The sequence below is a fragment of the Paracoccus aurantiacus genome (assembly GCF_007993065.1).
Taxonomy (GTDB): Bacteria; Pseudomonadota; Alphaproteobacteria; order Rhodobacterales; family Rhodobacteraceae; genus Paracoccus; species Paracoccus aurantiacus.
In genome coordinates this window covers 396,893-452,815 of the sequence record NZ_VOPL01000001.1, presented here as the reverse complement: position 1 = coordinate 452,815, position 55,923 = coordinate 396,893, and the positions used below count along the sequence as shown (strand labels likewise).

The following is a 55,923-nucleotide window of genomic DNA, read 5'->3' as shown; positions in this document are numbered from 1 at the left end:
CGGCGCGCTTCTTGGCGGCGGGCTGCATATCGCGCTGTCGCGCCGCAACTGAGCGAGTTCCATAAAATGTCCCGCCTCGATGGGGGCGGGACATTCTGCTTTGCTGACTCGATCCAGATCAGGGATAAATCATGATCGGCGTGCCGTCGGGCACCATCGCATAGATGTCTTCGATTTCTGCGTCGGTGACGGCGATGCAGCCGACGGTCCAGTCGCGCTTTGTCGCGGCGCGTCCTTCCGGGCCCTGGCCGTGAATGAAGATGTCGCTTCCAACCTGAACGCCTTGCATCATGGCCCGCGCGCGATCAGCGTCGTTCGGATAGGAAATCCCGACCGAAAGATGATAGCGGCTGTTGGGATTGCGGCGGTCGATATAGTAAAGCCCCTCGGGTGTCTTCCCGTCGCCCTCGTATTCCTTGTTGCCGACCGGCGCATAGCCGAGCCCGAAATTGATCGACCTGATCGGCGTGGAGCCTGAATAGAAGGTCATCACCCGGCTTGACTTGAAAACGTCGATCCGTGTCACTGGCGGCCCGGAATAGGACTTGAACTTGGGATCGGTGGTCGAACAGCTGGCGATGGCCAGCAGGCTGGCCCCACCCAGCATGAGCTTAAGAAAATCGCGCCTCATTCCTGCCCCTTGTCATTGGATATTACAGGTCTTCGTTCCCGTTATTGTGACTGCCGGGGCAGGGCGGTGCAATGCGGCCACGGATCACGTCGGCTTGAACACGCGCGCAACAGCATCATATCGCTTGCTTTCTTCCCGCGCTAAGCTGCGTCATGGACAGGAATCTAGACCACCCGCTGCGCACCGCCCTTGTCAACGAATTGCACGCGCGCCCGTCGCCGCGTGTCAGCGCGCCCTGTCAGGCCGTTTATCTTGCCTTCAAGGAGCCGCGGGACGCGGCGTCGCGCGACCGCGCGCGCGATCTTGCGCATCTGTCCATCCTGACAGAGCGGCATGGCGCACAGAAGCCCTCGGCCGATGACAGTCATTATTCCTCGCAACTGGGTCGGGCCAGTCTGGTCTGGGAAAATCATACCGAGTTCGTCAGCTATATGGCGATCTCTCCGGGCGTTCCGAAAACGCCCTTCGATCCTTCCGCTGCGGCGGTGTTTTCGCCGGACTGGCAGGCGCTGGCACCCGGCAAGCGCGTGACTGCGGTCATGGTTCGTGTCGAGTTGCTGCCGCCGGAACTGGAAAAAGTCGACGCGGATCTTTCCGACTGGTTCAGCCGCGATGGGCTTGCGGTGTTCTGGGTCCTTGACCGCTCGGCACTGATTGCGACGGATTTTCGCATTGATCCCGACGGATGGGTGCGCTTCGCCGTTTTCGTGCGCCCCGAAACAGGAGAGGGGCGAACCGGACGGATTATTCAGCGGCTGTGCGAACTGGAAACCTACCGCGCGATGTCGATGCTTGGGCTGGAGCGTGCGCGCGCCCTGTCATCGCATCTGAATGCGCTGGAACCGGAACTGAGCGCGATGGTTGACGGGATGGACAAGCGCCCCGCAGCGACGACACTTGACCGGCTTTTGGCGGTGGCCGCCCAGCTGGAGACTTTGGCCACGCAGGCAGCATTTCGTTTCGGCGCAACAAGGGCTTACGAGGCACTTGTGATAGACCGCGCGCGCGCACTCCGAGAGGAACGCTATAAAGACCGCCAGCTTCTGGGCGAATTCATCTCTCGGCGGTATGACCCTGCGATGCGCACGGCCAAATCCTCTGAGGCGCGTCTGAACCAGATGCTTGAACGAACCGGGCGCGCGGGCGAGTTGCTTCGCACCCGTGTCGAGGTAGAGCGCAGCGCGCAGAACCAACTGCTTCTGGAAAGCATGGACCGCCGATCGGAATTGCAGTTGCGCCTGCAGCACACGGTGGAAGGGCTTTCGGTTGTCGCGATCAGCTACTATGCCGTCGGGCTTCTCAGCTATCTGGCGGCACCACTCGCGGAACGGGCGGGTATCGACAAGCCAGTGATGATGGCGCTGGCGACACCCCTTGTCGTGCTGCTTGTCTGGCTGGGTCTCAGGCGTCTCAAGGCGGCGATTCACCAATCGTGACTGGACGCGTCGGGGCAGGGCGGCGATAACCGCCTGCAAAGCCAATAGAGGGAAAACACCATATGAAATGCCTGCTCGCTTTGTCGGCGCTGCTTATCCTGTCTGGCTGTGGCGTGCCGTTCGTTCCGTTTATCTGAGAGATATCATGTCCAAGCATTTGAAAATGTATGGACTCGACTATTGTTCGACGGTGGAGAAGGCGCGCAAGGCGCTGGAAGACGCCGGTTGGGAGGTCGAGTTTCACGATGTCAAAGCCGACACGCCGGGCAAGGCGCAATGGAACGCCATGCTCGACGATTTCGGTGAAAAGCTGGTAAATCGTGCCAGCCTGACATGGCGCGGCATGTCGGAGGACGAGCGCAGCGCTGCGCCGGCGGAGATTCTTATGGCGAAGCCCGCACTGATGAAGCGTCCCGCAATCGAGGTTGACGGCAAGCATCTGCTTGGCTGGACCGCGAATGTGAAACGCGCGCTCGGGATCGACCCGTAGCGATCAGTCCTTCCACTTGATCGAACAGCCCATTGACGCGATCTGATCCTGCGGGCCTTTTCCGGTTTCGGCGATCTGACGCATGGCCTCGAACAGTTCGCGGCGCGCGTTTTCAGGCCCCGCTTGGCGTCCCGAGGCGTCCAGACGGCCACGATATTGCAACTCACCCGCGGAATTATAGCCGAAGAAGTCTGGCGTGCAGGCCGCGTCGAAGGCGCGCGCGACCTGCTGCGTTTCGTCGTAGAGATACGGGAAGGTAAAGCCATGCTTTTCGGCTTCGGCCTTCATGTGCTCCGGGCCGTCCTGCGGATAGGGTTCGACGTCATTTGACGAAATTGCCACGACGCCGATGCCGTAGTTCTGCTGAAGCTCGGCCGCGTCGCGCGTGATCCGGTCGATCACGGCCTGTACATATGGGCAGTGATTGCAGATGAACACGACCAGCGTGCCATTCTTTCCACGGATTTCGTCCGAGCGGTAAAGCCGGCCGTCAGGGTCAGGAAGCGTGAACTCTGGCATCGGCGTTCCGAAGTCGCAGACAGGTGGTGTGACGGCCATGATTTTCCCTCGTGTCTTTGCTGCCTGATCTGTAGCGCCCAAGATGGTGTCGCGGCAAGCATAGCGAAGATCGCGAACGCACTGCACGCCTTTAAGTTACATAATACCGATTATAGAAACATCCGATATATGTGAACCCCCGCGTCAGGCATCGTAAACCTCGGGCCAAGCGTTCAGGATTTTCGCCTCTCTTCACAGGACCATGTCATCGCGATGGACAAGTGCCGCGCGGCCGGCATAGCCAAGGATTTCGGCGATTTCCTCGCTGCGATGTCCTGCAATCGCGCGGGCCTCGTCGGACGTATAGCGCGTCAGGCCGCGCGCCAGCGTTTCGCCTTCGGGTCCGATAATCGCCACCGGCTCCCCCCGCCCGAAATCGCCGGCGATATGCGTGACTCCGGCGGGCAGCAGCGATTTTCCGGCCTGCAAGGCACGCGACGCGCCTGCATCCACACTGATCTCGCCTTTCGGCTTCATCGCCGCGATCCAGCGCTTTCGGGCAAGCTGCGGGTCGCCATCGGGCAAAAACCACGTGACGCGCGCGCCGCTGGCCACGGCCGAAAGCGGATGCAGGACCGAGCCTTCGGCAATCGCCATGGCGCATCCGCCCGATACCGCCGTCCGCGCCGCCATCAGCTTGGTCTTCATTCCGCCCTTCGACAGGCCAGAGACCGGATCGCCGCCCATCGATTCGATCTGCGGCGTAATGCGTTCGACCAGGGGCAAGTGACGCGCCGTCGGATCGGTCTTGGGGTTGGCGGTATAAAGGCCGTCCACATCCGACAGTAGCAGCAACTGATCCGCCCCTGCCGTGACGGCGATCTGTGCAGCAAGGCGGTCGTTGTCGCCGTAACGCATCTCATCCGTGGCAACGGTGTCGTTTTCATTCACGATCGGCACAACGCCATAGCCGAGAAGCGCCTGCATCGTCGCGCGACTGTTCAGATAACGCCGACGGTCTGTCGTGTCTTCCAGTGTCACAAGAACCTGCGCAGTCGTCACACCGTGCGGTGCCAGCGCTTCTTCATACGCGCGCGCAAGCCGGATCTGGCCGACCGCCGCCGCTGCCTGCGCCTGTTCAAGCGAAAGCGTTCCAACCGGCAAGCCCAGCACCCGCCGCCCAAGCGCGATCGAACCAGAGGACACCAGCACGACATCGGCCCCCCGCTGGCGCCAAACCGCCACGTCGTCGCACAGCGCGCGCAGCCAGTCGCCGCGCAGGCCATCCGGCCCGACAAGCAATGCCGATCCGATCTTGACGACCAGCCGTTTCGCCCGCGCGATATCCGGGCTCAGGGTTGCCACTTGCCTTCATCCTCGGACGGGGTGGCACGCGAAGGCGCGATGTCGGACCACAGCGCGCGCAGCACCTCGGGCACGCCCTGTTTCGTCACCCCGGACATGAGCAGAACCTTGGTGCCAAGCGCTTCTTCCAATGCGGCCTTTCGCTCTGCCAGGGTTTCTTCATCGACGGCGTCGATCTTGTTCAGCGCCGTCACACGAGGCTTGTCCATCAGGATTTCAGAGTAAGCGGCGAGTTCCGTCAGCACCGTCTCGGCATCCTCGACGACATTTTCGGATGTCGCGTCGATCAGATGCAGCAGCGTCGCGCAACGCTCGATATGCCCAAGGAAGCGGTCGCCGATCCCCCTGCCCTCGCTTGCGCCCTCGATCAGTCCGGGAATATCGGCGATGACAAATTCGCGCCCGTCGATCCCGACAACACCCAGATTGGGGTGCAGCGTCGTGAACGGGTAATCCGCGATTTTTGGGCGCGCGTTAGAGGTCGCGGCAAGGAATGTCGATTTCCCGGCATTCGGCAGCCCGACCAGCCCGGCATCCGCGATCAGCTTCAGGCGCAGCCAGATTGTCCGCTCGACCCCGTCCTGACCCGGATTGGCATTGCGCGGTGCACGGTTGGTCGAGGTCTTGAAATGCAGATTGCCAAAGCCGCCATTGCCGCCACGGGCCAGCACGACGCGCTGCCCCGGCTCGGTCAGATCCGCGATGACGGTTTCTTCATCCTCATCCAGAATCTCGGTTCCGACAGGCACTTTCAGCACAATGTCGTCGCCGCCTGCACCCGTGCGCTGACGCCCCATCCCGTGCTGACCGTTCCTGGCAAAGAAATGCTGCTGATAGCGGAAATCAATCAGCGTGTTCAGCCCTTCGACGGCTTCGGCCACGACATCGCCCCCGCGGCCCCCATCGCCGCCGTCGGGACCGCCATATTCGATGAACTTCTCGCGCCGGAAGCTGACCGCGCCTGCGCCGCCCGAGCCCGAGCGGATATAGACCTTCGCCAGATCGAGGAATTTCACGGCATCATCCTTGTGGGAAAACAGAGGCAAAGCGTGGGATACGCGCTTGGCGCGCGCGGTTCAACCCTGTCGCTGCACCGTTGCGAGCGCAGATTGGCTTTGCTAGCCTTTTTACGACCACAGGAGAGTTTTGATGCACGAGACGATTATTCTGGTTTCCCGCCTTCTGCTGGGCGTGCCGTTCGTGATCTGGGGCATCATGAAGCTGCGTGGCGGCGAAGCGAAGCTGGTGCCGGTTCTGAAGCGGCTTCATTTGCCGGATGCCAAAGCGCTCGCCTATCTGGTCGGCATATGTGAACTTGTCGGCGGGCTCGGCGTGATCGTCGGCTGGCCGCTCGCGCTGTTCGGCACGGCGCTGGGGCTCTGGTGCCTTGCGACGGCCTATATCGGGCACCGTGACGATGTGAACGCGCTTTTGTCACATGTCGCGATGGCTGGTGGCTTCTTTCTGGTCGCATCTGTCGGTTAGCCCTTTTTAATGCGGTGAATGCTGCCTAAATCTTGGGCCATGAACGCACCTGTCTTCGACAACAGCTATGCCGCCCTGCCCCCGCGCATGTTTGCACAGGTGGCCCCGGCCGGCTCACCCGAACCCGAATTGATTGCGCTGAACCGGCCTCTGGCAGCTGATCTGGGTCTTGATGCCGATTGGCTGGAAGGGCCTGACGGGTTGGCGATGCTGGCGGGTAACAGGTTGCCGCAGGGTGCCGCATCCATCGCGCAGGCCTATGCCGGGCATCAGTTCGGGCATCTGTCACCGCAGCTTGGCGACGGGCGCGCGCTGATGATCGGCGAGGTCGTGGCCCCGGACGGGAAGCGCTTCGATCTGCAGTTGAAGGGCGCGGGCAGAACGCCGTTTTCGCGGCAGGGTGATGGCAAGTCGTGGCTTGGTCCGGTCTTGCGCGAATATCTCGACAGTGAATTCATGGCCGCGATGGGCGTTCCCACGACCCGCGCGCTTGCCGCTGTAGCGACTGGCGAACGGGTGCAGCGCGAAACCGGGCTTCCCGGCGGGGTCATGACCCGCGTGGCCGCGAGTCACATCCGGGTCGGGACCTTCGAATATTTCGGCATCCGCGGCGACACCGAGGCCCTTCGCGCGCTGACCGAACACGTGATTGCCCGGCACTACCCGGAGGCCGGTTCGCCGCTGGAACTGTTGGAACATGTGATCGCGCGGCAGGCAGGACTTATCGCGCAATGGATGTCGCTCGGGTTCATCCACGGTGTCATGAATACCGATAACATGGCGATCTCGGGCGAGACGATCGACTATGGTCCGGCTGCGTTCATGGATGGGTATCACCCTGATACTGTCTTTTCCTCTATCGACAGACATGGGCGCTATGCCTGGGCCGAACAGCCGCATGTGGCGATCTGGAACCTCGCGCAATTCGCGTCCTGCCTGATCCCCCTCATGGGAGAGGATCAGGACCTTGCCGTCGAACGCGCGACGAAGGCCGTCCACGCATTTCCGGAAATATACCAGTCAGCCTGGCTGCGGCGCTTCTGCGCCAAGATCGGCCTGCCCCCCGGCGAACAGGCAAAGGCGCTGATCGACAGGCTTCTGGACCTGATGGCATCCGAAAAGGCGGATTTCACCCGCGTCTTCGCCGGTCTGGCAGGTTCGGGCGCGCGCGACGAATTCGTCGCACGCGAGGCGTTCGATGAATGGGCAAGCGACTGGCAGGCCCTGAAACCCGACATGGCCCTGATCGCCCGCACCAATCCTGTGCGCATCCCGCGCAATCATCGGATCGAAGAGGCAATTCAGGCCGCAGTCGAGGGGGATTTTGCGCCCTTTCACCGGCTTGATGCAGCATTGCACGCCCCATTCGATGACCGCGCCGAATGGAGCGACCTGGCCCTGCCGCCGACCGAGGCAGAGCGCGTTCGCCGCACCTTCTGCGGAACCTGAACCCACGCGGCCGTGATCGGCAGCGGCTTGTGAAAGACGCGGATTCTTCGCATCATTTTCAGGCAACTTCCGGGGATCGGCGCATGATTGTCATCGAGGAACTGAGCGCGGCAGGTTTTGCGCCCTATGGCGTCGCACTCGGCCTTGCCGCAGGCGATGACCGGCGCGCGTCCGAACAGCCGGCGTGGTTCAGCCACCCATCGGATTTCTGGCAGGAACACGAATTCAGGACGGGCACCGAGGCGACGCAGATCCTGTGGGTGATCTATCGCAATGCCGATCCGGCGATCACGCAGCTTGAGGCGCATACCATGACCGAACAGGCGCTTCTTCCGCTGACTGGCGAGGTCATCCAGATCGTTGCGGCGACGGGCGCTGACGGCAGGCCGGAGCCGGCGAGTATCAGGGCATTCCGGCTTCGTCCCGGTCAGGGTATCGTCATGTCGCCGGGCTGCTGGCATGCCACGCGCATCCCACAACAGCCGGCAACATGCGCCATGCTGACACGATCATCTACGACCCGTGACCTGATCTCGCACCTCTCCCAAGGCGCGCCGCTTGCAGAAAGCAGGATCGCCCCTGTGAACATCCGTCTTCAAGTTTCGCTGAACGAGGGATGAGCGCCTCATGAAGCTTCGCATCGCCAGCTACAACCTGCACAAGGGGCGCGGCATGACCGGCCCGCACGCGCCCGAGCGTAACCTGCAAGTGATCGCCGAGCTGCGCCCCGACATCATCACCCTGCAGGAGGTCGATTTCAGGCTCGGTGCGCGGCCAGAGGCCCTGCCCCGCGCGCTGATCTCCGAACTCACCGGGCTGGAGCCGATCCAGATGCGAACCACGGGCGAAACTTCGCTTGGGTGGCACGGGCAGTCGATCCTGATGCGCCCCGATCTCGCACGCGATGCGGTGATCCGTCGCCTGCCCCTGCCGGGGATCGAACCGCGCGGCGCCTTGGCGGTCAAGATCGGCAATCTGACCCTGATCGGGGTTCATCTTGGCCTTGCGCGGTCATCGCGGCGCGCACAGCTTGCGCGGTTGGCGGCGAAAGCATCCCGTCTGGCCGGCGGCTCGGTCATGATGATGGGTGATTTCAACGAGTGGCGCGAGGATCGCGGGCTGGAATCGCTTGAAACCTTGCGCGTGATCGCGCCGGGGCCGTCTTATCCTGCGCCAATGCCGCGCCTCAGGCTGGACCGGATCGCGGTGTCGCATTGCGTCAAGGTGCTGGCGACTGGCGTCGCCGATACGCCGCTGGCGCGCCGGGCGTCGGACCATCTGCCGATCTGGGCAGAAATCACCTTGCCCTCCGCCTGATCCACGCGCGGGCAATTTGCGCCTTTCACCGCCCGCCGCCGGGCGATATACCCGGCACAACGGATCAGGAGGGACACATGACCGCGATCATCGACATCTATGCCCGTGAAATCCTCGACAGCCGGGGCAACCCGACGGTTGAGGTGGATGTAACGCTGGAAGACGGCACCATGGGTCGCGCGGCGGTGCCGTCTGGCGCATCGACCGGCGCGCATGAGGCGGTCGAGAAGCGCGACGGGGACAAGCTTCGCTATATGGGCAAGGGTGTCCTGGATGCCGTCGACAACGTGAACGGCGAAATCGCCGAGGCGCTGATCGGCGAGGACGCGACAGAGCAGCGTGGCATTGACGCCCTGATGATCGAACTGGACGGCACGCCCAACAAGGGCCGGCTGGGTGCCAACGCGATCCTTGGCGTTTCGCTGGCCGTGGCCAAGGCTGCGGCGGATGCCTCGGCCCTGCCGCTGTATCGTTATGTCGGCGGTGCCTCGGCCCATGTTCTGCCAGTGCCGATGATGAACATCATCAATGGCGGCGAACATGCCGACAACCCGATCGACATTCAGGAATTCATGATCATGCCGGTTTCCGCGGACAATATCCGCGAAGCCGTGCGCATGGGGTCCGAGGTTTTCCATACGCTGAAGAAGGAACTTTCGGCTGCGGGCCTGTCGACCGGGATCGGCGACGAAGGCGGCTTTGCCCCGAACCTGTCCAGCACGCGGGACGCGCTGGATTTCATTCTGAAAGCGGTCGAAAAGGCCGGCTACAAGCCCGGTGACGACATCATGCTGGCGCTCGACTGCGCATCCACCGAATATTTCAAGGACGGCAAATACGACATGAAGGGCGAGGGCAAGGTCCTGACCTCGGCCGAGAATGTCGATTATCTTGCAGCACTTTGTGCCGATTACCCAATCCTGTCGATCGAAGACGGCTGCGCCGAGGACGACTGGGAAGGCTGGAAGCTGCTGACCGACAAGCTGGGCAAGCAGGTGCAACTGGTCGGTGACGACCTGTTCGTGACCAACCCCGTCCGTCTTGAGGATGGGATCAAGAAGGGCTGCGGCAACTCTCTGCTGGTGAAGGTGAACCAGATCGGCACGCTATCCGAAACGCTGGACGCCGTCGCCATGGCCACCCGCGCGGGCTATACATCCGTCATGTCCCACCGTTCGGGCGAGACCGAGGACGCGACCATTGCGGACCTCGCCGTCGCCACCAATTGCGGCCAGATCAAGACCGGCAGCCTCGCACGTTCCGACCGGCTGGCGAAATACAACCAGCTGATCCGGATCGAGGAAATGCTGGGAGATGCGGCGGTTTACGCGGGCAAGTCGATCCTGCGGTGACATGATCGGATCAGGGGCGCGTTCGGCGCCCCTTTTCATTTGCGCCAAAGCAAATCGCTGAGCTTCAGTTCTTGGTGGTTTGCAGTTGATACCAAGCTCATTGAAGCTGGCTGAAACGCCCTTATCCGCGAAAGGAAGACGAAGTTGAGCCGAACCCTTCTCGTGATCGACATACAGAACGACTATTTTACCGGCGGCACCCTGCCGCTCTGGCAAGCAGAGCAAACCGAGGCACGAATTGTCGATGCCATGACCAAAGCGCGTGAAGCGGGCGACAAGATTGTGCTCGTTCAGCATATTTCCAATGCGAAAGCTGGGCTTTTTGCCCCCAACAGCAAGGGATCGGAGATCCGGCCCGCTATTCTTGACGCAGCGTCCGGCGCCCCGGTTGTCGTCAAGCATTTTGCCGACGCGTTTCAGGAAACCGAGCTAAAAGATCACCTGCAGGATGGTGACGAATTGCTGATTTGCGGCATGATGACGCAAAACTGCGTCGCGTTCACAGCCCTGTCGCGCGACGCAGATCCCTATCGGATACGGGTGATCGGCGACCTGTGCTCTGCGCCGCTGGAAGTGGTGCACGCGATCGCGCTTAACGCGATCGGATCAAAAACCGATGTGGTTACCGCCGATGAGATCGGCCTGAACTGAACCCCCGGAAGGACAGGCGCATGTGGTCTAACGAAACAGCGATAGAAATTGATGCAACGCCCGACCGTATCTGGTCCTGTTTCAGCGATGTGGCCGGATGGCCTGAATGGAATGCCGGTATCGAAAGCATAGAGCTGCTTGGCCCCTTCGAACGGGGAAGCCGGTTCATCATGAAGCCGCCAGAGATGGAACCGCTTGAGACCGAACTGGTCGAGGTGACGCCGGATGCGGGCTTCACCGATCTGACCGAACTCGGTGAAAACGCCGTGCGCGTCGAACATCTGATCGAGCCGATGACAGGGGGCGTGAGGGTCATCTATCGCGCGACCGTCAGCGGACCGCAGGCCGCTGAAATCGGCCCAATGGTCACCAGCGATTTTGCCGACGTTCTTGCCGCGTTGAAGCGCAAAGTCGAAGCGGGCTGAAGCTTATCCCGCCTCGGCCAGCCGCGCGACATAACGCGCCAGCGTATCAATCTCCAGGTTGATCTTGTCGCCGACCTTCACGTTGCCCCAAGTCGTCACTTCCTGCGTATGCGGGATCAGGTTGATGCCGAAGCGATTGCCATCAACTTCGTTCACCGTCAGCGAGGTGCCGTTCAGCGCAACCGAGCCCTTCGGCGCAATAAAGCGGGCCAGTTCCGGCGGCGCCTCGAACGTCAGGCGCAGGCTGTCGCCTTCGTCACGCATCCCGACCACCTCGGCCACGCCGTCGACATGACCGGACACGATATGGCCGCCCAACTCATCCCCGACCTTCAGCGCGCGTTCAAGGTTCAGGCGCGTGCCCTCGGACCAGCCGTTATGGCCGATATTGGTCTTGGAAATCGTTTCAGCAGAGATATCGACATCGAACCAGTCCGCGCCCTTGCCAACGACCGTCAGGCATACGCCGTTGCAGGCAATTGACGCACCCATATCCACGCCCGCCATGTCATATGCCGTGACGATCCGCGCGCGCATGTCGCCGCGTTGCTCGACCTGTGCGACCTTGCCGATATCCGTGATGATGCCCGTGAACATGAAATCTCCCGCTTTCGCTGTTTTGCCTTATCTGCCGCGGCGAAATGCGGCAAGCCGGAAGTCAACCATTGGCTAACCACGCTTGAGTCTGACTACTTCCCAACTCGCCGATAACCTGACAAAACGGCAGGACCCGTTCAGGCCATGTAGCAAACTTATGCCCCGCAGATCCCCGCCACCGCAAATGTCCAAGGACGTGACGACGATCGCGCGCGACCCGGACGTAGATGGGCGCGTCTTTCTGCTGTTGCAAGGCCCGCATGGGCCATTCTTCGACCGTCTGGGCAGGCTGCTCGTCTCGACGGGGGCGCAGGTCTGGCGGGTTGCCTTCAACGCTGGCGATGCGTTTTTCTGGAAGGATCGCGACCGGCTGATCCGCTATCGCGGCAATCCCGGCGACTGGCCGGAGGAGCTCCGGCGCATCATCACCGAAAAGGGCGTCACGGATATCGTGCTTTATGGCGACGTGCGGCCGGTGCATGCGGCGGCGCGCTCTGCCGCGCAGGAATTGGGCCTGACATTGCACGTCTTCGAAGAAGGCTATCTCAGACCTTTCTGGATTACGTATGAGCGTGGCGGCGCGAACGGTTTTTCACGCCTCATGCAGATCACCCTGCCCCAGATGCGCGCCGCTCTGCGCGGCGCTCAGGGCGATATTCCGCGCCCTCCGGCTGCCTGGGGCGATATGCGGCAGCACAAATTCTATGGCGCGCTCTACCATTTTCTGCTGCTTATCGCGAATGGTGACTTTCCCGGCTATCGGACGCATCGCGATATCTCAGTCTGGCAGGAGTTCCGCCTGAACCTGCGCCGGCTGATCTTTGCACCCTTCATCATGGCCGATCACTTTGTGCGCACGCGCAGGATCAGGCGCAGCGGGCACCCTTTCTCGCTGGTCCTGATGCAGTTGGAACATGATGCCAGCTTCCGCGCCCATTCCGATTATTCCGCCATGGCCGGTTTTACGGCCGAGGTGCTGGAGGCGTTTGCGGCCCATGCCCCGCGCCACCATCACATCGTTTTCAAGGCCCATCCGCTTGAAGACGGGCGCTCTCACCAACGAAGCGACATCTTTCGCAAAGCGCGAGAGCTGGGCATAACGGACCGCGTTCACCACGTGCCGGGCGGCAAGCTCGCGCTGCTTCTCGGGCAGGCGCGCTCGGTCGTCACGGTCAATTCGACTGCGGCGCAGCAGGCGCTGTGGCGCGGTTTGCCGGTCAAGGCGATGGGCCGGGCTGTGTTCGATAAGCCACAGTTGGTTGCGGTGCAAACTCTGCCGGAATTCTTCACCCATCCGCAACGGCCCGATGCGCAGGCCTACAGGCGCTATCGCGACTATCTGCTTGATACGAGCCAGATACCCGGTGGTTTCTATGCGGCACGGGCACGCGCGCCGGCGCTGCGTCTGGTCGTCGATATGATGCTTTCCCCCTACGATCCCTATGACGCTTTGGCGATCGGACGGGCTGAAACCCGCCAACAGCCAGGTTCAGATTCACGCTAAAGCGCACTGGCATATAGAAAATCGCCCGGTCCCGCGCTAACCTGCGCAACCGAGGCGCCGCGCGAGTCGGCGAGCAGCAGGAGTGATGAGTTTGACCGCCAGTGAATTTCCAACGACACCAAGGCGTGGACTGCGTCTTCCGGTGATCGCCGCCTTAGTCGCCGTGATGGCGATCAGCGGCTGCGGATTGCCCCGTTCCGGCCCGAGCAAGAAAGAAATTCTGTCGGGCGCGGTCGAGAACGGCGGCGATGCACATATCATTTTCGTCAATAACCACGTCAACCGGACAGCGAACTTCACGCCGGCTTACGGGTTCTCGAACGAGTTCCTGAATGCCGGTGCTGTCGGTGCTGACGAGATCCGGCCTGGCGATACGCTGGGTCTGATGATCTGGGAAAACGTCGATGACGGGCTTCTGGTCGGCCTCGGACAAAGTTCTACCCAGCTTCAGCAGCTTCAGGTCGACAGTCAGGGCTATATCTTCGTGCCCTATGCCGGCCGCATCCGCGCCGCCGGCAACTCGCCCGAACAGTTGCGTCAGGTCATTACATCCCGTCTGGAAAGCCAGACGCCTGACCCGCAGGTTTCGGTGACGCGCGTCGCGGGTGACGGGGCCACTGTCTCGGTCATGGGCAAGGTCTTCGGTCAGGGTGTCTATCCGATCGAACGTCCGACGCGAACGCTGTCGTCCATGCTGGCCAAGGCTGGCGGCGTGAACGTGGAACCAGAGGTCGCGGTCGTCACCGTGAAGCGGGGGCGCGAATCCGGCAAGGTCTGGCTGACCGACCTGTATTTCAACCCCAGCTACGATATCGCGCTGCGTCCCGGCGACGTCATCATGGTCGAGGAAGATCAGCGCAGCTTCACCGCACTTGGCGCGCTTGGTCAGCAGACCAAGGTTCCGCTTGGAAACGAGCAGATCAATGCGATCGAAGCCGTGGCGATGGTCGGTGGCCTGCAGACCCAGACCGGCGATCCGACCGGCGTATTCGTTCTGCGTGACGAGCCGGCACAGGTAGCCTCTGCAGTGCTTGGCCAGCCTGTCGGCGGGACACAACGGATGGTTTATGTCCTTGATCTTACACGTCCGAACGGTCTGTTCCTTGCACGTGATTTCCTCGTGCGAGATGGCGACACGATTTACGTGACCGAAGCGCCTTATGTCCGCTGGCAGAAGATCCTCGGTGCCATTACCGGCAGCGCGGGGTCCATCAACCAGCTGGAAAATATCGGCAATTGACGCCGATACGCAATGATCTGGCCGCCGGGGTTCATCCCCGGCGGCTTTTTGTATTCAATGGCGGCTTCCTGCGCGGCCCCGTGCGCCGCATTCTTGACCTTGCCGGATGGTCACCGCGTATCGGCCTGCCCGGTCCGGGTGACAGCGTGGCCGTCTGGGGCGCAGCGGGTACCGCATGGCGCGGCCGCAAGATTGCTGCATCGCGCAATGCCGGCCTCGTCCATGTCGAGGACGCGTTTCTGCGCTCGGTCCTGCCCGGACGCGAAAGGTCCACCTCGATGCGGCGTGGACCGCTGGGCCTGATCGTCGATCCCGTCGGGATTCATTTTGACCCGGACGCGCCTTCATTGATCGAGACGATGATTACCGCGGACCACTCGGCGCTTCATGCGCAGGCCCGCGACGCGATTGCGCGGATGATCGCGGCCGATATCTCGAAATACAACGCGCATTTGCCGGACGCGCGCGCGCCAGCGCCGGGCTATGTGCTGGTTGTCGATCAGGTGGCGGGCGACGCTTCGCTTCTTGGTGCCGGGCGGGACGCGTTCCTTGCCATGCTCGCGGCGGCGCGGGCAGAGAATCCGGCATCGCGCATCGTCATCCGCGCCCATCCCGAGACATCGCGCGGACTGCGAGCGGGTCATTTTACGGCGGCGGATCTGCGCAAAGATGAAGAGATTTCGGACGGTCCACTCTCACCCTGGCGGCTGCTTGCCGGCGCCAAGGCCGTTTACACCTTCTCGTCTCAGCTTGGCTATGAGGCAATGCTTGCCGCTCATCGGCCGCGCATATTCGGCGCGCCGTTTTTCGCAGGCTGGGGTCTCAGCGACGACGAACGCGAATTTGCACGGCGAAGCCCCCGGCCGATCGAGGCACTGTTCGCGGCCAGCCATCTGCTGGCCCCGATCTGGTATGATCCCTGCACTGACCGCCTGACAGATTTCGACGGCGCACTGAACCAGCTTGAGGCAGAGGCGAAGGTCTGGCGTCAGGACCATGCCGGGCATGTCGCATATGGGATGCGGCTGTGGAAACGCCCGCATATCGCGCGCGGGTTCGGTTCAGTCAGGCCCGTCCGCTTCACCCGCAAACCATCGCCGCAAGTGTCTCTGGTCTGGGCCAACAAGGCGAAAGACATTCCGGGCACCGCTGCCCTGCGCATCGAGGACGGGTTCCTGCGCTCGCGCGGGCTTGGCGCCGAACTGGTGCCCCCGCTGTCGCTTGTCGCGGATGACCTTGGCATCTATTACGATCCGACGCGGCCTTCGCGGCTGGAACATCTGATTGATACAGTGCCGCCCGCAGGCGGTGCCGTACGCGCGGCACAGCTTCGTGCGGCGCTGATCGCGGCGCGGGTCACGAAGTACAATCTTGGCGGTCAAGTCATGCTGCCTCCGTGCGACGGCAGGAAACGGATTCTCGTTCCCGGTCAGGTCGAGGATGATGCGTCGATCCGACTTGGCGCAGGGCGCGAGCGGACAAATCTGGGCTTGCTGGAACGCGTGCGGGCAGATAACCCCGACGCCTTTCTGATCTTTAAGCCTCACCCCGATGTCGAGGCAGGCCTGAGGCCGGGACAGATCGAGAGCGCGCAGCTTTCACGCCTCGCCGACCATATCGCCGCAAATTCCGATCCGGTCGCGTTGCTGTCAGAGGTGGACGAGGTCTGGACGATGACATCGACCCTCGGTTTCGAGGCTTTGCTGCGTCACATCCCGGTCACGACGCTGGGTGCGCCATTCTATGCCGGTTACGGTTTGACCCGCGATCTCGGCCCGATTCCGGAACGACGCACCGCGCGACCGGGGCTTGATGCGTTGGCCCATGCCGTTCTGATCGCCTATCCGCGCTATCTCGACCCGGTCAGTGGCCTGCCCTGCCCGCCCGAAACGGCACTGTTGCGGCTCTCCTCGGCGGACCGTCGCTGGCAGGGGCCGGGGCTGAGGCTGCTTGCCAAGGCGCAGGGCGCGCTTGCGGGGCATGACTGGATATGGCGGCGCTAGGCCCGGCGCGACCAGACCTGGCACAGGTCAGGCCCGATTGCGAAGCTGCGCACCAGATCGAAGCGCGGCGCATCTGCCAGCCGGGCCACGCGCAAAACGTCGACAGACGGCCGCGCATCCGCGCCCAGAACGATACCGGCGCTGTAAAGAACCATATCGTCGACCAGACCTTCCGCAAGCAACTGCGCGGCGAGCGCGCCGCCGCCTTCGCACAGAATGCGGGTCAATCCGCGCCCTGCAAGCCCTGCCAGACCCGATTGAAGATCGCCCGAAACCTGCCAGATCGGGCCATGCAGGGGACTTTCTGGCGGCAGCTCCGTGACAGGTCTGTCAGAGACCACGACGCGGACAGGCTGGCGCACATCGCCGTATCCACGCACGTTCAGCGACGGACGGTCGGCCCGTGCGGTCCCCCCGCCGACCATGATTGCGTCATGGCGCAGCCGCAGCAGGTGAACATGGCGCCGCGCCGTTTCCGATGTAATCCACTGACTTTCGCCGGATGCGGTGGCGATGCGGCCATCCAGACTGGTGGCGAGCTTCAGCGTCACAAGCGGCATGCCCTTCGTCACGCGCTTCAGAAAGCCGCGCTGAAGCTGCGCGGCGCGGTCCGCGCAAACCCCTTCGGTGACATCAATGCCGGCTGCGCGCAGTTTCGCATGGCCCTGCCCCGCCGTTCGCGCGTCCGGATCGGTCAGCGCCGTCACGACGCGCGCGACACCCGCATCGACAAGCGCGTCGGCGCAGGGCGGCGTAGCGCCGTGATGCGCACAGGGTTCCAGCGTGACATAGGCCGTCGCGCCGCGCGCGGCCTCTCCGGCCTGATCAAGCGCGACACGCTCGGCATGGGGCCTGCCGCCTGGCTGCGTCCAGCCCCGGCCGACGATGCGGCCGTCTCGGACCAGCACACAGCCGACTGCCGGATTTGGCCACACATTTCCCAGTCCACGCTGCGCAAGACGCAGCGCGTGCTCCATGTGGCGGCGATCCTCTTCGGTCGCGCTCACTCGTCGCTTGCGCCCGGCGGGCGCAGTTCCGAAACGAACTTGTCGAAGTCGCCAGCATCCTGGAAGTTCTTGTAAACGCTCGCGAAACGGACATAGGCGACGTTATCGATCCGGGCCAGAGTCTCCATCACGATCTCGCCGATGACTTTCGATGAAATGTCGGTTTCGCCCATGCTTTCCAGCCGCCGCACGATGCCGGAGATCAACTGATCGATGCGCTCTGCCTCGACCGGGCGCTTCTGCATCGCGATGCGGATGGAGCGCGCCATCTTGTCACGGTCGAAATCTTCCCGACGGCCGTTCGATTTGACGACGACGAGGTCGCGAAGCTGCACCCTCTCATATGTGGTGAAACGCCCGCCACAAGCGGGACAGAAACGCCGGCGCCTGATGGCGACATTGTCTTCGGCCGGACGCGAATCCTTGACCTGCGTATCGACATTTCCGCAAAACGGACAGCGCATCCTGAGCCCCTCATTTCGTCCCCATCTCTGACTTATCCACAAGCGAGGCAGGAATCGCAACAGGGTTTGTAGAAGGTGGCGAATATACCACCAGATGAGGTCAGGCCGGCGTGAAGGCGAGCGCCACCTCGCGGCGATGCGGTGCGTCCCGATGTTCGACCACATAAATGCCCTGCCAGCGCCCCAGCATCATCCTTCCGTCACTGACCGAGATCTGGACCGAGACCGGCAAAACCGAAGCCTTCATATGCGCAGGCATATCGTCAGGGCCTTCAAGGCGATGCGTCACCCAGGCCATTGAAGGATGATCGGCACGCGGAGCCAACCGATCGAGCCATTCCAGAAGGTCGCGACGCACATCCGGATCGGCATTTTCCTGAATAAGCAGGCTGGCCGAACTGTGCCGGATCATCGCGGTCAGCACACCGTCGCCCTGCCCCTCGACCTGTTCCTGCAGGGCGCGGGTAATCTCGTAAAAGCCCGGACCGCGTGTCTGGACAGAAATGCTGCCGATCACGGATTGCCCCCTTCCGGCGCCGGAAGCGCGTCAGGGCAATCGTCGTTCGCGATGTCGTCGGCCTTGTCGTGATCCATCGTCATCCGCTTGGTCGTGCGCGCGCCAAGCTCTCGCAGCATCTCGACCTGCCGGATGACATTGCCATTTCCGCGCGACAGCCGGTCGACGGCGGTGCGATGCGCCTGCCCTGCCCTGTTCAGTGCCACCCCGACATCGTCAAGCGCATCGACGAAGCCCGCGACCTTGTCATACAGCGCCCCGGCGCGCTTCGCGATTTCCAGCGCGTTGCTTTCGCGACGCTCGACCATCCAGATATGTTCGACGGTGCGCAGTGTCAGCATCAACGTGGTCGGCGTTGTCAAACCTACGCGCTTGTCCATCGCGAAGCTGGCCAGACCCGGATCGACGCGCATCGCCTCGGAAAAAGCGCCTTCGATCGGAATGAACATCAGAACGTAGTCAACGGCCCCATCATCGAGCTGGTCGTATCCTTTGGCCGACAGACCGGTGACATGCGCGCGGATCGAGTCGACATGACGCTTCATCGCGGCGCTGCGGGTCACGTCGTCCTCGGCATTCACCGCCTGCTCATATGCCAGAAGCGAGACCTTGCTGTCGATCACCAGCAGCTTCTTCTGGGGCATCTTGACGACGACGTCCGGGCGCCATGTCCGGCCATCTTCGTCCGTCCAGCTTGACTGGATATCGTAATGAATTCCGCTATCAAGCCCGGACTCTTCAAGTATCCGCTCCAGGATCATCTCGCCCCATGCGCCCTGCTTTTGCCTGTCGCCCTTCAGCGCGCGGGTCAGCGCGCTCGCTTCGGTGCTGATATTCGCGATCTGCTCGCGCAGTCGCGCTCCCTCCTCGTCGAGGATGCGGTTGCGGTCACGAAGTTCTTTCTGGAAATGATGCACCTGTTCGCGGAACGGGTTCAGCAGCGCGTTCAGCTGCTCGCCATGCGACTTTTGCATGTCCGCGCCCTGCACGCGCAATGTCTCATTCGCCATAAGGCGGAAATGGCCGGTCATTTCCTCGCGCAATTCGCGCAACTGGGCAAGGTCATGCTGCGCCCTCTCGCGGTCCTTTTCAGCCGAAAGCCGGGCCTGTGCGAGATCCGTTTCCAGCCGCGAGACGGCCTGCCGCGTCGCGTAAAGCGCGTCGTTCAGCCCGTCACGTTCTTCGGCAAGCTCGGCGAGGCGGGCGGCGCGATCCTCCAGTCGGGTTTCCATCTGACCGAGTTTCAGTGAGGTGTCGCGACCCTCGGAAAGCTCCGCGTCGTAACGCGATTTCAGCTCCGCAAGCTCTGCGGATTGGCGGGTCAGCTGATCTTCGCGCGCGCCCAGATCCTGGGTCAGCCGATCCCGGCTGCTTTCGGCTTTCAGCAAAGCACCGCGGCTGCGCAGATAAAGCACCGCCAGCAGGCAAACACCCGCCAGCAGCAGCCCCAGAAGCCAGCCTGTAACCGTCGCGTCGCCCAGCAAGGCAAGAAACCACGGCTGAAAACCCTCTTGCATCGGGCCCCCGTAATTGTTCTTGCTTTGTACCTAGCGGATCAGCGCTGAGCCTGCAACAGCGGCGCGTCGATCAGGCCGCGCGCAGCAGCAGAAACTGCTGCAACGACAAGCCGAAACCGCGCAGATCGTGCGAGGGCGCGCCCTTTTCGGCCAGCCAGTCGAAAAGCGGTGCCTGTCGGCCGCTTGAAAAGCCCATCGTCCAGTTCGGAAACTTCCGCGCGTCGATCTCACCCTCGCCGTAGATCGTGATGTCGCGGTGGCGACTGTCGTCCATGATGCTTTTGACAACTGGCCCGATTTCTTCTTCAGGCCCCTCCAGCCACTGGACGAATACGCCATCCTCGGCATGCAGAAAGCCCGTCAGTCCTGCCTGCGTGTTCCGTACTCTCGCAACGCGCAGGATTTCTTCGCAATCGCGATCAAACGATTCCGTATTTCCGTTGCTGCGATAGAGGACGTGCGAGATGGTCATCGGGTGTTCCTTTCAGGACGTCTGCCACTACACTCGCATTTCCTCAATCAATGCAAGAACTTATTTCCGAGATTAAGAAAGGTTATATGGCCTACTGGTCAAGGAAGCTGCGCAACTTGCGCGAGCGCGAGGGGTGTTTCAGCTTGCGCAGCGCCTTCGCCTCGATCTGGCGGATGCGTTCGCGGGTGACGCTGAACTGCTGGCCGACCTCTTCCAATGTGTGGTCGGTATTCATGCCGATGCCGAAGCGCATCCGCAGAACCCGTTCCTCGCGCGGGGTCAGGCTGGCCAGAACGCGCGTCGTGGTTTCCTTCAGGTTTTCCTGAATCGCGGAATCCAGCGGCAGGACAGCGTTCTTGTCCTCGATGAAATCGCCAAGCTGGCTGTCCTCCTCGTCCCCGATAGGGGTTTCAAGGCTGATCGGTTCCTTGGCGATTTTCATCACCTTGCGGACCTTTTCCAGCGGCATCTGCAGCTTTTCGGCCAATTCTTCGGGCGTCGGCTCGCGGCCGATTTCATGCAGCATCTGGCGGCCGGTGCGAACCAGCTTATTGATCGTCTCGATCATGTGAACCGGGATACGGATGGTGCGGGCCTGATCCGCGATGGACCGCGTGATCGCCTGACGGATCCACCAGGTCGCATATGTCGAGAACTTATACCCCCTGCGGTATTCAAACTTATCGACCGCCTTCATCAGGCCGATATTGCCTTCCTGAATAAGATCAAGGAACTGCAGACCGCGGTTCGTATATTTTTTGGCAATCGAGATCACCAGCCGCAGGTTTGCCTCGACCATTTCTTTCTTCGCCTGGCGCGCCTCTTTCTCGCCGCGCTGAACCTGATTCACGATGCGGCGGAATTCCTCGATATCGACGCCGACATACTGTCCGACCTCCGCCATGTCGTTGCGAAGCTGTTCGACCTTGTCGATGCTGCGTTCGAACAGGGCCTGCCAGCCGCGGCCCTTGTTGGCGGACATGCGGTCAACCCATGCCGGGTCGAGTTCCGCCCCGCGATAGGCGTCGATGAATTCGCGACGGTTGATCCGCGCGGCATCGGCCAGTTTCACCATGCCGGAATCGATGGTCACGATGCGGCGGTTGATGCCGTAAAGCTGGTCAACCAGCGCTTCGATACGGTTGTTGTGAAGGTGAAGCGAATTCACCAGCACGACAATTTCGCTGCGCAGCTTCTGATAGGCGACTTCGTCGGCGGCAGAGAAGCTGTTATCCTCGTTCAGCGTCGCCGACATGCGCTGATCCTGCATGTCCGCGAGGTGTTCGTAATCGCGGGCGATGGCTTCCAGCGTCTCCAGCACCTGCGGCTTCAGGCTGGCTTCCATCGCGGCAAGCGACAGGTTGGCGCCGTCATCCTCGTCATCGTCGTCCGATTGCATCGGATTGCCGTCGGCGTCGGTCTCCTGCTCGCCTTCGCTGCGTGCCGCCGGGGTGGCGCTTTCGTTAAGATCCTCTTCCTCGTCATCGTCCATCGACTGGCCGAATGTGGTTTCAAGGTCGATCACGTCGCGCAGAAGGATGTCTTCGTCCAAAAGCTCCTGCCGCCACATCGTGATGGCCTTGAAGGTCAGCGGGCTTTCGCAAAGCCCGAGGATCATCGTATTGCGCCCGGCTTCGATCCGTTTGGCGATCGCGATCTCGCCTTCGCGCGACAGCAGCTCGACAGAGCCCATTTCGCGCAGATACATGCGCACCGGGTCGTCCGTGCGATCAAGCTTTTCAGTCTCGGACGTCGCGACCGCGACCTCACGAGAGGTCGATGTCGTTGCGACTTCGCCGCCGGTTTCGCCGTCCTCGCCTTCTTCCTCGTTCTCGACGACCTGGATGCCCATTTCCGAGAGCATCGACATCACGTCCTCGATCTGATCGGAACTGACCTGCTCGGGCGGCAGCACCGCGTTCAACTGGTCATAGGTGATATAGCCACGCTCTTTCGCTTCCGCGATCATCTTCTTGATCGCGGCCTGACTGATGTCGAGGGAGTGGTCGTTGTCCTGGCTGTCGTCGCGGGAGGTGTCGTCGTCCTTGGCGGCCATGAGCGTCCTGTCAGCAGTGTGATTCGGTTGGCTCCGAATCAGATGGGGATCGGCACCTTTCTAGACAAGATGCAGCTAAGTTCCTAGGCCATGCGAATCGGCCAGGGTGATTCGGTCGTGTCACCCGCTATCGCGCTTGCGGCGGGTCTCGAAATAAGAGGCGAGCCGCGCCGAAAGCGCGCCCCGATCCTCGTTCAGGTCCGAACTGTCCTCGATCTCGGGGCGTTCGGCACGATGCCGGGCGCGGGCGGATTCGCTGACGCGCCATGTCAGCCCCTCGTCCACGAGGCCCTGTATCTCGGCCTCGGCACGAAGCAGTTCGGACATTGCCGCGCGCCGCGCCTCGATCTTGTCGAGGATATTGGCCAGCACGACAGCCGCCTTTTCCGCGTCATCGGGCTTGCGGATCAGCGGCGATGCCCGGACATAGGCATCCTCCATGATCCTCGCAAGGGCTGCGCGCCCCGCGACGCTGTCGCTGCCGGCCAGAAGGTCGTGACACAGGGCCGCGCGGCCGTCATCGGCAGGGGCCAACAATTCCAGGCGCGATTCCACGCGACCGGCAAGCCCCGGATAGACGGCGCAAAGCGCCAGAACCATGCTTTCAAGCGTCGCGTCGCCCGTATCCTGCTGCCCAAGCGGGGTGGCGCGTGTCTGCGCGCGGGCCGGTTCCGGTTTGCCACGCCAGTTGCCGCCGCGTGAGGCACCAGCCTCGCGCGGGCCGGGGGTCAGCCGCCCTGCCCCGCGCCGCCCGCCGAAAAGTTCGAAGCGCCGTTCCTTCAGCGCGGCAATATAGTGATTGCGGGTCGCATCGTCGGGAATCCGCGCGATCGCCTTGCGCAGGCTGGCATCCAGCGCCGCGCGCCGTTCCGGGCTGTCGAACTCTCGCCCCTCGATCTCGCGCTCCCACAGCAGATCGACCAGCGGGCGGGCCTCGGCCAGCACTTTTTGCATTGCGGCTGCCCCGTGGGCCCGGATCAAATCGTCGGGGTCCTGTCCGCCCGGAAGTGTCGCGAAACGCAGCGCCTGTCCCGGCCCGGTCATCGGGATCGCAAGATCAATCAGGCGGCGCGCGGCGCGCTGACCCGCTTCGTCACCGTCCAGCATGATGACCGGCTCGGGGCTGATGCGCCACATCAGACGCAACTGATCCTCGGTGATTGCGGTGCCAAGCGGCGCGACCGCGCCGTCAAAGCCGGCAAGGGACAGCGCGATGACATCCATATACCCCTCGGCCACGACAAGAGGCGCGCCGCGCCCGACGGCCGCGCGCGCCGGTCCGGCGTTATAGAGGTTGCGGCCCTTGTCGAACAAAGGCGTTTCTGGGCTGTTCAGATATTTCGCCCGCGCATTCGGGTCCATCGCCCGCCCGCCAAAGGCGATGGCGCGTCCGCGTGCGTCGCGGATCGGAAAGATTATGCGACCACGGAAGCGGTCATAGGGCGCGCCGCCATCGTCGGGGACAATCACGAGGCCCGCTTCGTCCATCACATCCGGCGGCACGCCTTTGTCGCGCAACGCGTTGAACAGTCCCTGTCTGAGATCGGGGGCGAATCCCAGTTCGAATTTCTCGACAGCGTCCAGTTCCAGCCCGCGTCCGGCAAGGTATTCCCGCGCCGCGGCCCCCTGCCCCGTGCCAAGCTGCATCCGGTAAAAGCGCGTCGCGGCTTCCATCGCGTCGGCCAGCACGCTTCGGCGGTCGGCACGCTTTGCTTCGCCCGGATCGCGGTCTGGCATCGGCAAGCCCGCCTCTGATGCCAGAACCTTCACCGCCTCGACGAAATCCAGCCCGTCGGCTTCACGCAGAAAGTTCAGCGCGTCGCCCTTGGCGTGACAACCAAAGCAGTAATAGAAGCCCTTCTGGTCATCGACATGGAACGAGGCGGTCTTTTCACCGTGAAACGGGCACGGTGCCCACCAGTCGCCCTTGGCCTGATTCGAACGATGCAGATCCCAGGTGACCTTGCGCCCGACGATCCGGCTGATCGGAACGCGGTTGCGCAATTCATCAAGGAAGGCGGGCGAGATCGACATGGGCTGAATATCGTGGCGTCGGGCGTTCCGGGCAAGAGCGGATGCACCTAGCGCGTCGGATCGGCGCGACCATCAGCACCATCCGCCCCGCCGACCGCGCGTCGAACAAGCGTGCCATAGTGGCGATAAAGCGCTGCGCGGTCCAGCCTGCCCCCGGCGCGAAACCAGTTCGTGACCCCTGAAAGCATCCCGATCAGCGCCATTGTCGCCAGCCGCGTATCCTCGATCCGCATATCCCCCGCTGCGACACCCGCATCGAGTATCCGCTGCAGCGCGCCTTCATAGTCGCGACGCAGCGCAGTGATTTCAGCGTGATTGTCGGGCGAGAGGTTTCTAAGCTCCATATAGGACAGGAAAACGCCGTCGGCGTGATCCAGACTGGTGTCGATGTGGAAACGCACGAAACGCGAAAGCCTTTCCGGGGCCGAAACCTCCGCGTCGTCCTGCCATGCGCGCAGCAGCATATGCATGTGGTCGCGCAGCAGGTCCGCCAGCAAAGCCTGCTTGTCGGCGGTATAGCCGTAAATCGTGCCGACCTGCACGCCCACCTCGGTGGCGATCTGGCGCATCGAAACCGCCGCATAGCCGTGACGAGCAAAAAGCCTGCGCGCGGCGTCGCGGATCAGCGGGCCAGTCACTTCTGCGCGGGAACCCTGCGTTCTTGCCATCGCCCTGCCTATCCGAGCGGAGGAGAGCCACGTTTCGCGGCACTGCCGATCAGGTCGAAGAAGTCGGCCGGGGCGCGGGCGCGAAGTTCTTCGGCCAGGTCGCGCCCCATCGCCGCGCCATCGCGCGCCAGGCCCTCGCGCTGTCCCGCGAAAACCTGCGAGCCGTCGGGAAGGATCAGCTCACCTCGCAGAAACAGACGATCCGCGTCAAGTTCAGCAAGACCTGCGATGGGCGTCTGGCACGACCCGTCCAAAGCCGAAAGGAATGCGCGCTCTGCCGCGATGCGCAGGCGCGTATCACCATCGCTGATCGCGGCCAGCAGCTGCGCGCAGCGCGCGTCATCGCGCCGCCGCTCGACCCCGATCGCGCCCTGTGCCACGGCGGGCAGCATCTCCTCGGGCGGGATTTCGCTGCGCACGACATCCAGCCGCCCGAGACGCGCAAGACCCGCCATTGCCAGAAAGGTCGCCTGCGCCACACCCTCGGCCAGTTTTTTCATGCGGGTCTGCACATTGCCGCGAAACTCGACAAGCGTCAGGTCTGGCCGACGATGCGCAAGCTGCGCGCGACGCCTGAGGCTGGAACTGCCGACAACCGCCCCCTGAGGCAGTTCCGCGATGCTGCCGTACAAAGAACTGACAAATGCATCGCGCGCATCCTGACGCGGAAGATAGCAGTCGATAATAAGCCCTTCGGGTTGCAGGACCGGCATATCCTTCATCGAATGGACGGCGATGTCGATCTCGCGATCAAGCAGAGCATCTTCGATTTCGCGCGTGAATAGCCCCTTGCCGCCGATCTCGTTCAGCGGACGGTCAAGAATCCGGTCGCCGGTGGTCTTGATGACCACAATCTCGAACGCCTCGGCAGGCAGCCCGTGCGCCAGCATCAGCCTGTCGCGGGTCTCGAACGCCTGGGCAAGCGCCAGCGGCGATCCGCGCGTGCCGATTTTCAACGTGTCGTCGGGAGTGGGCCAGTCTGTCATGGGCCAGCCATAACGACGGGCGCCCTTCTTGACAATGCCGGTCCGCCTGCGTTGAACGGTCGCGGAAAGAGAGGCCCCATGACCAAGAAAATCCTGCGCGTCCTTGCCGGTGAAACATTGCAGACACCGCCGATCTGGATGATGCGCCAGGCCGGGCGATACCTGCCCGAATATCGCGCGACGCGGGCGCAGGCCGGGGACTTCCTGTCGCTTTGCTATAATCCCGATCTCGCCGCCGAAGTGACCCTGCAACCGATCCGCCGCTATGGTTTCGACGCAGCTATCCTCTTCGCCGATATCCTGCTTGTGCCGCAGGCGCTTGGCGCGGATCTGTGGTTTGTCACCGGCGAGGGGCCGCGCCTGTCAACCATCACAGATGCGCAGGGTGTGGCGTCCCTGAAACCCGCGGATGCCGTTCACGAAACACTAGCGCCAATCTATGAAACTGTCCGCATTCTGTCGCGTGAACTGCCGTCTGACACGGCCCTGATCGGCTTTGCCGGGGCGCCCTGGACCGTAGCCACCTACATGATCGCCGGACGCGGCACACCGGATCAGGGACCGGCACATGCCTTCAAGCGCGCGGACAGGGCAGCGTTCTCCGCACTTGTCGATCGGATCACCGAGGCGACGATCGAATATCTTTCCGCCCAGATCGACGCCGGAGCCGAGGTCGTGAAGCTTTTCGACAGCTGGGCCGGCAGCCTGACAGGTCGCGATTTCGATGATTTCGCGATTGCGCCTGTTGCCAGGATCATCGCGGCACTGAAATCCCGCCATCCCGATATCCCCGTGATTGCCTTCCCGCGCGAGGCCAAGGATCGCTACAAGGGCTTCGCGCAGGCCACGGGTGCCGATTGCGTGGCGCTCGACAATTCGGTCGATGCAGGCTGGGCCGCATCGCATGTTCAGGTGCACGGACCCGTGCAGGGTAATCTGGACCCGCGCCACATGGTCGGCGGCGGGCAGGCCCTGATCGACGAGACCCGCACCATTGTCGAGGCGTTCCGCGGCGGGCCGCATATCTTCAATCTCGGGCACGGGATCACGCCTGATGCCGACCCCGAGAATGTCGCGCTGATGATCGAAACCGTGCGCGCGGGCTGATGCGATGTGGGTCATCGCGACGATCATCGCAGCGCTCGCCCAGACCGGTCGGAACGCCGCGCAGGCCGGGCTGACGGGACAGATCGGCACGATCGGCGCGACCGCCGTGCGGTTCTTCTTCGGGCTTCCCTTCGCAATCGCGTTCCTGATTGCGATGTCGTTCTCGCAGCAATTGCCCGTGCCGACTTTGCTGACCTTCGCGTGGGCCGCGACCGGCGCGACGGCGCAGATTGCGGCGACCGCTTTCATGCTGATCACGATGCGGGGTCAGGGCTTCGGCGTCGCCACCGCATTGATGAAGACCGAGCCGGTGACGCTGGCTGTTTTCGGGACGGTCTTTCTGGCCGAGCCGCTGGGGCCGGCACGATTCATCGCGATTTCGATCTGCGTTCTGGGTGTCATCCTGATTTCCGGCGCGTCGTGGTCGCGCGCGAACCAGCGCAGTGTCGCGATCGGCATTGTCGCGGGTGCGCTGTTCGGGCTTTCCGCAATCGGTTTTCGCGGCGCGATCCTCAGCCTGCCCGAAGGCGGTGCCGTACTTCGCGCGAGCATCGTTCTGGTCATTGCCCTGACAATGCAAACCATTGCCATGCTGCTTTGGATGGCGTTGCGCGACCGCGCGGCGCTTGGTGCAATCGCCAGAAGCTGGCGCATCTCTATCGCTGCCGGGGCGCTTGGCGCGTTCGCCTCACTTTTCTGGTTCATCGGCTTCGCGCTTACCTCGGCGGCGAATGTGCGCACGCTGGCGCTTGTCGAAGTGCTGTTCGCGCAGGCCGTATCGACGCGCCTGTTTCGGCAGGGCGCTACCCCCCGCCAGATCGCGGGGATCGGCCTTGTCGTTACCGGCGTCGCCGTTCTGATCCGCGTTGCCTGACGCGCCGCCTTCTTTCGGATTCACCGCCAAGGACATTTCCCCCTTGTGAAGGCCCGCGTCGCGCTGCTAAACGCGTCGGCGGAGACGTGGCCGAGCGGTCGAAGGCACACCCCTGCTAAGGGTGCATACCGGAAACGGTATCGAGGGTTCGAATCCCTTCGTCTCCGCCATTCACCGCCGATTGCTGACGAAAATAGCCTATGTGCCGTCGATTGCCGTGTGTTTTCGGATATTTGATTGCGCTACGCCTGCCTGCAATTATGTTGGTTGCGTCCAGAATCGTAGCTTAGATAAGGCCATTTTTTTCATGCGTCGCCTGCTAGCCGCCGTGGCCTTGCTGTTTGGCTTGATCTCTGGAGGGCTCGCTTATGCGGCGCCGCATGTAGGTGCCTATATTTGCCCGGCTTGCTATGGCTTTCGGTCCGTCGCGCCACGCTTGTATGTGGACAAGGCTGCTAGCGAAGCGCAAGTAAACGCCGCACTGACAAACCTAAAAGCGGCGAATGATCGTGTGCTTCGGTTCTATCCAGAGCGTGCATCGCACCCAGTATGGCTCTTGTGCCTGTCGGAGACCTGTCAGAACGGGTTCGGCAGGGGGCCGCTTGCTATGGCCTACCTGAACACATTCGTCTTTGTGTACCCGGACGGCGCGACCGTGCCGATCCTCGCGCATGAAGTCGCTCATGCAGAGCTTCACAAACGGGTCGGCGTTCTCCGTTTTATTGGGGGCGCGGTTCCGGCCTGGTTTGATGAGGGACTCGCGGTCTATATCTCCGGGGACGAACGCTATCTGGATGTGAAGAATGGTACGATTATCGGTTGCCGAGATACTGAACTGGCAGAGTTGCCGAGCGACGGAAGGCTATTCCGCCATCTTGCCGCTAGCAATGCGAACGCCCTTTACACGGCCTCGGCCTGCAAGGTGATCGATTGGATGAACGAACATGACGGCATGCGTGGCGTGATCAGGTTCGAGCAGTCCGTTCGAAGTGGAACCGCCTTTTCAGGGTGATTTCCTGATCCGACATCGTACCACTAGTTTCTGTCCATTCGCGCTGCCGCGCAATGAGATCTGAAGGCGCATGCATCGATTTCGTAGGGCTATCGCGTAGGTGTAGTTCTCCGTTTCGCCGTCTTCGGCCCGCGACTAACCTTTCTTGTCGTCTAGGGAGACGGCGATTCGGAGCTGACGCTGGCCAAAACCGCGACGGCTTGTCGGAAAGATGTACCGACTTTGACGCGGCTTCAGCACAGAAGCGAGGTTTTGACGCGGTCGGCTCCGATCGGGTGTCGGCGGATGAATCGGCGACCGTGGTAGCTACCTCAGCCCCGCATTCGTATTCTTCGCCATGCCATTCAGGGTGGATCGCGGATGTCTTAAAACTCGCGGGAAATCGCTTCACGTCGCTGACAGAACAGGCGGCGCGGGATCAGCCGCCTGCGTCGATTTCCACGCCGAGATGTTTCGCGACCGTGAAAATGTCCTTGTCGCCGCGGCCTGAGAGATTCACCACCATCAGGTGATCCTTTGGCAGATCCGGGGCGATTTTCTGGACATGCGCCAGCGCGTGGCTCGGTTCAAGCGCAGGGATGATCCCCTCGGTCTGGCAAAGCAGCTGGAACGCGGCGAGCGCCTCCTTGTCGGTGACATAGACATATTCGGCGCGGCCCTGATCGTGCAGCCAGGCATGTTCCGGCCCGATGCCGGGATAGTCCAGCCCGGCGCTTATGGAATGCCCGTCAAGGATCTGACCCGCCTCATCCTGCAGAAGATAGGTGCGGTTGCCATGCAGGACGCCCGGACGCCCGCCTGTGAGCGACGCGCAGTGCTCCATCCGCTCATCCACGCCGTGACCGCCGGCCTCGACCCCGATGATGCGGACCGATGGGTCGTCGATGAAAGGATGAAATAGCCCCATCGCGTTGGAACCTCCGCCGATGCAGGCAATGACGCTGTCGGGAAGACGGCCCTCGGCGCGCATCATCTGATCACGTGTCTCACGGCCGATGATCGCCTGAAAATCGCGGACCATCGCCGGATAGGGATGCGGGCCTGCGACGGTGCCGATGCAGTAGAAGGTGTCGCGCACATTCGTCACCCAGTCGCGCAGCGCATCGTTCATGGCGTCTTTCAGGGTTCCCTTGCCAGAGGTGACGGGCACCACCTCTGCCCCCAGAAGCCGCATGCGGAAGACGTTGGGGGCTTGCCGCTCGACGTCCGTGGCACCCATGTAGACGATGCATTTCAACCCGAAACGGGCGCAGACCGTGGCTGTCGCCACCCCATGCTGCCCCGCCCCGGTTTCCGCGATGATCCGGGTCTTTCCCATGCGCCGTGCCAGCAGGATCTGGCCCAGAACGTTATTGATCTTGTGGCTGCCGGTATGGTTCAGTTCTTCCCGTTTCAGATAGATCTTCGCGCCGCCCAGTTCCTCGGTCAGGCGCGGGGCGAAATAAAGCGGACTCGGGCGACCGACATAATGCGCCCACAGATCATCCATCTCGGCCTTGAAGGACGGGTCGGTCTTGGCGCGCTCATATTCGGCTTCCAGATCCAGGATCAGCGGCATCAGCGTTTCGGACACGAAACGTCCGCCGAAAATCCCGAAGCGGCCCTGATTGTCCGGCCCCTGGCTGATCGAGTTGATACGGTCGGTCATGCGCGTCTCCTGTCGGTTCGGCCTGTCGTAACGAAGCACGAGAGGCCCGGCAAGCCGGGCTTGCGCAATTCCGCGCCAGAGGCTAGCAGATGCGCGTCGGAGGAGTGGCAGAGTGGTTTAATGCACCGGTCTTGAAAACCGACGTAGGTGAAAGCCTACCGTGGGTTCGAATCCCACCTCCTCCGCCACTTGCCCCCGCGAAAGCGTTCTCCCGATCCGGCTGCGGCCGGATTTTCTCGTTGTATTCGAGGGTTATGCGGGTGAGGCTCAGCACTGCCCCTGCTGCCAGGTGGCCCCGAAGCGGTCTCTCAGGGCCGATATTCTCCGGACCTCTCGACTGCGCGGATTTGGTGTAGAGCCTGTAAGTGCATGAGTTGCATGGGATATTCTTCGGCAGCAGCTCGGCACTTCGATGCCAGGACCTTTTGCAAGAAGGAACGGAAATCGAACCAGCACCAGCTCCGGGGGAACCGTCGTCACCTCAGCTCCCAGTGAGTTGAGGTACGGGTAGTTCGTTCAGCTCCCGCCGGGCTTCAGGCCAACTCGGATAGTGCTCAGAAAGCAGAGCAAAGAACCGGGGGCTGTGCGTCGGCTCGGAAATATGGACCATCTCGTGAACGATTACATACTCCAGCAAGTCGCGCGGTTTCTTCACGAGTTCAGTGTTCAGCCGAATGGTGCCTGCCTTCGAGTTGCAGCTTCCCCATTTGGTTGTCATCCGCTGCAAGAAGTAGCGGTGGACCTTAACGCCGATGCGGCGTTCCCATTTGTCGATGATGGGCGGGACTGCGCCATGAAGTAGCTTCAGATGCCAAGCGTGAATCACCTTGGCGCGTCCGTCGCGGGAAGTTCCGGGGCGGACCTGGAGATGGATCGTGCGGTGGTCTAGTTTTACCTCAGGCTTGGCGTCGAGCTCCGTCACACGGAGAAGATGGCGTCGTCCCCAAAGGTAGTGGGTCTCGCGACCGACGAATGAACGTGGGGCTTCCCTCGCCTGCGAGCGAAGCTGCTCTTGCTGCTGCCGGATCCATCCAATTCTTGTGATCGCGTATGCGCGCGCAACATCGATCCTGGTCGAAGTAGGGGTTACAAGCGTGACGTGTCCGTCCGGCGGGTGGACCGACAGGTGGACGTTCTTGACGTCCTTCCGGGTCACGCTGATTGTGATGTCTCCAATTTCGATGGACTCTCCCATCAATACCCCTGTTGGTTCTTGATGATCTCGAACATCGCGAGGGTTGCATCTCGATCTCGGTCGAAGAGCGGGAAGAGCACGTTCTTGACCTCCCGCTCGCGAACTGGGTCACCCTTCCAGCCGGCAGGGGCGTGTTCGCGGATGGCCCGGTCGATTTCAAGGGCGAGCTCCGCCCTTTGTTCCTCATCGGCAGGACAGGTGAACTTGTCAGCAGGCAGACTTTGGAGGTTGTTGAACACTACCGTAGCCTCACGATTTCCGTGGAGCCCGGCTGGCAAGTCTGGACCTGCTTCGCGCGCCGCCAGTTTTCGAACCAGCTCTTCCGCTTTTTTCAGAAACGCCTCGTAGGCTTCCGCACTATCGCGGCTCTGTTTGATCAAATCCTCAAGGAGTTTGGACATCTCATCGTAGAAACGCGGGTCCGTGAGCTGATCACGAATAATAGTCTTTCGGATATTGTTTATGATGCCCTCTGCGACAGCCTTCTTTGACAGCTTGCCCTTCTCGTTGAGTTGTTTGGCAATGGCGTCGTGGATGCCAGTTTCGATGATGGCTTGCGTTAGCGAAACGTTCGACAGTGCACCAAGCGTCTGCGCTGGGTCCGCTTGAATATAGGTGTTCAGCAGGTGCCGCATGTCCGCTTCATACGGCTTGATGTCGAGTTCTTCTCCCGAGTGCCTTTTTATTGCGGCGCGGAGGTCGGTGTAGAAGTCAATTTCCCGCTGGATGGCCGTCCGCTCAGACGGGGTATACCCGGCTTCATCTAGATTCTGCGCAATCGCTGCATAAGCGCGGACAAAGGAGGCGACGGTCTTGTAGAATGAGACCCTGAGTGCCTCAGTCTCGTTCAAGGCGTTCGGGTCTCCGGCATCGCCACAGAAGTATCGCAAGAACTGCTCGATCTCCCTCGGAGGTGCCACTGGCGCACACAGGTAGTGAAGCGCTTCCCGCGCCGCGTCCAGGCGCGCCTTACCTTCCTCGAGCCAATTCTTGATCTCGATGTTGTTTTCTCCGCCGCTCCCTTCATCAACATCCAGCTCATCCGAGCTGTAGACCGCGATCGCGTGCTGGACGTCGCCGAACAGCTCTTTGAAGTCGACGATGTGGCCGTAATCCTTGTCGTCGCCATCGAGCCGGTTGGTCCGACAGATCGCCTGGAACAACGTGTGGTCCCGCAGCTTGTCGTCGAGGTAGATGTAACTGCAACTCGGCGCGTCGAAGCCGGTGAGCAGCTTGGACACCACGATCAGCAGCTTCATGTTCGCGGGTTCTTCGATGAAGCGCCGCTTGACCTCGGCCTCATAGGCTGTCGTGCTCTGGCCGCCCTTCAGCACGAATTTCGTGTAGGTGTCGTACTTGTACCGCTCGTCGCTGTTGGCGGGCTCCCTCGAGATCGCATTGTGGTTCGGCTCGAAGGACGTGACGATCCCCACATGCGGCCCGAGCCGGGTGCTCTGGAACTCGCGATAGAACTCGCAAGCGTCGCGGATTGAGGCCGCGACAAGGATCGCGGTCCCTCTGTCGTCGCTCAACCGCGGCTTCAGATCGAAGTCCTGGACGATCTCGGCGACGATCCGGCGTTTCCGTTCGGTCGCGCTGAGCAGCTCTTCCATGTTGGCCCAGCGCTTCCGCAGCACGGCCTTCTGGAAGTTGTTGAGGTTCTTCGTCTTCTTCTCGAACCAGGCGTCAATTGCGGCCGGGCTCGTCATGCGCTGCGGCACGTCGCGCGCTTCGTATTTCAGGTCGAGCACGACCTTGTCCCGGACCGCTTCCTGGAACTTGTAGGTGTGGATGTAGGTGCCGAAGACCTCGCGCGTGGTCTGCCGATCCTTCCGCAGCAAAGGGGTTCCGGTAAAGCCGACGAAGATGGCACCCTCGAGCCAGCGCTTCATCTGCTTGTTCATGTCGCCGCCCTGGGTGCGGTGGCACTCGTCGACGAACACGTAGAAGCGGCCGGTGACGCGCGGTGGCGGCCCTGTCAGCTCCGTCGTGTCGAACTTGTGGATCAGCGCGCAGATAAGCCGCGGCGACGGCGCGCCCAGCCAGCTCACAAACTCGTCGCGGCGTGTGACCCGAGGCGATGGCGCATCGGCGGCGACCACACCCGCGTTGCGCATCACGCCCTCGATCTGCTTGTCGAGCTCGTCGCGGTCGGTGATGACCAGCACACGGGCATCCGGCTCGCGTTCGAGGATCCATTTGGCCAGCAGCACCATCAGGATGCTCTTGCCGGACCCCTGGGTGTGCCAGATGACGCCGCCCTCGCGCTTTGCAAGCCGCTCCTGCGCCAGCTTCACGCCGACGAACTGGTGTTGCCGGGGGACCTTCTTGATGCCTGCGTCGAAGATCACGAAGTTCCGGATCAGGTCGAGCAGCCGGTCCTTGCGCAGCATCTGCTCGACCGGACGGTCCAGCAGCGCGCCGGCAGGCAGGTCTCCGGCGGGCGGGTCCTCATCCCGCCAATCGACGAACAGCGTTTCGGGCGTTCCAACCGTGCCGTAGCGCAGACCCTGCGCATCGCTGCCCGCCAGCAGAAGCTGCGCGGTGGCGAAGAACGGCGCGTTGAAGATCTCGTCCTGGTTGGAAATCAGCTGCCGGATGCCGTCGCCGATCTCGACGGACGAGCGTTTCAGCTCGATCACCGCGACGGCGAGGCCGTTAAGGTAGACGACCAGATCGGGGCGACGTTCGTGGCCACCCTTCAGGGTCACCTCCTCGGCGAGGGCGAAGTCGTTGGCGGCGGGGTTCTCCCAGTCGATCAGGTGCACCGTCTTGTGCGGGGCGGCGACCGAAGTCTGCACGTCAACGCCATAGCGCAGGAGCGTGTAGGTGCGGAGGTTGGCCTGATAGAGCGTGGTGCCGGTCACCTCGATCGCCTGCATCAGGCGCGTCAGGGCGGCGTTGATCTCATCATCGGAATAGCCGCGGGCGGAGAGGTTTGCCCGCAGCAGATCAGGCTCGACACAACGGTTGCCCGGGCGGCCCGACCAATCGCCGAGGTTCCGGTAGCCAAGACCGCCCTCGTCCTCTGGCGTTGTGATATGGGCCGTAAGACGGTCCTGCGTGACTCGCTCGCTGCGGGGGCGTTCAGGCATGGGCGGCAACCAGTTGCATCTGAGCGCTTTCGGATTCACTCTCGGCACCCGCCCCGCCAGTGAGCAGCGCCTGCATCATCGCGTGCTTTAGCATCCGGCTTTTGTCGAGCCGAGCCTCGAGAGCTGCAATTTCGGCGTCCATGTCGGACAACACATTTGCTATTGCAATCTGCTCGTCTGGATCGGGGAGTTCGATTTCAGCGCTAGCAATGTGTTTCCTATTGGTTGCATAGACCTTTGTACCCGCCGCCAATCTGCGAAGGTGTGACGAAAAATCAGGTATGTACTGCAAGTAGCCCTTAAACCCATCGACGATTACGTCCTTGTCGAAGCGTGCTGCGATTGTGTGCTGGCCGGCAACTGCCTCGATTTCTTCAGCGCCAGTAATTTCCAGAGACTTTCCTACACCCGCAAGGTCCTCGGAGGCATCCACAAAGACAAGATCGCCATCTTGAAGCCTTGCGAGGCGAGATGCTTCCGCCGACGGCAGACGCGGCATACTCGCATTTCTCAAGTCAAGCCGAATGGATGAGGCTACGTGAATGTCCCCATAGTGGAGGTTCCGCACTGCATCATTCACTGTCAGCTGGGCACGAGAGTGAACACCATTACGAATGAATGCGACGTGATCACCGAGTTTCACCTTCCGCCACGGCTCAGAGAATCCGGGAAGCCTGACTTTTCCAGAAAGCAGGCCAATAACCGCTTGCTGCCTTGCCTGGCCAGTGGTTGCGCCAATTGCAGCCAGATGCTTAGCCACTCGGGCGGATAGAGCTTGTACTTCTTTTTCCAGCTCAGGCAGCGGCATGGCATACCGCTCGGCCAGCCCCTTGACGCGGGTGGACAGGGCTTGCGCCACATGCGCCACCTCGTCGGTCACCTGGGCCTCGATGGTGTCGAGCCACTTGTCCGCGACCACCAGCGTCTTGGCCTCGTCCTCGGTCAGCGTGCCATAGCGGTCGTGCACCATTTTCCATAGGGCATCGTCCGCCGCCTTGCGCTTCTTCTTCTTGGCGTCGAGCGCGGTCATCACCTTCTGGTAGGCCTCAAGCGCCTGCCGTTCATCGGCCATGTCCGGGTCGCGGCCGATCTCCTTCAGCCGGGCCTTCAGCGCCTTGACGGTGATCTTCTGCTTGTCACCTTCGCCCTCGATCACCTCGGCCAGCAGTCCATCCTCGCCAGCGCCCTCTTCGAGCTTTTCGGCGAGGTCCTGCTCCAGTTCCGCAATCCGCACGTCGAACGCATCGATCTCGGCCTGCTCGGCCGCGAAGAACCGCGCCACCATCAGGCGGGCCGGGATCAGGTCCGACGTGAACCGCCGCCGCCCGATGACGTAGTCGCCCGGCTCTGGCCAGGCGAGCTTGCCGTCCTTGTTCTTGCGCTTGACGATCTCGCGTGGCTTGGCACCGGCGACCCATCCAGTGGCCGCGATGACATAGGCATCGTCCTGCAGCGCCTCTGCCCAGTAGTCCATCAGGTGCTGGTACACGTCGTACGGGTCGACCAGCGGCACCTTGCGGAAGGCCTCGAGCAGGTCCTCCGAGATGGTTTCGATCAGCTCCTTCGGCTGGTCGCCGGGGGCGAAGGCCCGGCAAGCCGTATCCGTCCTCGTCCGCCAGGCCGTAAAGGTGCCTGACGCCGCGGTTGTGAAGGCCTGAAACTCAGCGTGTTCCTCGATTGCGGCCTTCACCTCGCCAGTCGGTCGCGTCAGCGAGAGGTAATTGGGCCGGAGGTCGGAGAAGAGCTCCCCTCGAAGCCCGGGCATGACCTCCCACCAGCCTTCCAGAGCGTCGATATCCCTCTTCGGGATCCCGCCTTGAAGGTGCGCGTCGATGTCGTGAATATCCTCGGGTTCGGACGTGTCGATGTACCTGGCAAGGTTCAGGTTGAAGGCGTTTCGCGGGTCGGCGATCTGGTCGAATGGCACCATGCGCGCGTAACCAGCGACATCCGCCCCCTTGCGGAATGTGTCCACGATGCGGTGGATATCCTGCTCGCGAAGACGGTTTTTCGCCCCATCCTTCCGAAAGCCCTTAGATGCGTCGATCATGAAGATCCCGCGCCGGGCCGTGGCGTTTTCCTTGTCGAGCACGACGATGCAGGCCGGAATGCCGGTGCCGTAGAAGAGGTTCGGCGGCAGACCGATGATCGCCTTGAGATAGCCCGACTTGATCAGCGCTTCGCGCAGGTCGGCCTCGGCATTGCCGCGGAAGAGCACGCCATGGGGTAGAATACAGGCGGCCTTTCCGGTCCTCTTCATCGAGCGGATGATGTGGAGGAGGTATGCATAGTCGCCTTGCTTCTTGGGCGGCGCGCCCCACTCGAACCGGTTGTGCCTGTCCGTGATCGCACCGTCGTCGTCGTAGCTGAAGCCGGTGCTCCAGGCCTTGTCCGAGAATGGTGGATTGGCGACGACATAGTCGTATGTGCGCAAGCGCTGCCCCTCGAGGAACTTGGGGCTCGTCAGGGTATTGCCTGCGATGATCTTGGCGGTGGGGAAGTCGTGCAGGATCATGTTCATGCGGGCGAGACCGGCCGTGGTCACGTCCTTTTCCTGACCTTCGAGGGTGATCCGCTTACCAGCTTCGGCAGCGACCTTGAGCAGCAACGAGCCCGACCCACATGTCGGGTCATAGGCGGTCGTCCCGGCGACCGTATTCTTTGACGAAATTCCGATTACTTTCGCGATAATGCGGCTGACCTCAGATGGGGTGTAGAACTGCCCTTTGCTCTTCCCGCTTTCACTCGCGAAGTGCCGCATCAGATACTCATAGGCATCGCCTAGAATGTCATCGTGGTCGGCTCGGTTCTTCGCAAAGTTTAGGTCTTGGCGCTCAAAGATCGCGATGAGATTCGTGAGGCGCTGCACTCGGTCATTGCCTTCACCGAGCTTGTTGGGGTCGTTGAAGTCAGGAAAGTCCGTCCGCGCCAACATCTCGTTGGATTCAACAAGCGGCTGGATGACTTGCGTGTTAATCAGATCGCCAATGTTCGGGTTTCCCTTCAACGCCACCATGTCTTCGAAGCTGGCGCCTTCAGGGATAATGATTGGTGGCTCTAGATCATCGCTGTTGCCGTACTTGTCGGAAACGTATTTGATGAAGAGCATGAAAAGGACGTAATCCTTGTACTGGCTCGCGTCCATTCCGCCGCGCAGTTCGTCGCATGATGCCCAGAGCGAGGAATACAGATCTGATTTCTTAACTGCCATTGCGTCTTTTCAGCCCGATGTCGTCGAAGAAGGCCGTTAAGGGCTCTTCGGGGTGATTATGATTTTCCGGGCCAGAGTAGCGATCGAGAGGGCTGCCTTCCAGAGCCAACTGCCATGGAGTGCCAGTGGCTTACGTTGCGAGAACGGTGTGGCAGCTACGAGTGTTCGTGGTAGGGCTCGAAGGCAGCGCCTTGGCTCATCCACTCGACCGGGAACGGCTCCAGCACCCGCGCCAGTGTCACCTCCGGCCGCTGCCTTCCGTCCAGGATCGCCTCAACGATGTCTGGAGCCAGCAGTGTCAGGCGCAGGACGCGGGCCATGTAGGTGAAGGCGATACCCTCCTTCTTAGCTAGCTCGGAAATCGACGCAAATTCGCCGGACTCTAGCATGCGCTTCCATCGGAACGCACGCGCCAGCGCCTTGACCAGCGTGTTGTCGGTCCGCCGCGATGGCGTGGCCCCGTCGGGGAGTTGCATCTCCTTCCGCCCACCGCGCTTCACCACGCGGAACGGGACGTGGAGACTTATCGTCTCGGGGATCGCTGACCCGCGGGTCACGCTGCTTCTCCGATATCGCCGGCCAGCATCTCGCGAGCGAGGCCGCCGAGCCCGTCGACGCGGAGGCGCACGTTGAGCCCGTCCGTGCCGATGTCCACGCGCTCGACCAGCAGCGCCACGATGCGCGCCTGCTCGGCGGGGAAGAGTTCGTCCCACAGCGGGTCCAGCTGCTGCAGGGCTGCGCAGACGTCGGCCTCGGTGATGTCGCCGGAGTGGGCACGCGTCGCCTTCGAAGTCCCTGCGACAATCTCCGGCTGGCGGAACACGGCGCGAAGCTGGTCAATGACGGCGGCCTCGACCTCGCCTGCGGGCACCCGGCCGACCGGGCACGACCCGGCGCCATGCTTCAGCACGGTCTGGCTGACATAGTAGCGGTAGAGCCTGTCGCCCTTGCGGGTGTGGGTCGGCGAGAACGCCGCGCCATCTGGGCCGAACAGCAGCCCTTTCAGGAGGGCGGGCGTGTCGGCTCGGGTGCGCGCGGCGCGCTTCCGGGGGCTCTCCTGCAGGATCGTGTGGACATGGTCCCACGTCTCGCGGTCGATGATGGCGTCGTGCTCGCCGGGAAAGCTTTCGCCCTTGTGGACCGCCTCGCCGATGTAGGCGCGGTTGGACAGCATCCGATAGAGGTATTTCTTGTCGATCCGGTTGTCGCGCGGCGTCCGGATGCCGCGCGTGCCGACCTCCCGCGCCAGTTCCGTGCACGACCCGATCTCGAGGAAGCGCTCGAAGATCCAGCGCACATGTGCGGTGGCGTCTTCGTCGACCACCAGCTTCCGGTTCTCGACGCGGTAGCCGTAGGGCGGCACCCCGCCCATCCACATGCCCTTGCGCCGAGAGGCCGCAACCTTGTCGCGGATGCGCTCGGCCGTCACCTCGCGTTCGAACTGGGCGAACGAGAGCAGGATGTTGAGCGTCAGACGCCCCATGGACGTTGTCGTGTTGAACGATTGCGTCACTGAGACGAACGTCACGCCGTTGCGGTCGAACACCTCCACCAGCTTGGCGAAGTCGGCCAGCGAGCGGCTGAGCCGGTCGATCTTGTAGACCACGACCACATCGACCAGCCCGTCCTCGATGTCCTCCAACAGCCGCTTCAGGCCGGGGCGTTCGAGCGTGCCGCCGGAGATGCCGCCGTCGTCATACTGATCGCGGACCAGCACCCAGCCTTCCGACCGCTGACTAGCGATGTACGCCTCGCAGGCCTCCCGCTGGGCGTGGAGGCTGTTGAACTCCTGCTCCAGCCCTTCCTCGGAGGATTTCCGGGTGTAGACCGCGCAACGCAGTTTGCGGACGACCTTCGATTTTTCCGGCGGCTTCGTCATGTCCGCCCCCTGTGGTTCTTGAGGCCGAAGAAGACCCACCCGTTCCAGCGCGTGCCGGTGATGGCGCGGGCGATGGCGGACAGCGACTTGTAGGGCCGCCCCTGCCATTCGAAGCCATCGGCGGTGACGGTGACGATCTGCTCGACGCCCTGCCATTCTCGCAGCAGCCGCGTGCCGATGATCGGGCGGTCGCGATCGATGCGGATGCTGCGCTTCTTGCTGTCGCCGCCGTCCAGTTCCTCGCCCAGCCGCTCAAGGCGCCGGATCGTCTCCGGCTTCAGCCCGCCATAGGCCAGTTCCTGGATGCGATAGGCGATGCGGCTTTCGAGATAGCGGCGGTTGAACGGCGGCGGCTCGCTTTCGAACAGATCGCGCCACTGTTGCTTCAAGTCGGGCGTCGGCGTGGTCTTGAGCGCGGCCAGGCGCGCGGGGATGGGATCGAGCTTGTTCATGCATTTCTCCGGTGAGTTGGAGTTGCATGACGGCATCGGTCGGGCGGATAGTGTAGGCAACGTTCTCCAGTATCGTCAGATACTTCCCGCTCATCCCGCATCCGCAGCCGAACCAGCCCGAGCGCCAGCAGACCACACAGCTCGGCGCGGCGTTCTGCGGGCGTCATCTGGTCGGGCGGGAGCGGATTGGGGCGTTTCATGTCTTGGTAGCCGTGATCGGTGGTACTTACCGATCAAAAGCCACCCGGCCGCCCGGGATGGGACATCTCATGTGGGCGGGATCCGGAAATGCGAACAGGGAGAGAACATCAGGGCTTGCCGATCACCGATTGGTCGGCAACAATCGCGAGTTGAATCAGTCGAGAGCAGTAGTTCATTGAGGTAAGTTCATGACGCGCAAAGCAACTCCGATCGGTCACCATCTCCTGGAGCGGATCGAGGATGCGCGCGTCAATCTCGCCTCTGTGGACGTAACTGTCCGGCGAAAAGGCGACGTTGCCCTCGGTCTCCGTAGGCGACATCGCAGTATCAAGCTCCGAGCACGGCGCCACGATCGCCATCAGTAGCGCAAGTCAGAATTCTCGGAGACTTCAATGGTACGCGTCCCGGCCAAAACCTGCCCCAATCTTTCTCGGCTTTTCGATGATGCAGAGCCCGAATTGCTGTCCGGATTTCTCAACAGCAAGGCTTTCGAGAGGTTGGCCTGGCTTGCGACCTACAAGTTCGACCCCGACGATCCGGACGGTCCGACAGCAGCGAGGAATATGCTGCCGAAGGAAAAGAAGGACCGGCTGGGCCCGCTCGAAGCTGAAGCAGCCCGGATCGTCACAATTGCGAGCGACCGCGGCGAATACGTCCTCCAAGGTCTCGCTACGACCACGCTTGAACCGGACCGCGCCAAGGAACTTCTGAACCGGCGGGACAAGCTCGCGCGAAGCCTGTGGGCCTTCGCCAACGAGCATGGCTTGTTCGAAGCGGCGGAGAACAGCCTGCACCTGCGTCTCTACCGGCGCTATGACAAGCACTACCAGACCTTCATGGCCGAGCCCTCGGTCGACGGGGGCCCGGACGCCGGCAGCGCATTGCTCGAAGAGCTTCTGGTTGATCTCAACAAGCGTCTCGATCGCGGCGACGGCTACAGCATCGACAAGTTCGACATCCCCGAGGATGGCGATGAACCGGCGGCGGAGATGTACCTGCTGTTCCATCCCGATCCGCCCACAAGCGTTCGTGAGATCGATGACGAGGGCAATCGGTCGAGCATCTATTTTCGGCCGCCCGGAGAGGCGATGATCGTCTACACGCCATCGACCGGGCGGGTCCATGTCCGTGCCGGCAACCGAAAGCTCAGGCACACGGTCGCCGAACGCTTCATCGAGACTGCTCTCGAGCAGACCTACTCCAACCAGCCCGTCGACTTTCAGGCCTACGACATTTCGCAGTTCCTGCAGGGGCTCGATCTTGAACCGCCGGAACTCGACGACGTGGTGATCGACCGCGCGCAGGTGATCCGCGCTGACATCAGCATCGGCAATCTCGCCAACCGCCTCTCGCTTTCCACCACGATCGACCAGGACATCTCAGAGATCATCGACAGCCATCCGGGCCTTCCGAGGATCTTCGAGCGGGCGCTCGCAATCCGCTTCGTCGAGATTGCGGTCCGGTATTTCCGCGCGGGACGAGATGAGGCGCAAACCCTCAACTTCACGCTCACCGACCGCAACACCAGCAGCCTTCTCAGCATCGACGACCCATTCGAGCGCGTTCTGGGGCATCGCTTGCTCAGACACTGGAACATCCTCCGTGATGGCCGTGCACCGGGCGATGAGGAGAGCATGGCTGTCATGCCCGCCTTGCTGGCCATATGGGATATCGGAGCTGACAGGGTCACCGGCGCATGGCTCCAATCTCGCGGTGTCGATCCTGGCCTCCTGAACGATCTGGGCTTTCTCGTGCCCGCCGGCTGGGAAGGCGACGACCTGATCGACGATGAAGACGAGGTCGGTCCGGTCGCGGCCGAAGTGGTCGTTCGGGTCGATAACGGAGATGCGGAGGATGGCGACCGTAAGGTGGCCGACCTCAAGGTCACCGAGGGACAGGCGACGTCTGCGGGTAACCCGGATCGCTACAGGATATATCGGGTGCGCGACGGCTGGGTCGCGCAACACCTGAAGGCACGTCTCGAACAAGTGCTGGATGCGCCTGCGATCGAGAAGCTGACCGATCATCTCCTCTACCTTGGAACGCTCAGTGTCGATGGCGGCGATGTTCCGATCTACCTTGCGCGTGGTCTCGACCGGGAGAGGGTCCGGTCGGCCGTCGATACGGAACTTCGGGCGCGCCACAACCTCGGCATCGGACTGGTCCTTCAGGCCGGCAAGGCTTCCGGGCCGTGTTTGGCGGCAAACGTCCTGACGCCGCTTGCGGATCAGATCGACGATAAACAGTCCGAAATCGCGTTGGTCGCAGACAAGCTCCGGTCCGTGTTTCGGCGACATCGCATATTGGCCCGTGGAGGCATGACGGTCGGACTCACCCGTAGCGGCGATGACATCGCGACCCTCTTCGTGCCAGGGAAAGGCACCATCGACATCAAGGGCGAAAACAGGATCAAGATCATTCAGCGGCTGGTCGATGCCCACAACAATGGCCCGATGCCAATGACGACCAAGGATCTTGTCAAAGGAATCGCCGAAGACCAGTCCCTGTCGAACATCTTCAAGCAGCCGCTGTGGGACAAGCTGAAGGCCAACTTTCTGAGAAGTCTCGGCGCCAAAGGGCCTTGGGAGATCGCTATCTGACAGCTGGCTCCGATCCGGCTCCGATTGGGGGGTCTGACGGGCTCCGATTCTTCAGGCCAATGGGAGTGCTCCATCGATCAGAGGAGCACTTCCATGCCGACTCCCTTCCCCCCGCGCCAGGCAGCCCAGACGAGCTGGCCCGGCGTCGCGAAGACCAAGCCCACCACCCACAACTCGGAATGGCGCTGCACGCGCTGTGACAAGCTGCTCGGCGTCTGCCGGGACGGCCGCATGCACCTGCGCTTCGCGCGGGGGCACGAGTATCTCGTGGGCTTTCCGGTTCAGGCCACCTGCCGCGGCTGCGGCACGCTGAACAACGCGACCGCACCCGCGCGCTGACGCGCGCATTCACCCAACTCCCTGAAATCGCAGAGACGCGCGACGTCCTGACCTGGCCACGAGAAGGCGCCGGACGCCTGGCCGCAAGGCAGGCGTCCGATGTCCTTCGCGTGGCACGAGATCCGTGATCACCTCATGCATTCATCCACGAACCTTCACTTCCAGCGCAGTTTCGACGCCGTCCGGCGTGAACAGGCAGCCCTTTCGGCGTTCCGGGATCCGGCGGCCCTGCTGGACGGGCTGCATCGCACCCCCGGCGATCATGGCCAGAAGAACGTGATCCTCTCCGCGCTGGTCGAAGCGGCGCAGGGCGACGGGCCCGCGTCCGACTGCGCGCTGACGTTGCTGTTGCTGGCGCTCTGGCCCGGCCTCGACGCCATCCGGCGCCGGTCGATCTGGCGCAGGCTCGGCGCCGCCGACGAGATCGCGTCCGATGTTCTGGCGCGCACCACCGAGGCGGTCCGCGGGCTCGACCTCGGACGCGTCAACTGGATCGCGGCCACGGTGCTGCGCAACGTCGAGCGCGACATGATCCGCGTGCGCCAGCGCGACCAGGCACGCGAATATCTCGCCAGCGGCGCCGACCCCGAAGAGGTGGCGGACAGCGGCGACAGCGGGATCGGGGCCACTGGTTACGCACGGCTGAGCGGCGCCGTACGGAAGCTGCTCGGCGATGACGCCCTTCTGGTGATCCGCGTCGCCATCGAAGGCTTCTCGCAGGCGGAAGTCGCGGTCGGACTGGGCCTGACCGAGGCCGCCGCCCGCAAGCGGTACCAGCGCGCCATGCGCCGGCTGCACGACGCCCTCGAGGAAATCCCCTGAACCGATGTCCCGATCCGGTCCCGCCGGTGGCTTTTCCCATTCGAGCGCCCCGAGCGCCTTCCCTCCAACCGAAAGCAGACACGCATGAACCGCACTGCCGATCTGTCGCTCGAGGATTTCAGGCGTCTTCCGGGGCTCTATCGCCGCTGGGAGCTGACCGAGGTCTGCGAGCCCAACCGCAACTATCAGATCGAGGACGCCGGCACCCATGCCGACGGGACGCCGCTGCTGGCGATCTACGTCGCCGAGCCCGCGCCCGACGTCCGCGAGGCCGCGTGATGCGCCTCCTCGATCACCTCATCTCACGGAGAAAAGCCATGCCGGACCACCCGGACGACATCACCCGTCTTCGCAAGGCGAGCTACGCGCTCGAAGACCTCCCCGAAACCATCGCCTTCCCGCAGCGCGCCGGTGACGAGCCGCGCGAGCCGCTGCCGGTCGTCGAGGCGACCGTCGACGAGATCGCCTTCGCGATCGTGGAAGCGGAGCGTGAGAGCTCGGCCGCCTACCGCCGCGCCGACGCGCTGAAGCGCCTCTACAAGCTCGCCCGCGAGGCGGGGTGCATCGGCGCAGATCGCGCCGCCACGGCGGTGATGAAGAAGGAGTGCCAGTGATGGCCCTTCCCATCATCGGCGCCGACGAACGGCTCGCGCAACGCAAGGGCATCAAGGGCGTCATCTTCGGCCGGTCCGGCATCGGCAAGACCAGCCTGCTCTGGACGCTGAATGCCTCGACCACGCTCTTCCTTGATCTCGAGGCTGGCGACCTCGCGGTCGAGGGGCTGGAGATCGACACGCTCCGGCCCCGCACCTGGAAGGAATGCCGCGACTTCGCGGTGTTCATCGGCGGGCCGAACCCGGCGCTGCGCGAGGACCAGCCTTACAGCCAGGCGCATTTCGACGAGGTCTGCGGGCGCTACGGCGATCCGGAGGTGATCGGGAAGTACGAGACCGTCTTCATCGACTCGATCACCGTGGCCGGGCGGCTCTGCTTCCAGTGGTGCCGCGGCCAGCCCGAGGCGTTTTCGGAGAAGACCGGCAAGCCCGACATCCGTGGCGCCTACGGGCTGCACGGCCGCGAGATGATCGGCTGGCTGACCCATCTGCAGCACACGCGCGGCAAGCATGTCTGGTTCGTTGGAATCCTCGACGAGAGGCTCGACGACTTCAATCGCAAGGTCTTTCAGCCGCAGATCGACGGCAGCAAGACCGGGCTCGAGCTGCCGGGCATCGTCGATCAGGTCATCACCATGGCCGATATCCCGGACCCCGGCGGCCAGCCGCAGCGCGCCTTCGTCTGCCAGACGCTGAACCCCTGGGGCTATCCGGCCAAGGACCGCTCCGGTCGCCTCGACAGGGTCGAGGCCCCGCATCTCGGCCAGCTGATGGAGAAGATCCAGCGCCCCGCGGCGCCTGCCTCCGAACGCCTGACCTGGCCGCCGGTGACCCCGGCCGATCCCGCCCCCGCGCAAGAGCCCAGCCATGGCTGAGCGCCTCTCGCCACGCCCGGTGTCCCGATCCGGCCGCCGGGGTGGCTTTTCCCCTCTGACGCCGCTGCGCGTCCCATCCTCCAACTGAAAGGAGCCGCGCAATGTCCGGACCCTGGAACGACTTCAACTCCGCGCAATCCAACACCAACGTCATCCCGAAGGGCACGCTTGCCAAGGTGCGCCTGACGCTCCGCCCGGGCGGCTTCGACGACCCCTCGCAGGGCTGGACAGGCGGCTGGGCGCGCCGCGCCGCCACCGGCGCCGTCTATCTCGACGCCGAATACACGGTGCTCGAGGGGCCCTATGCCCGCCGCAAGGTCTGGTCGCTGATCGGCCTCTACAGCCCGAAGGGCCCGGACTGGGCGAACATCGGGCGCGGCCTGATCCGCGGCATCCTGAACTCGGCGCGCGGCGTGTCGGACAAGGACAACTCGCCCGAAGCGCAGGCGCGCCGCCGCATCAACGGCTTCGGTGATCTCGACGGCGTCGAGTTCATCGCCCGCATCGACATCGGCACCGACACGAACGGCGAGGACAAGAACGAGATCCGCGCTGCCGTCACGCCCGACCATCGCGACTACGCCGCGCTGATGGGCACGGTCGCGCCGCAGTTCACCGCCGCCCCGGCGCAGGGCCACGCCGCGCAGCAGCCTGCCACCGCCACCCAGCCCAGCCAGCCCAGCCAGCCCGCGTCCGCCCCCGGCGCCGCCGGTCGGCCGAGCTGGGCGCAGTAAGGGGGAGACCGGCCATGCGCTTGCGCCCCCGCCAGAAGACCTTCGTCGAGCGCAGCGTGGCTGCGCTCGCTTCCCGCGGCAACACGCTGGGCGTGGCGCCCACCGGTGCGGGCAAGACCATCATGCTCTCGGCGGTCACCGGCGAGATGATCGGCGACGGGGCCAAGGCCTGCGTGCTCGCCCATCGCGACGAGCTGACCGCGCAGAACCGCTCCAAGTTCCAGCGCGTGGTGCCGAGCGTCGCCACATCGGTCATCGACGCCACGGAGAAATCCTGGGGCGGCCAGGTCGCCTTTGCGATGGTTCCGACGCTGGCGCGGGCCTCGAACCTGGCCGACATGCCGCGCCTCGACCTGCTGGTCGTCGACGAGGCGCACCATGCCGTCGCCGACAGCTACCGCCGTATCATCGACCGCGTGCGGGAGGCCAATCCCGACGCCCGCATCTTCGGGGTCACGGCGACGCCGAACCGGGGCGACAAGAAGGGCCTGCGCGAGGTCTTCGACAACGTCGCCGATCAGGTGCGGCTGGGCGAGCTGATCGCCTCGGGCCATCTGGTGCCGCCCCGCACCTTCGTCATCGACGTGGGCGTGCAGGACGAACTGCGCTCGGTCCGCAAGACCATGTCGGATTTCGACATGGCGGAAGTGGCGGGCATCATGGACCGCGCGCCCGTCACCGACGAGGTGATCCGGCACTGGAAGGAGAAGGCGGGCGAGCGGCAGACCGTCGTGTTCTGCTCCACCATTGCGCACGCCGAACATGTCACCGACGCCTTCAGGGCGGCGCGCGTTTCCGCCGCGCTGATCCACGGCGATCTGGCGGCCGAGACCCGCAAGGCGATCCTCGCCGACTACGCGTCGGGCGGTATCCGCGTTGTGGTCAACGTGGCGGTTCTGACCGAGGGCTGGGATCACCCGCCCACCTCCTGCGTCGTGCTGCTTCGCCCCAGCTCCTACAAGTCCACCATGATCCAGATGGTCGGGCGCGGGCTGCGCACCGTCGATCCCGAGGAACATCCCGGCATCGTCAAGACCGACTGCGTCGTCCTGGATTTCGGCACCTCGAGCCTGATCCACGGCACGCTGGAACAGGATGTCGATCTCGACGGCAAGACCGAGACCGGCGATGCGCCGACGAAGATCTGCCCGGCCTGCGAGGCGGAGATTCCGCTGGCCGCCACAGAATGCCCGCTCTGCGGTGAGGCGTTCCCCCGCGAGGATCTGGATGCGGGCGAAGGCGGGGCTGCCGCGCCGCTCTCGGGCTTCATGATGACCGAGATCGACCTGCTGAAGCGGTCCAGCTTCGCGTGGGTCGACCTCTACGGCACGGACGATGCGCTGATGGCCACTGGCTTCGCAGCCTGGGGCGGCATCTTCTGGCTGGACGGGGTCTGGTACGCCATCGGCGGGGCCAAAGGTGAACGCCCGCATCTGCTGGGCGTCGGCGAGCGCACGGTCTGCCTCGCGCAGGCCGACGACTGGCTGAACACCCACGAGACCGACGAGAGCGCCTTCAAGACCCGCTCCTGGCTGCGCCAGCCGCCGACCGAAAAGCAGCTGCAGTACCTGCCGCCCGAGTGCCGCCATGACTTCGGCCTGACGCGCTACCGCGCCTCTGCGCTGATGACCTTCGGCTTCAACAAGCGCGCCATCCGGCAGCTGATCGACAGCGCGGCCAGCCCCGAACGGAGGGCGGCATGACCCATGTCTACCTGCACCCCCATCAAGGCCGAGGACCGGCGGCGGATCTGGCATCCGCGTGGAACGCTCTGTGCTGTCTGCCGGCAACCCACCCGTGGTTTTGGCTGGTCCGATCCGCACCGCCCGGCGGCTTCGCCGCCACGTTCATCGAAATGTGCGCGTCCGCGCACGGGGCGGCCCCGGCCATCGGTCTGGTTCTGCTCGATGCCCTGCCAGTCCTTCTGGACGCGGTTGGCGCGGGAGCGTCTCGCCATGGTTGACCTGACCGAGGAGGAGCGCGCCGCCGTCACCGCCACCATGAAACGCGTGGCGCTGCTGATGGACGAGATCGGCTGGGCCACCCCGCTTGCCGAACTCACCGAGGCGCAGGTGCGCGCGCTGATCGAGGAAGCCGTCGATGGCTTCCGCGAGGCCATGTCCGACATCGCCCGGGTGCAGACGCCGGAGGTGCCGTTTTGACCAAGCTCTGCACGAAATGCGGCGTCGAGAAGGACGTCTGCGAGTTTGGACGCCGCCGGCTCAGTCCCGATGGTCGGCAGTCCTGGTGCCGCGACTGCCGCCGGGAATACCAGCGCGCCTATGCGCAGAAATTCCGGAACCCCGAGAAGCATCGGGAGGCGCAGCGTCGCTATCGCCTCCGCCACGCCGAGAAATATCGGGCCCACAGCATCGTCAGGCGTGCCGTCAAGGCTTGTCGAATCGTCGTGCCGGTCTGGTGTCAGCGCTGCGGCTGCGTGACCGATCTCGAAGCGCATCACCACGACTATGACGCGCCGCTCTCGGTCGAATGGCTCTGCTCGACCTGCCACGGGCTCGCCCACCGCAGCTACGAGGGAGGCCAGCATGCTGGACTATAACCGCCGCCCCAGCTTCGCCGACCGGGTCAACGCCGCCGTCGATCAGGCGCTCACCGCCGATCAGGCCACGCGGCCGCCCCGCGACTATCTCGGCGGATCCCGCCTCGGCCATGCCTGCGAGCGCGCCCTTCAGTTCGAGTTCACGGCGACGCCAAAGGACGAGGGCCAGGACTTCAGCGGCCAATCGCTGCGCATCTTCGCCATCGGCCATGCGCTCGAAGATCTGGCGGTCGCCTGGCTGCTCGGCGCGGGCTTCGACCTCTACACGCGCAAGGGCAACCGGCCAGATGGCGGCCAGTTCGGGTTCTCCGTCGCGGGCGGACGCATCCGCGGTCATGTCGACGGCATCATCGCTGCGGGGCCCGAAGGCTTTGGTCTGGCCGTTCCCGCACTGTGGGAATGCAAGACGATGAACGCCAAGAACTGGCGCGCCTGCGTCAAGGACGGCGTCACCAAGTCGAAGCCGGTCTACGCCGCCCAGATCGCGGTCTATCAGGCCTACATGGAAACCAGCGTGCCCGGCATCAGCGCCGCCCCCGCCGTGTTCACCGCGATCAACAAGGACACGGCCGAGATGCACCATGAGCTGGTGCCTTTCGACGCCGATCTCGCGCAGCGCATGTCCGACCGGGGCGTGCGGATCCTGCAGGCGACCGACGCGGGCGAGCTTCTGCCGCGCGTCGCCACCACGCCCGACTTCTTCGAATGCCGCTTCTGCCCGTGGTCCGAGCGCTGCTGGAGGCTGCCGGCATGAGCGATGACGGCATCCTGCATTTCAACCCGTGGATGGACTTCAACGACGGGCCGCCGTCCGAGAACCCCTTCGGCTGCGACCCCGACCCCGAGCAGATCGTCCTCTTTCTCGACACCGTGTTCAGCTGGTGCGAGGGGCTGATCCCGCTGCGCGGCTTCGTCGACAAGGGTCAGGGCCGGGACGGCAAGCCCCACAACATCTGGATCCCGGCCGACGAGACCGCGACCGAGAAGCTCGCCACCTTCGCCGCGTGGGCGAACCGCGAGGGCGCCGCCGTCTATGTCATCCCCGGCACGGTCGCCGAGCAGGGGCAGGCCCGCGCCGCCGATGTGCTGCAGATGCAGGCCATCGTGGTCGATCTCGACGCGGGCGACATCCCGGCCAAGCTGGACCATGTCACCCGCCACCTCGGCGCGCCGACGCTCATCATCGAAAGCGGCGGGCGCACGCCCGAGGGCGCGGCGAAGCTCCATGTCTGGTGGCAACTGACCGAACCCGCCGAGGGCGAGGATCTGGCCACCCTCTGCCGCCTGCGCGGCGAGATCGCCGTGAAGGTCGGCGGCGACACGCATTTCCGCTCGGCGCACCAGCCGATCCGGGTGCCCGGCACCGTCTATCACAAGCACGGCCACCAGCGCCTCGTGCAGATCCGCGAACATCGCGCGGTCGAGGTAGATCTTGCGGATTTCGCCGAAAAGGTCGCCGAGATGCCGCCGCTGCCGGGCGTGGGCTTCGCCAGCGACGTTGCCGCGCCGACCGCGAAGCCCGGCATCGACGCTGTGCTCACCACACCGGTGCGGGAGGGCGCGGTCGACGACTGGTCGCGCTTCCAGGGGGCCAGCGCCGCCATCGGCCATTACGTGCGCCTCGTACACGAGGGCCGCCTCGACCCCTTCGCGGGCTGGGAGGCGATCTGCGGCTACAACGCCGCCATGCTGCGCCCGTCCTGGCCGCTCGATCGGCTGATGGCCGAGTCCGAACGGCTCTGGGAGCTGCATGTGAAGCGCAACGGTCCGCCGCTCCTGCGCGCAGCCCACGCCAATGCCCCGGCCAGCCCGCTGCGGACCTTCAGCCTCGGCGCTCTGCTCGACGACACGAGCCCCATGCCCGAGGACGTCATCGGGCCGCGCGTGCTGACGCCGGGCGGTCTCCTGGTGCTGGGTGGCGCGCCCAAGGTCGGCAAGAGCGACTTCCTGATCTCATGGCTGGTGCACATGGCCGCTGGCGTGCCGTTCCTCGGCTTCACGCCGCCCCGGCCGCTGCGCGTGTTCTATCTGCAGGCCGAGATCCAGTATCACTATCTGCGCGAGCGCATGCAGCAGATCGCGCTGCCCGCCGCCGTGATCGCCGCCGCGCGCGACACCTTCATCGCCACACCGAAGCTGAAGCTGCTGCTGGACGCGGAGGGCGTTGCCCGCGTGGCCGAGGCGATCCGGGCCGCATTCGCCGACGCGCCGCCCGACATCATCGTCATCGACCCGATCCGCAATCTCTTCGACGGCGGACCTGAGGGGGGCGGCGAGAACGACAACACCGCCATGATGTTCTTCCTGAAGGACCGGGTGGAGCTTCTCCGCGATGCCGTCAATCCGGACGCGGGCGTCATCCTCGCCCACCACACCCGCAAGGCCAGCAAGCATCAGGTCAAGGACGATCCCTTCCTCGCGCTCTCCGGCGCAAGCGCGCTGCGCGGCTTCTACACCTCGGGTCTGCTGATGCACCGGCCTGACGAGGACAGCAGCGTCCGCAGGCTGGAGATCGAGCTGCGCAATGGCCCCGCGCTGCCGGGAAAGCTGATCGACAAGGTGAAAGGCGAATGGGTCGAGCTGAACCCGCTGAACGAGCGTCTGGTGCGCAAGGAGGTCGGCGCCAAGCTCGATGCCGAGCGGCTGCGCAAGCACGATGTCATCCTCGGCATGCTGCTGGATGAGGCGGCGAGCGAGCGCCTCTACACCGCCATGCAGTTCGCCGAGACCTTCGAGAACCGAGGCGGGCTGGGCAGCAAGCACACCATCCGCGAGCGCCTCAGCGTGCTGGCGACCAAGGGCTTCGTGAAGTTCCTGCGCGACCCCTCGGGATTCGGCTTCCCCGTCACCCGGTCGCGGTTCGGCTATCTCTGCGTCGAGGGCATGCAGTTCGGCGCGCCCGTCGAGGAGGTCGATCCGGCCACCGGCGAGGTCACCACAACCGCCCGTCCGGTCCTGCCCAGCCACTTCAAATGCCCCCAATCCGGGCTCTGCCTGCAGGTCGAAAACCCCGCCGTCTGGGTCTACCCGGAGGGGCTGGAGGACGACCTAACTCATATGAGTGAGGCCTGACTCATATGACAGCGCCAACTGTTCACTCAATGAAATCAACGGGTTACGGGCAAATAAGAGTTAGGTCCATAACTCATGCCCGAAGACGTCATGAAGTCTTATTCCGCAATGATTTCAGCCACTTGAACGCCTCGGAACAGTTAGGTGTCAAACCCCCATACTACGTATGGGAGGGCCACCCCACAGGGTTGGCCACTCCTCCCATACGTCCGGGTCAGCCGCGCGCGCCGCCGTGACGCTCCCTTGTGCTTCCCGATCCGACGACGGCGGCCCCGTACCGCCAAGCACCAGACCGCCGTCGTCTTCCACCACCACAGGCCACCGGCAAAGGAGACCCATCATGGCTCAGCCGACTCTGATCCCGAATTCCGACGGCGCAAGGTTTGAATCGCTGCCGCTCGACACGCCCCGCCACCGCTGCATCCTCGCGCTCGACCTCGGCACCTCGACCGGCTGGGCGATCCGCGGCCATGACGGTCTGATCACCAGCGGCACCGTCTCGCTGCGCCCCGGCCGCTTCGACGGCGGCGGCATGCGCTACCTGCGCTTCACCAACTGGCTGACCGAGATCGACCGGCTGTCCGGTCCTGTCGCCGCGATCTGGTTCGAGGAAGTTCGCCGCCACGCAGGCACCGACGCGAGCCACATCTACGGTGGGCTTATGGCCACGCTGACCGCATGGGCCGAACTGCGCGGCGTGCCCTACGAGGGCGTCCCGGTCGGCACGATCAAACGCCACGCCGCTGGCAAGGGCAACGCCGACAAGGCCGCTATGGTCGCCGCCGTCCGCGCCCGCGGCTTCAGCCCGGCCGACGACAACGAGGCCGACGCCATCGCCATCCTGCTCTGGGCGATCGAAACGAACGGAGGTGTCGCATGAGATGGCATCCCCACGGCTACGGCGGTCGGCGCCGGGATCCCGAACAGGTCAAGCGCGAGGGTTGGCAGGAACAGGGCGTCCTCGCGGTCTCCGCCGATGACGACCGCCTCACCTGGCCCGAGCGTGAACTGGTCCGCCAGCTTGGCGAGAAGCTCTACGGCCCGCGTCCCTCCGACAGGGAGGCGCGTCATGGCTGATCGTGAATGGACCGCCGACTGCGTCGCCGATCATTTCGAGGAGGCGTTCCGCACCCTGCGCAAGCTGCCGCCGGTGAAGGCGCAGGGCTACTTCAACACCTGGCCCGACATCGTGCGGACGAGCCGCGAGATCGCGGCGATGGAACCCCAGCCGATGCGGGTCTGGCCCTCGGCCGCCGCGATCACCCGGCTCGAGCAGACCTTCGACTGGGTGCTCTGGATCGAGGAGGCGGAGCGCAAGCTGGTCTGGTCGCGCGCGGCCCGCGTGCCGTGGAAGCAGATCAGCGGGGAACTCGGCTGCGACCGCACGACCGCGTGGCGGCGCTGGCAGCTGGCGCTGACCAAGATCGCTGCGCGCCTGAATGCGCAGTGACTCCAATGTGTTGCAACACTTTTCCCTTCGACATCTGCAACAGATCCATGCTAATCCGAAGGCAAGATGGGGAGAGTGCGCTGGAAAGCTCGCTCTCCCCTTTGCGTTGACGGGGGCCTTCTGGACCCCGGTATCCAGCGAGGGTCCGGCCGGGGTCCACCCCGAGGCAGTTTCCGGTTCCTTCCTGGCGATATTCGTATGCTGGCGGGCGAAGCGCGGGACATCGCCAGCGACAGGGCCGGATTTTTGGGAAGCCACCCGGAAGCCAAGGTCGCCTGAACCCGCCTGAAGCAATGCAAAATCAAACCCTTGCCGCTGGACACCCCGGGTGACCACTGGACCCCGCTTGGAGTCCGGTCTGGACCCCGGAGTCCGGAAGCCAGGGGTATCCACCCTGATCCGAGGAATGACCCGACGATGACGCTGAGCTTTGCCCCAGATCGGATCGAGACCTGGCCGCTGGCCAAGCTCCAGCCCTATGCCCACAACGCCAAGACGCATGGCGCGGACCAGGTCGCGAAGATCGCCGCCAGCATGGCCGAGTTCGGCTGGACCGTGCCGTGCCTCGTCGGTGACGACGGCGAGTTGATCGCGGGCCACGGCCGCGTGCTGGCCGCCACGCAGCTCGGTCTGACCGAGGCGCCGGTGATCGTGCTGGGGCACCTGACCGAGGCGCAGCGGCGGGCCTATCGCATCGCGGACAACAAGCTTGCAGACAGCCCATGGGACGAAGCGCTGCTGTCGGCGGAACTGAACGACCTGCTGGCCGAGGATTTCGACCTGTCGCTGGTCGGCTTCTCGGATGGTGAGTTGGACAAGCTGCTGGCCTTCGTGCCGGAGGGGGACGGGGAAGAAGGTGGCGCCGGGGGCTCCGTGCCGCCGGTGACCATCCCCGAACCACCGCGCAATCCGGCTTCGCGGGCGGGCGATCTGTGGATCCTCGGCGACCACCGTCTGCTCTGCGGCGACAGCACCAGCGCGGCCGACGTGCGCCGCCTGATGAACGGCGAGCGGGCGATCCTGTTTGCGACGGACCCGCCGTATCTCGTTGACTACGATGGCTCGAACCACCCGACCCGGAACAAGGACTGGTCGGCGTCCTACGGCACGACATGGGACGACAGTTCGCAGGGGGCGGAACTCTACGACGGCTTCATCTCAGCGGCCGTCGCCGAGGCCATCGCCGAGGACGCCGCCTGGTACTGCTGGCACGCCTCGCGTCGCCAGGCGATGCTGGAAGCCTGCTGGGAAAAGGCGGGCGCCTTCGTCCATCAGCAGATCATCTGGGTGAAGGACCGGGGCGTCCTGACCCGATCGCATTACCTGTGGAAGCACGAACCCTGCTTCATGGGCTGGCGCCGTCCGAACCGTCCGCCGAAGGTGGCCGAGCAGACGCTGCCGTCCACATGGACGCTGCCGAGCTTCGCCAAGGACGACCGGCCCGACCATCCCACGCCGAAACCGCTCGACGCCTTCGGCATCCCGATGCGCCAGCATGTGGCGCGGGGCGGCCTCTGCTACGAGCCGTTCTCCGGCTCCGGCTCGCAGATCATGGCGGGCGAGACCAATGGCCGTCGCGTCTTCGCAATGGAGATCAGCCCGGCCTACGTCGATGTCGCCGTGGAGCGCTGGCAGGTCGAAACCGGCAAGGACGCGATCCTCGACGGCGATGGCCGGACCTTCGCGCAAGTGAGGACCGAGCGGCTGGGCGACGACGCCGCACCCCCGGCCGATCCCCTGGCTACGGACACCGCCCCCGAACCCGCGCGCAAGCGCAAGACCGCCGCGTGACATGCATGACCTGGCTTTACCTTCCTCCGGACGCGCTTCCGGAGCCGGAGACGCATGCCTCTTCGGCCTCTCGCTCTGTTCCGGCGCAGGTGGTCTCGACCTCGGGCTCACCATCGCCATCCCCGGATATCGTGCTGTGGGCCATGTCGAACGGGAAACCTACGCCGCAGCCACTCTCGTGGCGCGGATCGAAGACGCGTCCCTGGATCGCGCACCTCTCTGGGACGA

At 63.5% G+C, this 55,923-nt stretch carries 55 protein-coding genes, 2 tRNA genes and 1 pseudogene (2 of these 58 only partly in view); 36 read left to right on the top strand and 22 right to left on the bottom strand.

The window, feature by feature from the left end; translation table 11 throughout:
• A protein-coding gene (locus FQV27_RS02230; RefSeq protein ID WP_147096187.1) for an NCS1 family nucleobase:cation symporter-1 crosses the window boundary here: on the top strand, positions 1-52 show its end. It extends 1,382 nt beyond the left edge of the window; 52 of the gene's 1,434 nt are visible here — the last part of the coding sequence; its start codon lies beyond the left edge, outside the window; it ends in the stop codon at positions 50-52.
• A gap of 66 nt (positions 53-118) precedes the next feature.
• On the opposite strand, the gene FQV27_RS02225 is transcribed toward FQV27_RS02230, so the two are convergent.
• A complete protein-coding gene (locus FQV27_RS02225; protein WP_147096186.1) occupies positions 119-631 on the bottom strand; it encodes a L,D-transpeptidase family protein in 513 nt (170 codons plus the stop codon).
• A gap of 152 nt (positions 632-783) precedes the next feature.
• Here FQV27_RS02225 and FQV27_RS02220 point away from each other — a divergent pair, with 152 nt between their 5' ends.
• Together FQV27_RS02220 and FQV27_RS02215 are read left to right on the top strand one after the other, a co-directional pair.
• Complete coding sequence (locus FQV27_RS02220) at positions 784-2,067, top strand: DUF3422 family protein (protein ID WP_147096185.1); 1,284 nt, start codon at positions 784-786, stop codon at positions 2,065-2,067.
• A 163-nt stretch (positions 2,068-2,230) separates the two neighbouring features.
• Positions 2,231-2,557 carry an ArsC/Spx/MgsR family protein gene (locus FQV27_RS02215; protein WP_186827185.1) on the top strand — a complete coding sequence of 109 codons (327 nt, stop codon included), beginning with the start codon at positions 2,231-2,233 and terminating at the stop codon, positions 2,555-2,557.
• A gap of 3 nt (positions 2,558-2,560) precedes the next feature.
• Here FQV27_RS02215 and FQV27_RS02210 read toward each other — a convergent pair whose 3' ends face one another.
• The 3 genes from FQV27_RS02210 to obgE all read right to left on the bottom strand — a co-directional run bounded on the left by FQV27_RS02210 (position 2,561) and on the right by obgE (position 5,436).
• A complete protein-coding gene (locus FQV27_RS02210; protein ID WP_147096184.1) occupies positions 2,561-3,115 on the bottom strand; it encodes a thioredoxin family protein in 555 nt (184 codons plus the stop codon).
• Between the two features lie 192 nt (positions 3,116-3,307).
• Positions 3,308-4,420, bottom strand: a complete 1,113-nt coding sequence (gene proB / locus FQV27_RS02205) for a glutamate 5-kinase (RefSeq protein ID WP_147096183.1) — start codon at positions 4,418-4,420, stop codon at positions 3,308-3,310.
• Positions 4,408-5,436 (bottom strand): GTPase ObgE, encoded by a 1,029-nt coding sequence (gene obgE, locus FQV27_RS02200; RefSeq protein ID WP_147096182.1) that lies wholly within the window; start codon positions 5,434-5,436, stop codon positions 4,408-4,410. The genes proB and obgE overlap by 13 nt, the downstream gene beginning before the upstream one ends.
• 133 nt (positions 5,437-5,569) lie before the next feature.
• Here obgE and FQV27_RS02195 point away from each other — a divergent pair, with 133 nt between their 5' ends.
• The 7 genes from FQV27_RS02195 to FQV27_RS02165 all read left to right on the top strand — a co-directional run bounded on the left by FQV27_RS02195 (position 5,570) and on the right by FQV27_RS02165 (position 11,099).
• Positions 5,570-5,905, top strand: a complete 336-nt coding sequence (locus tag FQV27_RS02195; protein ID WP_147096181.1) for a DoxX family protein — start codon at positions 5,570-5,572, stop codon at positions 5,903-5,905.
• A gap of 39 nt (positions 5,906-5,944) precedes the next feature.
• A complete protein-coding gene (locus FQV27_RS02190; protein WP_147096180.1) occupies positions 5,945-7,354 on the top strand; it encodes a protein adenylyltransferase SelO in 1,410 nt (469 codons plus the stop codon).
• A gap of 83 nt (positions 7,355-7,437) precedes the next feature.
• Positions 7,438-7,974 carry an ureidoglycolate lyase gene (locus FQV27_RS02185; protein WP_147096179.1) on the top strand — a complete coding sequence of 179 codons (537 nt, stop codon included), beginning with the start codon at positions 7,438-7,440 and terminating at the stop codon, positions 7,972-7,974.
• 7 nt (positions 7,975-7,981) lie between these two features.
• The gene (locus FQV27_RS02180) at positions 7,982-8,671 is read left to right on the top strand and encodes an endonuclease/exonuclease/phosphatase family protein (protein ID WP_147096178.1); all 690 of its coding nucleotides are present in this window, start codon (positions 7,982-7,984) and stop codon (positions 8,669-8,671) included.
• Positions 8,672-8,748: 77 nt separating this feature from the next.
• On the top strand, positions 8,749-10,023 hold the full coding sequence (eno, locus tag FQV27_RS02175) for a phosphopyruvate hydratase (protein ID WP_147096177.1): 1,275 nt from the start codon (positions 8,749-8,751) through the stop codon (positions 10,021-10,023).
• A gap of 144 nt (positions 10,024-10,167) precedes the next feature.
• Complete coding sequence (locus tag FQV27_RS02170) at positions 10,168-10,674, top strand: isochorismatase family protein (protein ID WP_147096176.1); 507 nt, start codon at positions 10,168-10,170, stop codon at positions 10,672-10,674.
• Positions 10,675-10,694: 20 nt separating this feature from the next.
• Positions 10,695-11,099 carry an SRPBCC family protein gene (locus FQV27_RS02165; protein ID WP_147096175.1) on the top strand — a complete coding sequence of 135 codons (405 nt, stop codon included), beginning with the start codon at positions 10,695-10,697 and terminating at the stop codon, positions 11,097-11,099.
• Between the two features lie 3 nt (positions 11,100-11,102).
• Here FQV27_RS02165 and FQV27_RS02160 read toward each other — a convergent pair whose 3' ends face one another.
• Positions 11,103-11,696 (bottom strand): riboflavin synthase, encoded by a 594-nt coding sequence (locus tag FQV27_RS02160; RefSeq protein WP_147096174.1) that lies wholly within the window; start codon positions 11,694-11,696, stop codon positions 11,103-11,105.
• Between the two features lie 184 nt (positions 11,697-11,880).
• Here FQV27_RS02160 and FQV27_RS02155 point away from each other — a divergent pair, with 184 nt between their 5' ends.
• The 3 genes from FQV27_RS02155 (at position 11,881) to FQV27_RS02145 (ending at position 16,443) form a co-directional block, all read left to right on the top strand.
• Positions 11,881-13,200 carry a capsule biosynthesis protein gene (locus tag FQV27_RS02155; protein ID WP_147096827.1) on the top strand — a complete coding sequence of 440 codons (1,320 nt, stop codon included), beginning with the start codon at positions 11,881-11,883 and terminating at the stop codon, positions 13,198-13,200.
• A gap of 85 nt (positions 13,201-13,285) precedes the next feature.
• The gene (locus tag FQV27_RS02150) at positions 13,286-14,440 is read left to right on the top strand and encodes a polysaccharide biosynthesis/export family protein (protein WP_186827184.1); all 1,155 of its coding nucleotides are present in this window, start codon (positions 13,286-13,288) and stop codon (positions 14,438-14,440) included.
• Positions 14,437-16,443, top strand: coding sequence for a capsular polysaccharide biosynthesis protein (locus FQV27_RS02145; protein WP_246132965.1), 2,007 nt, complete (start codon positions 14,437-14,439; stop codon positions 16,441-16,443). The genes FQV27_RS02150 and FQV27_RS02145 overlap by 4 nt, the downstream gene beginning before the upstream one ends.
• Here FQV27_RS02145 and ribD read toward each other — a convergent pair.
• The 9 genes from ribD to hemC form a co-directional block, all read right to left on the bottom strand.
• Positions 16,440-17,420, bottom strand: coding sequence for a bifunctional diaminohydroxyphosphoribosylaminopyrimidine deaminase/5-amino-6-(5-phosphoribosylamino)uracil reductase RibD (ribD, locus tag FQV27_RS02140; protein ID WP_147096824.1), 981 nt, complete (start codon positions 17,418-17,420; stop codon positions 16,440-16,442). The genes FQV27_RS02145 and ribD overlap by 4 nt on opposite strands.
• A gap of 26 nt (positions 17,421-17,446) precedes the next feature.
• Positions 17,447-17,914, bottom strand: coding sequence for a transcriptional regulator NrdR (gene nrdR, locus FQV27_RS02135; RefSeq protein WP_147096173.1), 468 nt, complete (start codon positions 17,912-17,914; stop codon positions 17,447-17,449).
• Positions 17,915-18,014: 100 nt separating this feature from the next.
• A complete protein-coding gene (locus FQV27_RS02130) occupies positions 18,015-18,431 on the bottom strand; it encodes a secondary thiamine-phosphate synthase enzyme YjbQ (RefSeq protein WP_147096172.1) in 417 nt (138 codons plus the stop codon).
• On the bottom strand, positions 18,428-19,948 hold the full coding sequence (locus tag FQV27_RS02125; protein WP_147096171.1) for a DNA recombination protein RmuC: 1,521 nt from the start codon (positions 19,946-19,948) through the stop codon (positions 18,428-18,430). Before FQV27_RS02125 ends, FQV27_RS02130 begins: the two co-directional genes overlap by 4 nt.
• A 70-nt stretch (positions 19,949-20,018) precedes the next feature.
• Positions 20,019-20,420: a BLUF domain-containing protein gene (locus FQV27_RS02120; protein WP_147096170.1), complete on the bottom strand. Its 402-nt coding sequence runs from the start codon at positions 20,418-20,420 to the stop codon at positions 20,019-20,021.
• Positions 20,421-20,511: 91 nt separating this feature from the next.
• Positions 20,512-22,476: an RNA polymerase sigma factor RpoD gene (rpoD, locus tag FQV27_RS02115; protein WP_147096169.1), complete on the bottom strand. Its 1,965-nt coding sequence runs from the start codon at positions 22,474-22,476 to the stop codon at positions 20,512-20,514.
• 120 nt (positions 22,477-22,596) lie between these two features.
• Positions 22,597-24,510, bottom strand: coding sequence for a DNA primase (gene dnaG, locus FQV27_RS02110; RefSeq protein WP_147096168.1), 1,914 nt, complete (start codon positions 24,508-24,510; stop codon positions 22,597-22,599).
• A 47-nt stretch (positions 24,511-24,557) separates the two neighbouring features.
• Positions 24,558-25,178 carry a TetR/AcrR family transcriptional regulator gene (locus tag FQV27_RS02105; protein WP_147096167.1) on the bottom strand — a complete coding sequence of 207 codons (621 nt, stop codon included), beginning with the start codon at positions 25,176-25,178 and terminating at the stop codon, positions 24,558-24,560.
• An 8-nt stretch (positions 25,179-25,186) separates the two neighbouring features.
• Complete coding sequence (hemC, locus tag FQV27_RS02100; protein ID WP_147096166.1) at positions 25,187-26,164, bottom strand: hydroxymethylbilane synthase; 978 nt, start codon at positions 26,162-26,164, stop codon at positions 25,187-25,189.
• A 78-nt stretch (positions 26,165-26,242) separates the two neighbouring features.
• On the opposite strand from hemC, the gene hemE reads away from it, so the two are divergent.
• From hemE to FQV27_RS02080, 4 genes are all read left to right on the top strand, one after another.
• Entirely contained in the window at positions 26,243-27,271 is a 1,029-nt protein-coding gene (gene hemE / locus FQV27_RS02095) for a uroporphyrinogen decarboxylase (RefSeq protein ID WP_147096165.1), read from the top strand.
• 4 nt (positions 27,272-27,275) lie between these two features.
• Positions 27,276-28,145: a DMT family transporter gene (locus FQV27_RS02090; RefSeq protein WP_147096164.1), complete on the top strand. Its 870-nt coding sequence runs from the start codon at positions 27,276-27,278 to the stop codon at positions 28,143-28,145.
• Between the two features lie 80 nt (positions 28,146-28,225).
• Positions 28,226-28,315 (top strand) — tRNA-Ser (locus FQV27_RS02085).
• 437 nt (positions 28,316-28,752) lie between these two features.
• On the top strand, positions 28,753-29,157 hold the full coding sequence (locus FQV27_RS02080) for a hypothetical protein (protein WP_147096163.1): 405 nt from the start codon (positions 28,753-28,755) through the stop codon (positions 29,155-29,157).
• Positions 29,158-29,575: 418 nt separating this feature from the next.
• Here the strand turns inward: FQV27_RS02080 and trpB are convergent, their stop codons facing one another.
• The gene (gene trpB / locus FQV27_RS02075; RefSeq protein ID WP_147096162.1) at positions 29,576-30,805 is read right to left on the bottom strand and encodes a tryptophan synthase subunit beta; all 1,230 of its coding nucleotides are present in this window, start codon (positions 30,803-30,805) and stop codon (positions 29,576-29,578) included.
• Positions 30,806-30,903: 98 nt separating this feature from the next.
• Here trpB and FQV27_RS02070 point away from each other — a divergent pair.
• Positions 30,904-30,993: transfer RNA gene (locus FQV27_RS02070), tRNA-Ser, on the top strand.
• Positions 30,994-31,286: 293 nt separating this feature from the next.
• Here FQV27_RS02070 and FQV27_RS02065 read toward each other — a convergent pair.
• From FQV27_RS02065 to FQV27_RS02030, 7 genes are all read right to left on the bottom strand, one after another.
• Positions 31,287-32,000 (bottom strand): M48 family metallopeptidase, encoded by a 714-nt coding sequence (locus FQV27_RS02065; protein ID WP_147096161.1) that lies wholly within the window; start codon positions 31,998-32,000, stop codon positions 31,287-31,289.
• Positions 32,000-35,095: a type I restriction endonuclease subunit R gene (locus tag FQV27_RS02060; protein WP_147096160.1), complete on the bottom strand. Its 3,096-nt coding sequence runs from the start codon at positions 35,093-35,095 to the stop codon at positions 32,000-32,002. Before FQV27_RS02060 ends, FQV27_RS02065 begins: the two co-directional genes overlap by 1 nt.
• Positions 35,088-38,306: a type I restriction-modification system subunit M gene (locus FQV27_RS02055; RefSeq protein ID WP_147096159.1), complete on the bottom strand. Its 3,219-nt coding sequence runs from the start codon at positions 38,304-38,306 to the stop codon at positions 35,088-35,090. Before FQV27_RS02055 ends, FQV27_RS02060 begins: the two co-directional genes overlap by 8 nt.
• Positions 38,307-38,461: 155 nt before the next feature.
• Entirely contained in the window at positions 38,462-38,782 is a 321-nt protein-coding gene (locus FQV27_RS02050) for a hypothetical protein (protein WP_425467930.1), read from the bottom strand.
• Positions 38,783-38,859: 77 nt separating this feature from the next.
• Positions 38,860-40,185: a recombinase family protein gene (locus FQV27_RS02045; RefSeq protein ID WP_147096157.1), complete on the bottom strand. Its 1,326-nt coding sequence runs from the start codon at positions 40,183-40,185 to the stop codon at positions 38,860-38,862.
• Positions 40,182-40,637 carry a DUF2924 domain-containing protein gene (locus FQV27_RS02040; protein ID WP_147096156.1) on the bottom strand — a complete coding sequence of 152 codons (456 nt, stop codon included), beginning with the start codon at positions 40,635-40,637 and terminating at the stop codon, positions 40,182-40,184. Before FQV27_RS02040 ends, FQV27_RS02045 begins: the two co-directional genes overlap by 4 nt.
• Positions 40,638-40,945: 308 nt before the next feature.
• On the bottom strand, positions 40,946-41,197 hold the full coding sequence (locus tag FQV27_RS02030) for a hypothetical protein (protein ID WP_147096154.1): 252 nt from the start codon (positions 41,195-41,197) through the stop codon (positions 40,946-40,948).
• A 33-nt stretch (positions 41,198-41,230) separates the two neighbouring features.
• On the opposite strand from FQV27_RS02030, the gene FQV27_RS02025 reads away from it, so the two are divergent.
• The 18 genes and pseudogenes from FQV27_RS02025 to FQV27_RS19095 form a co-directional block, all read left to right on the top strand.
• Positions 41,231-43,438 carry a hypothetical protein gene (locus tag FQV27_RS02025; protein ID WP_147096153.1) on the top strand — a complete coding sequence of 736 codons (2,208 nt, stop codon included), beginning with the start codon at positions 41,231-41,233 and terminating at the stop codon, positions 43,436-43,438.
• 93 nt (positions 43,439-43,531) lie between these two features.
• Positions 43,532-43,777 (top strand): hypothetical protein, encoded by a 246-nt coding sequence (locus FQV27_RS02020; RefSeq protein ID WP_147096152.1) that lies wholly within the window; start codon positions 43,532-43,534, stop codon positions 43,775-43,777.
• A gap of 99 nt (positions 43,778-43,876) precedes the next feature.
• Positions 43,877-44,599 (top strand): RNA polymerase sigma factor, encoded by a 723-nt coding sequence (locus FQV27_RS02015; protein WP_147096151.1) that lies wholly within the window; start codon positions 43,877-43,879, stop codon positions 44,597-44,599.
• An 84-nt stretch (positions 44,600-44,683) separates the two neighbouring features.
• Positions 44,684-44,878, top strand: coding sequence for a hypothetical protein (locus tag FQV27_RS02010; protein ID WP_090734972.1), 195 nt, complete (start codon positions 44,684-44,686; stop codon positions 44,876-44,878).
• Between the two features lie 38 nt (positions 44,879-44,916).
• Entirely contained in the window at positions 44,917-45,213 is a 297-nt protein-coding gene (locus FQV27_RS02005; RefSeq protein WP_147096150.1) for a hypothetical protein, read from the top strand.
• Positions 45,213-46,088, top strand: a complete 876-nt coding sequence (locus tag FQV27_RS02000) for an ATP-binding protein (RefSeq protein WP_147096149.1) — start codon at positions 45,213-45,215, stop codon at positions 46,086-46,088. Before FQV27_RS02005 ends, FQV27_RS02000 begins: the two co-directional genes overlap by 1 nt.
• Before the next feature lie 101 nt (positions 46,089-46,189).
• Entirely contained in the window at positions 46,190-46,822 is a 633-nt protein-coding gene (locus tag FQV27_RS01995) for a hypothetical protein (protein WP_147096148.1), read from the top strand.
• 14 nt (positions 46,823-46,836) lie between these two features.
• Positions 46,837-48,525, top strand: a complete 1,689-nt coding sequence (locus tag FQV27_RS01990; RefSeq protein WP_147096147.1) for a DEAD/DEAH box helicase — start codon at positions 46,837-46,839, stop codon at positions 48,523-48,525.
• A complete protein-coding gene (locus FQV27_RS01985) occupies positions 48,522-48,785 on the top strand; it encodes a hypothetical protein (protein WP_147096146.1) in 264 nt (87 codons plus the stop codon). The genes FQV27_RS01990 and FQV27_RS01985 overlap by 4 nt, the downstream gene beginning before the upstream one ends.
• Positions 48,778-48,984, top strand: a complete 207-nt coding sequence (locus FQV27_RS01980; protein WP_147096145.1) for a DUF6511 domain-containing protein — start codon at positions 48,778-48,780, stop codon at positions 48,982-48,984. The genes FQV27_RS01985 and FQV27_RS01980 overlap by 8 nt, the downstream gene beginning before the upstream one ends.
• Positions 48,981-49,382, top strand: a complete 402-nt coding sequence (locus tag FQV27_RS01975; protein ID WP_137457468.1) for a hypothetical protein — start codon at positions 48,981-48,983, stop codon at positions 49,380-49,382. The genes FQV27_RS01980 and FQV27_RS01975 overlap by 4 nt, the downstream gene beginning before the upstream one ends.
• Positions 49,369-50,136, top strand: a complete 768-nt coding sequence (locus tag FQV27_RS01970; RefSeq protein WP_147096144.1) for a PD-(D/E)XK nuclease family protein — start codon at positions 49,369-49,371, stop codon at positions 50,134-50,136. Before FQV27_RS01975 ends, FQV27_RS01970 begins: the two co-directional genes overlap by 14 nt.
• The gene (locus tag FQV27_RS01965) at positions 50,133-52,454 is read left to right on the top strand and encodes an AAA family ATPase (protein ID WP_246132964.1); all 2,322 of its coding nucleotides are present in this window, start codon (positions 50,133-50,135) and stop codon (positions 52,452-52,454) included. The genes FQV27_RS01970 and FQV27_RS01965 overlap by 4 nt, the downstream gene beginning before the upstream one ends.
• 340 nt (positions 52,455-52,794) lie before the next feature.
• A complete protein-coding gene (locus FQV27_RS01960; RefSeq protein ID WP_246132963.1) occupies positions 52,795-53,334 on the top strand; it encodes a hypothetical protein in 540 nt (179 codons plus the stop codon).
• Positions 53,331-53,531 (top strand): hypothetical protein, encoded by a 201-nt coding sequence (locus FQV27_RS01955; protein ID WP_028720215.1) that lies wholly within the window; start codon positions 53,331-53,333, stop codon positions 53,529-53,531. The genes FQV27_RS01960 and FQV27_RS01955 overlap by 4 nt, the downstream gene beginning before the upstream one ends.
• On the top strand, positions 53,524-53,904 hold the full coding sequence (locus FQV27_RS01950; RefSeq protein WP_018303644.1) for a DUF6362 family protein: 381 nt from the start codon (positions 53,524-53,526) through the stop codon (positions 53,902-53,904). Before FQV27_RS01955 ends, FQV27_RS01950 begins: the two co-directional genes overlap by 8 nt.
• A gap of 417 nt (positions 53,905-54,321) precedes the next feature.
• The gene (locus FQV27_RS01945; protein ID WP_147096142.1) at positions 54,322-55,695 is read left to right on the top strand and encodes a site-specific DNA-methyltransferase; all 1,374 of its coding nucleotides are present in this window, start codon (positions 54,322-54,324) and stop codon (positions 55,693-55,695) included.
• A 1-nt stretch (position 55,696) separates the two neighbouring features.
• Positions 55,697-55,923: pseudogene (locus FQV27_RS19095) on the top strand (DNA cytosine methyltransferase) (its annotated part continues 280 nt past the right edge of the window); the annotation flags it as partial.

Excerpts from the sequence above, each read along its gene's own strand:
- FQV27_RS02010 (WP_090734972.1), top strand. The coding sequence starts at position 44,684 with ATGAACCGCACTGCCGATCTGTCGCTCGAGGATTTCAGGCGTCTTCCG.
- eno (WP_147096177.1), top strand. The coding sequence starts at position 8,749 with ATGACCGCGATCATCGACATCTATGCCCGTGAAATCCTCGACAGCCGG.
- FQV27_RS01955 (WP_028720215.1), top strand. The coding sequence starts at position 53,331 with ATGAGATGGCATCCCCACGGCTACGGCGGTCGGCGCCGGGATCCCGAA.
- FQV27_RS02165 (WP_147096175.1), top strand. The coding sequence starts at position 10,695 with ATGTGGTCTAACGAAACAGCGATAGAAATTGATGCAACGCCCGACCGT.
- FQV27_RS02215 (WP_186827185.1), top strand. The coding sequence starts at position 2,231 with ATGTATGGACTCGACTATTGTTCGACGGTGGAGAAGGCGCGCAAGGCG.
- hemE (WP_147096165.1), top strand. The coding sequence starts at position 26,243 with ATGACCAAGAAAATCCTGCGCGTCCTTGCCGGTGAAACATTGCAGACA.
- FQV27_RS02050 (WP_425467930.1), bottom strand. The coding sequence starts at position 38,782 with ATGCAACTCCCCGACGGGGCCACGCCATCGCGGCGGACCGACAACACG.
- FQV27_RS02125 (WP_147096171.1), bottom strand. The coding sequence starts at position 19,948 with ATGCAAGAGGGTTTTCAGCCGTGGTTTCTTGCCTTGCTGGGCGACGCG.
- FQV27_RS02185 (WP_147096179.1), top strand. The coding sequence starts at position 7,438 with ATGATTGTCATCGAGGAACTGAGCGCGGCAGGTTTTGCGCCCTATGGC.
- nrdR (WP_147096173.1), bottom strand. The coding sequence starts at position 17,914 with ATGCGCTGTCCGTTTTGCGGAAATGTCGATACGCAGGTCAAGGATTCG.
- FQV27_RS02030 (WP_147096154.1), bottom strand. The coding sequence starts at position 41,197 with ATGGCGATCGTGGCGCCGTGCTCGGAGCTTGATACTGCGATGTCGCCT.
- FQV27_RS01950 (WP_018303644.1), top strand. The coding sequence starts at position 53,524 with ATGGCTGATCGTGAATGGACCGCCGACTGCGTCGCCGATCATTTCGAG.
- ribD (WP_147096824.1), bottom strand. The coding sequence starts at position 17,420 with ATGGAGCACGCGCTGCGTCTTGCGCAGCGTGGACTGGGAAATGTGTGG.
- FQV27_RS01960 (WP_246132963.1), top strand. The coding sequence starts at position 52,795 with ATGGCTCAGCCGACTCTGATCCCGAATTCCGACGGCGCAAGGTTTGAA.
- FQV27_RS02225 (WP_147096186.1), bottom strand. The coding sequence starts at position 631 with ATGAGGCGCGATTTTCTTAAGCTCATGCTGGGTGGGGCCAGCCTGCTG.
- FQV27_RS02120 (WP_147096170.1), bottom strand. The coding sequence starts at position 20,420 with ATGACCATCTCGCACGTCCTCTATCGCAGCAACGGAAATACGGAATCG.
- FQV27_RS01970 (WP_147096144.1), top strand. The coding sequence starts at position 49,369 with ATGCTGGACTATAACCGCCGCCCCAGCTTCGCCGACCGGGTCAACGCC.
- FQV27_RS02190 (WP_147096180.1), top strand. The coding sequence starts at position 5,945 with ATGAACGCACCTGTCTTCGACAACAGCTATGCCGCCCTGCCCCCGCGC.
- trpB (WP_147096162.1), bottom strand. The coding sequence starts at position 30,805 with ATGACCGACCGTATCAACTCGATCAGCCAGGGGCCGGACAATCAGGGC.
- FQV27_RS02020 (WP_147096152.1), top strand. The coding sequence starts at position 43,532 with ATGCCGACTCCCTTCCCCCCGCGCCAGGCAGCCCAGACGAGCTGGCCC.
- FQV27_RS02055 (WP_147096159.1), bottom strand. The coding sequence starts at position 38,306 with ATGGCAGTTAAGAAATCAGATCTGTATTCCTCGCTCTGGGCATCATGC.
- FQV27_RS02155 (WP_147096827.1), top strand. The coding sequence starts at position 11,881 with ATGTCCAAGGACGTGACGACGATCGCGCGCGACCCGGACGTAGATGGG.
- FQV27_RS02005 (WP_147096150.1), top strand. The coding sequence starts at position 44,917 with ATGCCGGACCACCCGGACGACATCACCCGTCTTCGCAAGGCGAGCTAC.
- FQV27_RS02045 (WP_147096157.1), bottom strand. The coding sequence starts at position 40,185 with ATGACGAAGCCGCCGGAAAAATCGAAGGTCGTCCGCAAACTGCGTTGC.
- FQV27_RS01985 (WP_147096146.1), top strand. The coding sequence starts at position 48,522 with ATGACCCATGTCTACCTGCACCCCCATCAAGGCCGAGGACCGGCGGCG.
- hemC (WP_147096166.1), bottom strand. The coding sequence starts at position 26,164 with ATGACAGACTGGCCCACTCCCGACGACACGTTGAAAATCGGCACGCGC.
- FQV27_RS01965 (WP_246132964.1), top strand. The coding sequence starts at position 50,133 with ATGAGCGATGACGGCATCCTGCATTTCAACCCGTGGATGGACTTCAAC.
- FQV27_RS02080 (WP_147096163.1), top strand. The coding sequence starts at position 28,753 with ATGGCCTACCTGAACACATTCGTCTTTGTGTACCCGGACGGCGCGACC.
- FQV27_RS01995 (WP_147096148.1), top strand. The coding sequence starts at position 46,190 with ATGTCCGGACCCTGGAACGACTTCAACTCCGCGCAATCCAACACCAAC.
- FQV27_RS01980 (WP_147096145.1), top strand. The coding sequence starts at position 48,778 with ATGGTTGACCTGACCGAGGAGGAGCGCGCCGCCGTCACCGCCACCATG.
- FQV27_RS02065 (WP_147096161.1), bottom strand. The coding sequence starts at position 32,000 with ATGGGAGAGTCCATCGAAATTGGAGACATCACAATCAGCGTGACCCGG.
- FQV27_RS02015 (WP_147096151.1), top strand. The coding sequence starts at position 43,877 with ATGTCCTTCGCGTGGCACGAGATCCGTGATCACCTCATGCATTCATCC.
- FQV27_RS02220 (WP_147096185.1), top strand. The coding sequence starts at position 784 with ATGGACAGGAATCTAGACCACCCGCTGCGCACCGCCCTTGTCAACGAA.
- FQV27_RS02040 (WP_147096156.1), bottom strand. The coding sequence starts at position 40,637 with ATGAACAAGCTCGATCCCATCCCCGCGCGCCTGGCCGCGCTCAAGACC.
- FQV27_RS01945 (WP_147096142.1), top strand. The coding sequence starts at position 54,322 with ATGACGCTGAGCTTTGCCCCAGATCGGATCGAGACCTGGCCGCTGGCC.
- FQV27_RS02160 (WP_147096174.1), bottom strand. The coding sequence starts at position 11,696 with ATGTTCACGGGCATCATCACGGATATCGGCAAGGTCGCACAGGTCGAG.
- FQV27_RS01990 (WP_147096147.1), top strand. The coding sequence starts at position 46,837 with ATGCGCTTGCGCCCCCGCCAGAAGACCTTCGTCGAGCGCAGCGTGGCT.
- FQV27_RS02150 (WP_186827184.1), top strand. The coding sequence starts at position 13,286 with ATGAGTTTGACCGCCAGTGAATTTCCAACGACACCAAGGCGTGGACTG.
- FQV27_RS02000 (WP_147096149.1), top strand. The coding sequence starts at position 45,213 with ATGGCCCTTCCCATCATCGGCGCCGACGAACGGCTCGCGCAACGCAAG.
- FQV27_RS02025 (WP_147096153.1), top strand. The coding sequence starts at position 41,231 with ATGGTACGCGTCCCGGCCAAAACCTGCCCCAATCTTTCTCGGCTTTTC.
- FQV27_RS02090 (WP_147096164.1), top strand. The coding sequence starts at position 27,276 with ATGTGGGTCATCGCGACGATCATCGCAGCGCTCGCCCAGACCGGTCGG.
- FQV27_RS02105 (WP_147096167.1), bottom strand. The coding sequence starts at position 25,178 with ATGGCAAGAACGCAGGGTTCCCGCGCAGAAGTGACTGGCCCGCTGATC.
- FQV27_RS02195 (WP_147096181.1), top strand. The coding sequence starts at position 5,570 with ATGCACGAGACGATTATTCTGGTTTCCCGCCTTCTGCTGGGCGTGCCG.
- FQV27_RS02180 (WP_147096178.1), top strand. The coding sequence starts at position 7,982 with ATGAAGCTTCGCATCGCCAGCTACAACCTGCACAAGGGGCGCGGCATG.
- FQV27_RS02060 (WP_147096160.1), bottom strand. The coding sequence starts at position 35,095 with ATGCCTGAACGCCCCCGCAGCGAGCGAGTCACGCAGGACCGTCTTACG.
- rpoD (WP_147096169.1), bottom strand. The coding sequence starts at position 22,476 with ATGGCCGCCAAGGACGACGACACCTCCCGCGACGACAGCCAGGACAAC.
- dnaG (WP_147096168.1), bottom strand. The coding sequence starts at position 24,510 with ATGTCGATCTCGCCCGCCTTCCTTGATGAATTGCGCAACCGCGTTCCG.
- FQV27_RS02210 (WP_147096184.1), bottom strand. The coding sequence starts at position 3,115 with ATGGCCGTCACACCACCTGTCTGCGACTTCGGAACGCCGATGCCAGAG.